General features: G+C 36.3%; 55 protein-coding genes, 4 tRNA genes and 1 pseudogene (2 of these 60 cut by a window edge). 23 read left to right on the top strand and 37 right to left on the bottom strand.

Annotation, left to right across the window (positions count from 1 at the left end; translation table 11 throughout):
• The 3 genes from LF887_RS01775 to LF887_RS01765 form a co-directional block, all read left to right on the top strand.
• Nucleotides 1-62: the final stretch of a hypothetical protein gene (locus tag LF887_RS01775; protein WP_236857118.1), read on the top strand. The gene continues 928 nt to the left of window position 1, outside the view; 62 of the gene's 990 nt are visible here — the last part of the coding sequence; the start codon falls outside the window, past its left edge; the stop codon is at nucleotides 60-62.
• Nucleotides 63-80: 18 nt separating this feature from the next.
• Nucleotides 81-581 carry a DUF6843 domain-containing protein gene (locus LF887_RS01770; RefSeq protein ID WP_236857117.1) on the top strand — a complete coding sequence of 167 codons (501 nt, stop codon included), beginning with the start codon at nucleotides 81-83 and terminating at the stop codon, nucleotides 579-581.
• Between the two features lie 259 nt (nucleotides 582-840).
• Entirely contained in the window at nucleotides 841-1233 is a 393-nt protein-coding gene (locus LF887_RS01765) for a hypothetical protein (protein WP_236857116.1), read from the top strand.
• Between the two features lie 15 nt (nucleotides 1234-1248).
• Here LF887_RS01765 and LF887_RS01760 read toward each other — a convergent pair whose 3' ends face one another.
• From LF887_RS01760 to LF887_RS01715, 11 genes are all read right to left on the bottom strand, one after another.
• Complete coding sequence (locus LF887_RS01760; protein ID WP_236857115.1) at nucleotides 1249-1743, bottom strand: low affinity iron permease family protein; 495 nt, start codon at nucleotides 1741-1743, stop codon at nucleotides 1249-1251.
• 105 nt (nucleotides 1744-1848) lie between these two features.
• Complete coding sequence (locus LF887_RS01755; RefSeq protein ID WP_236857114.1) at nucleotides 1849-3039, bottom strand: PepSY-associated TM helix domain-containing protein; 1191 nt, start codon at nucleotides 3037-3039, stop codon at nucleotides 1849-1851.
• Nucleotides 3040-3119: 80 nt separating this feature from the next.
• Entirely contained in the window at nucleotides 3120-3737 is a 618-nt protein-coding gene (locus LF887_RS01750; protein WP_236857113.1) for a hypothetical protein, read from the bottom strand.
• 18 nt (nucleotides 3738-3755) lie between these two features.
• On the bottom strand, nucleotides 3756-5435 hold the full coding sequence (locus tag LF887_RS01745) for a TonB-dependent siderophore receptor (protein ID WP_317207785.1): 1680 nt from the start codon (nucleotides 5433-5435) through the stop codon (nucleotides 3756-3758).
• Nucleotides 5393-5926 (bottom strand): Plug domain-containing protein, encoded by a 534-nt coding sequence (locus LF887_RS24305; protein ID WP_317207784.1) that lies wholly within the window; start codon nucleotides 5924-5926, stop codon nucleotides 5393-5395. Before LF887_RS24305 ends, LF887_RS01745 begins: the two co-directional genes overlap by 43 nt.
• Before the next feature lie 239 nt (nucleotides 5927-6165).
• Nucleotides 6166-6993, bottom strand: a complete 828-nt coding sequence (locus LF887_RS01740; RefSeq protein ID WP_236857112.1) for a GLPGLI family protein — start codon at nucleotides 6991-6993, stop codon at nucleotides 6166-6168.
• Nucleotides 6994-7151: 158 nt separating this feature from the next.
• Nucleotides 7152-7457 carry a 30S ribosomal protein S10 gene (gene rpsJ / locus LF887_RS01735; protein ID WP_002661363.1) on the bottom strand — a complete coding sequence of 102 codons (306 nt, stop codon included), beginning with the start codon at nucleotides 7455-7457 and terminating at the stop codon, nucleotides 7152-7154.
• A 16-nt stretch (nucleotides 7458-7473) separates the two neighbouring features.
• Nucleotides 7474-9591, bottom strand: coding sequence for an elongation factor G (fusA, locus tag LF887_RS01730; protein ID WP_236857111.1), 2118 nt, complete (start codon nucleotides 9589-9591; stop codon nucleotides 7474-7476).
• A 6-nt stretch (nucleotides 9592-9597) separates the two neighbouring features.
• Nucleotides 9598-10074 (bottom strand): 30S ribosomal protein S7, encoded by a 477-nt coding sequence (rpsG, locus tag LF887_RS01725; protein WP_034684795.1) that lies wholly within the window; start codon nucleotides 10072-10074, stop codon nucleotides 9598-9600.
• A 23-nt stretch (nucleotides 10075-10097) separates the two neighbouring features.
• Nucleotides 10098-10511, bottom strand: coding sequence for a 30S ribosomal protein S12 (rpsL, locus tag LF887_RS01720; protein WP_002983146.1), 414 nt, complete (start codon nucleotides 10509-10511; stop codon nucleotides 10098-10100).
• A 393-nt stretch (nucleotides 10512-10904) separates the two neighbouring features.
• Nucleotides 10905-12494 (bottom strand): hypothetical protein, encoded by a 1590-nt coding sequence (locus LF887_RS01715; protein WP_236857110.1) that lies wholly within the window; start codon nucleotides 12492-12494, stop codon nucleotides 10905-10907.
• A 199-nt stretch (nucleotides 12495-12693) separates the two neighbouring features.
• Between LF887_RS01715 and LF887_RS01710 the strand changes: the two genes are divergently transcribed.
• From LF887_RS01710 to LF887_RS01695, 5 genes are all read left to right on the top strand, one after another.
• A complete protein-coding gene (locus LF887_RS01710; RefSeq protein WP_236857109.1) occupies nucleotides 12694-13170 on the top strand; it encodes a Dps family protein in 477 nt (158 codons plus the stop codon).
• Nucleotides 13171-13265: 95 nt separating this feature from the next.
• Nucleotides 13266-14444 carry a nicotinate phosphoribosyltransferase gene (pncB, locus tag LF887_RS01705; RefSeq protein WP_236857108.1) on the top strand — a complete coding sequence of 393 codons (1179 nt, stop codon included), beginning with the start codon at nucleotides 13266-13268 and terminating at the stop codon, nucleotides 14442-14444.
• Between the two features lie 13 nt (nucleotides 14445-14457).
• Nucleotides 14458-14583 (top strand): hypothetical protein, encoded by a 126-nt coding sequence (locus tag LF887_RS24195; RefSeq protein ID WP_262912505.1) that lies wholly within the window; start codon nucleotides 14458-14460, stop codon nucleotides 14581-14583.
• Between the two features lie 221 nt (nucleotides 14584-14804).
• Nucleotides 14805-16406 carry a GEVED domain-containing protein gene (locus tag LF887_RS01700; protein ID WP_236857107.1) on the top strand — a complete coding sequence of 534 codons (1602 nt, stop codon included), beginning with the start codon at nucleotides 14805-14807 and terminating at the stop codon, nucleotides 16404-16406.
• Between the two features lie 95 nt (nucleotides 16407-16501).
• On the top strand, nucleotides 16502-17296 hold the full coding sequence (locus tag LF887_RS01695) for a hypothetical protein (RefSeq protein WP_236857106.1): 795 nt from the start codon (nucleotides 16502-16504) through the stop codon (nucleotides 17294-17296).
• On the opposite strand, the gene LF887_RS01690 is transcribed toward LF887_RS01695, so the two are convergent.
• On the bottom strand, nucleotides 17280-17447 hold the full coding sequence (locus LF887_RS01690) for a bacteriocin-like protein (protein ID WP_236857105.1): 168 nt from the start codon (nucleotides 17445-17447) through the stop codon (nucleotides 17280-17282). The genes LF887_RS01695 and LF887_RS01690 overlap by 17 nt on opposite strands.
• A gap of 248 nt (nucleotides 17448-17695) precedes the next feature.
• Here LF887_RS01690 and LF887_RS01685 point away from each other — a divergent pair, with 248 nt between their 5' ends.
• Nucleotides 17696-17932 (top strand): hypothetical protein, encoded by a 237-nt coding sequence (locus LF887_RS01685; protein ID WP_236857104.1) that lies wholly within the window; start codon nucleotides 17696-17698, stop codon nucleotides 17930-17932.
• A gap of 160 nt (nucleotides 17933-18092) precedes the next feature.
• Here the strand turns inward: LF887_RS01685 and LF887_RS01680 are convergent, their stop codons facing one another.
• The 5 genes from LF887_RS01680 to LF887_RS01660 form a co-directional block, all read right to left on the bottom strand.
• Nucleotides 18093-21191, bottom strand: a complete 3099-nt coding sequence (locus LF887_RS01680; RefSeq protein ID WP_236857103.1) for an efflux RND transporter permease subunit — start codon at nucleotides 21189-21191, stop codon at nucleotides 18093-18095.
• On the bottom strand, nucleotides 21191-22306 hold the full coding sequence (locus LF887_RS01675) for an efflux RND transporter periplasmic adaptor subunit (RefSeq protein WP_236857102.1): 1116 nt from the start codon (nucleotides 22304-22306) through the stop codon (nucleotides 21191-21193). Before LF887_RS01675 ends, LF887_RS01680 begins: the two co-directional genes overlap by 1 nt.
• A 3-nt stretch (nucleotides 22307-22309) precedes the next feature.
• Nucleotides 22310-23584: a TolC family protein gene (locus tag LF887_RS01670; RefSeq protein WP_236857101.1), complete on the bottom strand. Its 1275-nt coding sequence runs from the start codon at nucleotides 23582-23584 to the stop codon at nucleotides 22310-22312.
• Between the two features lie 159 nt (nucleotides 23585-23743).
• Entirely contained in the window at nucleotides 23744-25105 is a 1362-nt protein-coding gene (locus LF887_RS01665) for a sensor histidine kinase (RefSeq protein ID WP_236857100.1), read from the bottom strand.
• Nucleotides 25106-25107: 2 nt separating this feature from the next.
• Nucleotides 25108-25782 carry a response regulator transcription factor gene (locus tag LF887_RS01660; protein WP_236857099.1) on the bottom strand — a complete coding sequence of 225 codons (675 nt, stop codon included), beginning with the start codon at nucleotides 25780-25782 and terminating at the stop codon, nucleotides 25108-25110.
• Nucleotides 25783-25931: 149 nt separating this feature from the next.
• Here LF887_RS01660 and rmuC point away from each other — a divergent pair, with 149 nt between their 5' ends.
• Together rmuC and LF887_RS01650 are read left to right on the top strand one after the other, a co-directional pair.
• On the top strand, nucleotides 25932-27440 hold the full coding sequence (gene rmuC / locus LF887_RS01655) for a DNA recombination protein RmuC (protein WP_236857098.1): 1509 nt from the start codon (nucleotides 25932-25934) through the stop codon (nucleotides 27438-27440).
• Between the two features lie 194 nt (nucleotides 27441-27634).
• Nucleotides 27635-28402, top strand: coding sequence for a TrmH family RNA methyltransferase (locus tag LF887_RS01650; RefSeq protein ID WP_236857097.1), 768 nt, complete (start codon nucleotides 27635-27637; stop codon nucleotides 28400-28402).
• Nucleotides 28403-28544: 142 nt separating this feature from the next.
• Here LF887_RS01650 and LF887_RS01645 read toward each other — a convergent pair whose 3' ends face one another.
• Nucleotides 28545-28874 carry a hypothetical protein gene (locus LF887_RS01645; RefSeq protein WP_236857096.1) on the bottom strand — a complete coding sequence of 110 codons (330 nt, stop codon included), beginning with the start codon at nucleotides 28872-28874 and terminating at the stop codon, nucleotides 28545-28547.
• Nucleotides 28875-29057: 183 nt separating this feature from the next.
• Here LF887_RS01645 and LF887_RS01640 point away from each other — a divergent pair.
• Nucleotides 29058-30238, top strand: a pseudogene (locus LF887_RS01640) (hypothetical protein).
• Entirely contained in the window at nucleotides 30222-30803 is a 582-nt protein-coding gene (locus LF887_RS01635) for a hypothetical protein (RefSeq protein ID WP_236857095.1), read from the top strand. The pseudogene LF887_RS01640 and the gene LF887_RS01635 overlap by 17 nt, the downstream one beginning before the upstream one ends.
• On the opposite strand, the gene LF887_RS01630 is transcribed toward LF887_RS01635, so the two are convergent.
• Entirely contained in the window at nucleotides 30752-31297 is a 546-nt protein-coding gene (locus LF887_RS01630; RefSeq protein ID WP_317207783.1) for a 5-formyltetrahydrofolate cyclo-ligase, read from the bottom strand. The two genes, LF887_RS01635 and LF887_RS01630, sit on opposite strands and share 52 nt — an antisense overlap.
• 102 nt (nucleotides 31298-31399) lie before the next feature.
• Complete coding sequence (locus tag LF887_RS01625; protein WP_236857093.1) at nucleotides 31400-32752, bottom strand: rhodanese-related sulfurtransferase; 1353 nt, start codon at nucleotides 32750-32752, stop codon at nucleotides 31400-31402.
• A gap of 436 nt (nucleotides 32753-33188) precedes the next feature.
• On the opposite strand from LF887_RS01625, the gene LF887_RS01620 reads away from it, so the two are divergent.
• The gene (locus LF887_RS01620) at nucleotides 33189-34718 is read left to right on the top strand and encodes a trypsin-like peptidase domain-containing protein (RefSeq protein WP_236859459.1); all 1530 of its coding nucleotides are present in this window, start codon (nucleotides 33189-33191) and stop codon (nucleotides 34716-34718) included.
• A gap of 66 nt (nucleotides 34719-34784) precedes the next feature.
• Here LF887_RS01620 and LF887_RS01615 read toward each other — a convergent pair whose 3' ends face one another.
• The 3 genes from LF887_RS01615 to LF887_RS01605 all read right to left on the bottom strand — a co-directional run bounded on the left by LF887_RS01615 (nucleotide 34785) and on the right by LF887_RS01605 (nucleotide 38349).
• Nucleotides 34785-35240 (bottom strand): hypothetical protein, encoded by a 456-nt coding sequence (locus LF887_RS01615; protein ID WP_236857092.1) that lies wholly within the window; start codon nucleotides 35238-35240, stop codon nucleotides 34785-34787.
• Nucleotides 35240-35620, bottom strand: coding sequence for a RidA family protein (locus LF887_RS01610; RefSeq protein WP_045491236.1), 381 nt, complete (start codon nucleotides 35618-35620; stop codon nucleotides 35240-35242). Before LF887_RS01610 ends, LF887_RS01615 begins: the two co-directional genes overlap by 1 nt.
• Before the next feature lie 143 nt (nucleotides 35621-35763).
• A complete protein-coding gene (locus LF887_RS01605) occupies nucleotides 35764-38349 on the bottom strand; it encodes a putative LPS assembly protein LptD (protein WP_236857091.1) in 2586 nt (861 codons plus the stop codon).
• A 53-nt stretch (nucleotides 38350-38402) separates the two neighbouring features.
• Here LF887_RS01605 and LF887_RS01600 point away from each other — a divergent pair, with 53 nt between their 5' ends.
• The 9 genes from LF887_RS01600 (at nucleotide 38403) to LF887_RS01560 (ending at nucleotide 43005) form a co-directional block, all read left to right on the top strand.
• On the top strand, nucleotides 38403-39689 hold the full coding sequence (locus LF887_RS01600; protein WP_236857090.1) for an N-acetylmuramoyl-L-alanine amidase: 1287 nt from the start codon (nucleotides 38403-38405) through the stop codon (nucleotides 39687-39689).
• Nucleotides 39690-39748: 59 nt separating this feature from the next.
• Nucleotides 39749-39820 (top strand) — tRNA-Glu (locus tag LF887_RS01595).
• A 14-nt stretch (nucleotides 39821-39834) separates the two neighbouring features.
• Nucleotides 39835-40155 carry a hypothetical protein gene (locus tag LF887_RS01590; protein WP_076353227.1) on the top strand — a complete coding sequence of 107 codons (321 nt, stop codon included), beginning with the start codon at nucleotides 39835-39837 and terminating at the stop codon, nucleotides 40153-40155.
• Between the two features lie 66 nt (nucleotides 40156-40221).
• Nucleotides 40222-40476: a 30S ribosomal protein S20 gene (gene rpsT / locus LF887_RS01585; protein ID WP_076353226.1), complete on the top strand. Its 255-nt coding sequence runs from the start codon at nucleotides 40222-40224 to the stop codon at nucleotides 40474-40476.
• 10 nt (nucleotides 40477-40486) lie between these two features.
• Nucleotides 40487-40558: transfer RNA gene (locus LF887_RS01580), tRNA-Glu, on the top strand.
• Between the two features lie 85 nt (nucleotides 40559-40643).
• Nucleotides 40644-40715 (top strand) — tRNA-Glu (locus LF887_RS01575).
• Between the two features lie 65 nt (nucleotides 40716-40780).
• A tRNA-Glu gene (locus LF887_RS01570) sits at nucleotides 40781-40852 on the top strand.
• Nucleotides 40853-41228: 376 nt separating this feature from the next.
• Nucleotides 41229-42002: a T9SS type A sorting domain-containing protein gene (locus tag LF887_RS01565; RefSeq protein ID WP_236857089.1), complete on the top strand. Its 774-nt coding sequence runs from the start codon at nucleotides 41229-41231 to the stop codon at nucleotides 42000-42002.
• Between the two features lie 214 nt (nucleotides 42003-42216).
• Complete coding sequence (locus tag LF887_RS01560; protein ID WP_236857088.1) at nucleotides 42217-43005, top strand: T9SS type A sorting domain-containing protein; 789 nt, start codon at nucleotides 42217-42219, stop codon at nucleotides 43003-43005.
• A gap of 98 nt (nucleotides 43006-43103) precedes the next feature.
• Here the strand turns inward: LF887_RS01560 and LF887_RS01555 are convergent, their stop codons facing one another.
• From LF887_RS01555 to LF887_RS01490, 14 genes are all read right to left on the bottom strand, one after another.
• A complete protein-coding gene (locus LF887_RS01555; protein WP_236857087.1) occupies nucleotides 43104-44051 on the bottom strand; it encodes a transporter in 948 nt (315 codons plus the stop codon).
• Nucleotides 44052-44063: 12 nt separating this feature from the next.
• Entirely contained in the window at nucleotides 44064-45113 is a 1050-nt protein-coding gene (locus LF887_RS01550) for a cytochrome-c peroxidase (RefSeq protein WP_236857086.1), read from the bottom strand.
• Nucleotides 45106-45933, bottom strand: coding sequence for an MbnP family protein (locus LF887_RS01545; protein ID WP_236857085.1), 828 nt, complete (start codon nucleotides 45931-45933; stop codon nucleotides 45106-45108). The genes LF887_RS01550 and LF887_RS01545 overlap by 8 nt, the downstream gene beginning before the upstream one ends.
• Before the next feature lie 262 nt (nucleotides 45934-46195).
• On the bottom strand, nucleotides 46196-46564 hold the full coding sequence (locus tag LF887_RS01540) for a hypothetical protein (protein WP_236857084.1): 369 nt from the start codon (nucleotides 46562-46564) through the stop codon (nucleotides 46196-46198).
• A gap of 4 nt (nucleotides 46565-46568) precedes the next feature.
• The gene (locus tag LF887_RS01535) at nucleotides 46569-47243 is read right to left on the bottom strand and encodes a superoxide dismutase (protein ID WP_300686614.1); all 675 of its coding nucleotides are present in this window, start codon (nucleotides 47241-47243) and stop codon (nucleotides 46569-46571) included.
• 126 nt (nucleotides 47244-47369) lie between these two features.
• Complete coding sequence (locus LF887_RS01530) at nucleotides 47370-48047, bottom strand: SCO family protein (RefSeq protein ID WP_236857083.1); 678 nt, start codon at nucleotides 48045-48047, stop codon at nucleotides 47370-47372.
• Complete coding sequence (locus LF887_RS01525) at nucleotides 48034-48309, bottom strand: YHS domain-containing protein (protein ID WP_236857082.1); 276 nt, start codon at nucleotides 48307-48309, stop codon at nucleotides 48034-48036. The genes LF887_RS01530 and LF887_RS01525 overlap by 14 nt, the downstream gene beginning before the upstream one ends.
• 219 nt (nucleotides 48310-48528) lie before the next feature.
• Nucleotides 48529-48891, bottom strand: a complete 363-nt coding sequence (locus LF887_RS01520) for a hypothetical protein (RefSeq protein WP_236857081.1) — start codon at nucleotides 48889-48891, stop codon at nucleotides 48529-48531.
• Between the two features lie 513 nt (nucleotides 48892-49404).
• Nucleotides 49405-51387, bottom strand: a complete 1983-nt coding sequence (locus tag LF887_RS01515) for a heavy metal translocating P-type ATPase (protein ID WP_236857080.1) — start codon at nucleotides 51385-51387, stop codon at nucleotides 49405-49407.
• A gap of 44 nt (nucleotides 51388-51431) precedes the next feature.
• Entirely contained in the window at nucleotides 51432-51851 is a 420-nt protein-coding gene (locus LF887_RS01510) for a Fur family transcriptional regulator (RefSeq protein WP_236857079.1), read from the bottom strand.
• Between the two features lie 17 nt (nucleotides 51852-51868).
• Nucleotides 51869-52759, bottom strand: coding sequence for a cation diffusion facilitator family transporter (locus LF887_RS01505; RefSeq protein WP_236857078.1), 891 nt, complete (start codon nucleotides 52757-52759; stop codon nucleotides 51869-51871).
• An 18-nt stretch (nucleotides 52760-52777) separates the two neighbouring features.
• On the bottom strand, nucleotides 52778-53659 hold the full coding sequence (locus LF887_RS01500) for a bestrophin family protein (RefSeq protein WP_236857077.1): 882 nt from the start codon (nucleotides 53657-53659) through the stop codon (nucleotides 52778-52780).
• A gap of 137 nt (nucleotides 53660-53796) precedes the next feature.
• The gene (locus LF887_RS01495) at nucleotides 53797-55026 is read right to left on the bottom strand and encodes an efflux RND transporter periplasmic adaptor subunit (protein WP_236857076.1); all 1230 of its coding nucleotides are present in this window, start codon (nucleotides 55024-55026) and stop codon (nucleotides 53797-53799) included.
• A gap of 82 nt (nucleotides 55027-55108) precedes the next feature.
• On the bottom strand, nucleotides 55109-57671 hold the 3' portion of the coding sequence (locus LF887_RS01490) for a CusA/CzcA family heavy metal efflux RND transporter (protein ID WP_236857075.1). Its footprint extends 1799 nt past the window's final position; the window shows 2563 of its 4362 coding nt (coding positions 1800-4362); the start codon falls outside the window, past its right edge; it ends in the stop codon at nucleotides 55109-55111.

Genomic DNA, 57671 nt, shown 5'->3' with positions numbered 1-57671 from the left:
ATAAGGATAAATCAGAAAAAGGAGGGTCATTTGGCGGAAGAGGAGCAGGTAGACGTTGGTAATAACAATTTAATTTTTTTATGAAAAATATAAAATCCCTATTATTATTAATTGTATGTATGTTAATAATAAATTCATGTACAGAGCAAAAACCTGAACCTGAAATATACTTAATACCTCATGCCTATAGAGGAAAAGTTAATATAATTTTTAATCAATTAAAAGGACAGGAAATTATTTATGAAGGCAATAAAAAAGTATATAAAGTCCCTGAAAACGGGATACTTTTAGTAAAAGCTAAACCTAAATATGGCTTTATAAAACATGAATATTATTTTGTTGATTCTTTAGGTAAGAGAACCCCTATTAATATACTTTTTGACAATCATAAAAACATAAAAGAAATAGGGATATACAGAGATGGTACTGTTGGAACATATGGGAATAGTAATAATCACCAAAACTTAGAATTTCAGGAATTCTATGTAACTGATAAAAAGTCTTTAGATAAATATTTCTCCATTCAATATAATAATGATTTTTTAAAAGCCATTAAACAACTCACAGGAACTGAGTTTTAAATTTTTTACACTTATCCGAACTTATCACTTATGCTTACAGATAGAGAAAACTACCTTGTAAAATTACAAGAAGACTTTTTCCTTTGTCAAGCAATATTTTCTATGGAGAATATCTTGAAATCCTTTTTTTCGACGAGAAAGTCGCAATATATTTTAGAAAGGTAATTTTACAGGAGTTAGAGAATGAAAAGACAACTTATGGTATAGAAGATTGGAATAAACGATTCATCTCTCAACCAACTCAAAAACAAAAATAATTATGAAAAAAGTATTAAAAGTTGTATTCACAAACTGGGTCAATATCTTAACTGTGTATATCTTTATGTTTGGATGGCTATTTATTTCTGAGCTAGTTCCGGGTAATGCAACTTTAAAGGATGCGCTCTATAATACTTTTGGAAGTTTAATTGTTTACTACCTTTCCTTTTGGTTAGGGTTTTCGATGCTAATTGCTTTATTAGATGTTCTATTCTTTAGTTTTGACAAAAAGTCACAATACACAAATTATAAATTAATTTTTGAGTGGTTGCTTATTAGTTTGCCATTTGTTTATTGGCTGATAAATTATAATCAATGGATATTTTTGGTTGCAATATTTGCTTTTTCAATAGGTCAGTATTTAAGACGATCTTATATAGTTAAAATATTGTAGTAGCACCCCCCCCCGCTATTGCGAGGGGTTATTATTTTTATGAAGCCACTCCTCATGTTTCTTTTTAAAAAACTCGTGCTTATAATCCTGATTTCGTTTTGCTGCATCAATTGAGTGGGATGTATGAATGTCTCCATCATCTTCTGCAAAATCCGAAAGCTTCTCATAATAACAATGAAGTTGATCGAGTTCTTTTTCCGTCAAATCTTCAATATCTACAATTCGGTTACTGGCTTTTTCGTTGGCTGCAATCAATTCATTCAATTTTATTTGAATCGCTTTTGAATCTTTATTCTGAGCTTTTTGAATAAGGAATACCATCAAAAAGGTAATGATTGTCGTTCCGGTATTGATAACTAATTGCCAGGTTTCAGAATAGTCAAAAAAAGGACCTGAAACGGCCCATACCACAACGATAAGAAAAGCTCCTACAAAAGCATATGCACTCCCAGTAAATTTCACTGCCCAGTTTGAAAATTTTTCAAAAAAAGTATTACCCTTATGATCCATAGATTTTATTTTTAAATAAATGTATAAAAATAAATCATAAATCGGGAACAGAATATGAATATGAGCGATCTAAATACTTTAGAGCAGGGTCTCTTTCGTCTTACTTTATTTTCTGAACCGGTGCAACCAGATCAAAAAACCGGTAACTGGTAAAGAACAACCGATAAGAGATACAAAAAAGTAGAGAATAATACTTGGAAGCCCCATAATTTCTCCGGTGTGCAACGGTTTGGCCAAAGCAGAAAACTGTTTATTGAGCGCTTTATCAGTAAATAATTCTTTGGTTTTAAAAACTCCGGTTTTATCAAAAGTAACTTCATCCGGAATCATCATTCCCAAAAGATTCTGGGTGTTAGTTTTAATAACAACGTATCTTGGATTGTCTTTATTAGGCAATTGAATACTGGTAACTGCAGAATACGGTAAATGATAATCTGCAAGTTGCAAAATCTCATCAATGGAGGCTGAGGCTGAGTTCTTAAGATTTTTCTTTTCGTCCTGCTTCTGAAGCATATCTTCCATCAACCCTCCGAAAGCATCATCGCCAATTTCATTTTCTTTTGAAATATGATCTATTGAAGATCCCCCCAAACTGACAATAAGAATGTTCTTTACCCACGGATAGGTCACATACAAACCGGTAGCAGCAATAAAGAAGAGTATCAGAAAGGTATAAAAACCAAGGGTATTATGAAGATCATGATTTATCCGTTGAAATTTTGCCTTCCACATTACGGTTAATCCCTGTTTCAAAAACTTCAGTTTTTTAGGAAGCCAGAGAATAAAGCCTGAAACCATCAGTATACAGAACATCAGTACGGATGCTCCTACAACCTGGCGACCTGCATTTCCCATCATAAGATTTCTGTGAAGATCAAGTACCATTTCAAAAAACCTGCCTGATCCAACCTCAGGCTGTCCGAGAATTTCTCCCGTGTATTGGTTATAATAAGTACTTTTATCCAACTGATTTTCCCGGTAGCCCAATACATAGCTTCTTGCTTTATCTACAGGGATGAGTAAAGAAGTAAGCTCTCTGTTCTGCTTTAATAATTCAGCCTGAATCAGATCAGGGCTTTTTACTTTAGCTGATGATGAAGCAATGTACGCCTTATCTCTGTTGGTAAAATCGGTAATTTGATTTTTAAACGCATAAAGACATCCGGTAAGGCACATTACAAACACGACTATACTTGATAAAAGTCCCAGCCAAAGATGAATGATCCACATCATATATTTCAGGATGGTTTCATTTTTTCTTCTTTTTCTGTAAAGGCTTTTAAACAATTTTTTCATGTGGGGTATATAGCAAAAACATTAAGACCTTTTTACGATCTTAATGTTCTTTAAATTAAAATTAATATGAATGTTTAAAGTTATTTTCGCCCTTTGAACTGAACATTTTTCACGATTTCTTCGAACTTTTTATAATGCTCTGGAGTCAATGCTTTTTGGATAGCTGCTTTTCTCTGGGCATCAAATTTCTCCCAGTATTCTTTAGCTAAATCATTATTTCCGTGGTATACATCGTGAGCATCATTAAATGCTTTTTCAAAAGCGTCATTGGCAGCGTTTACTACTTTGAATTCATCTTCTGAAAGCTGAGCTTCTGCTTTTATTCTCTCCAGTAATGCATTGTCATATCTCGGTCTTTTTCTGGAATTTTCATCAACAAATTTGTTGAACTGTTCCATTTGTGGTGCATCAAGTACTTTCGCCATTTCGATAGACTGCTGTGCTCTCAGTTCTTCATTTTTGATCCCCAGTGCCACACGGTCCATATTACCACCCTGCGCTTTTGCTGCCTGAAAGTTCTGGTCCTGAAGATCCTGGTATTTTTTGGTAATCTCATCAAAGCTTTTTGTCTGATCAGGAGTAAGCTGTACCTCTGTTTTGAACTGGCTGTAATCTACTCCTTTCTTTTTGTCTCCGGAACATGAAGCAAAAATGGCTCCTATCGCAAATACTAAGAATAATCCTTTTATACTTTTCATAATGAATGATTTTGTTGGTTAGAATTTATAATTTAACTGAACGGCAAAGTTTCTTGGCTGGATCTGATCGATATAACCTCCTCTGAAGTAAGAATTATACCCAACAGCATTGAAGATGTTATTGAAGAATCCTCTTAATCCCACTCCATTTTTGAATGTATATCCTACCTGAGCTTCCACAGTAGTGTAATCCGGCATATTGAAAGGTTTCTCACCAGGCTGCGTACCGTTTACGTGTCCATTATCAATTATAACATCAAGCTTGTAATCATCAACTGGTCTGTTTCCTACATAATAAATACCTGCTCCGATATCAAACCCTGTTAAAGCTCCTGTATTAAATTTATAATTCAACCATGCATTTGCAGAATGTTTTGGAGTATTGATGGGTGCTGATCCACTTACAAATGAAGGACTGTCTTTATACTGTGCATCTACATAAGCCCATCCGGTCATTACCTGAAGGTTTGGAAGGATTTTACCAATTAACTCGACTTCCATTCCTTTTCTTTTAAGCTCACCTGCCAAAGCATATACTCCCAATCCCTGACCATTATTTCCTATAACCTCATAGGACAGATTATCGGTATTAATATTAAAGAAAGTAACATTAAATCTCAATCTCTCATTAAGCCAGTCAGATTTGATCCCTGCCTCCCATTGTTTAGTGGTAGATGCACCTACTGTTCCGCCTCCTGACAACGGATTATTAGAACTTCTTAAAGCAGTAGTACTGGTATAAGAACCAAAGATATTCATGTTTTCGATAGGAGAAATCATAATTCCTAATGAAGGATTCCATGCAAAATCTTTTTCTTTATCTGACCCAATCAGTCTACTGTAACGTAATCCTAAATGTGCTTTTATATATTTGTTAAACGTGATGACATCCTGCGCCATTAATCCCATAGTAGGGGCAACGGTATTGACAGATTTTGCTGTTGATAAGTCAATATTCATTCCTTCAGGAAGAGCATTACTAACTTCATTCAGAACATTGATCACATCACTTCCTTTACTTGCAGCATATGAAGTAGTGGTAACATCAGATTCCTTCCAGTCAAATCCTACCTGAAATGTATGTTTCATAAAACCGGTTTTCACATCGGCCCCCATAAAGTCAAACTGAAATACTTTATTTAAATCTTCTCTATCAGATCTGGTTAAGGTTCTTTTACGGAATTCGTTTGGGTTATTTTTATTCAGAGGGGCCAAAGCTGCCCCAACAATTTCTGATTGGTAAGACGAACTCATAAAGGCCGTTCTTAACTTTAATTTTTCGGTAAGTTTTCTTGTAACTGTTGTTGAGAAGTTGAATGTTTCAATTTTCGCATTGTCTGTTGAAAAACCAAGAAATTTTCTTCCTGGCATTTTATAAATAGCTTCAGTATCTCCTTTTGCAAGGTTTACAGTTCCTCTATCCGGAGTGGTATTGTTATGCATATAATCCATCTCCACAACAATTTCAGTTTTATCATCCGGACGAATTGCGATGGATGGATTTACATAAATACGGTCTGTATTGACAAATCTTCTGAAACTATTATTATTTTGATAAGCCGCATTTAATCTAACAGCAATTTTACCCTGTGTATCAAGCACTCTTTGGAAATCAACCGTTGGTCTGTAAAAATCCCAACTCCCATATCTGAAGCCTACATTAGTCTGGTCAATAAATTTAGGGACCTTAGTGACCACATTAATAACTCCCCAGCGGAACCTAGTCCATCTCCAATTCCCTGAGTGACCGCAGCGGAACCTTTAATTACCTGAATACTTTCTACTCCCTGCATATCAGTAAGCATGGCTCCTGTACGGAAATCCGAGTCCATCTGTACTCCATTCTTCAAAACAGGAACTCCTCTGTATCCTCTGATAGACATACTTTCTCTGATCCCTCCATAACTTCCAAACTGAGTAACTCCGGGAACATTTTTAGCAACATCAGTGATCGTTAATCCACCCAAATCCTCGATTACTTTGTAAGAAATTACTGAAATACTCTGGATCTGATCTCTGGGTTTCAAAGGTAGTCTTGTAATTGCTTCAAGGCCTTCCGGTTGTTTCTTTCTTTCACCGAATAATTCTACTTCTTCAATTTTTTTATGCTTAATTGAATCGTTTGTTTTCTGTGCGTTTGCAAGAACCCCACCTAATAACAGCAGAGAAAAGGATACTACTTTGTTCATCTGATAATTTTTTGCAAAATTATTGTTTTTATTAATTCTAAATAAACGAAATAAGGTGACATATGTCACCCAAGATAGAACTATCAATATCAGATTATAAACACATCCGGCACTATGTTGGCAATATCTATAGATTATAACTTTATCATTATGATTAACTTACCATATATAAATTATAGATTAAAGACCATAAATTAAGAAGAGCAGCCTAAATTTAGCTGCTCTTCTTAAGATAAGTTTTAGTATCTGACCGCTTTGTCAAGATCTATCGGATTGTTATTCTTTTTAAAATACTCCTGAATTCTTTGAGTAAGGTCTTTAAACTGTTCGATATTTGTTATTTTTGTTCCCATGACAATCATCTGTCCTCCTGAGTTTTCTTTAAAACTTTTTCTCATTTCTATCAATGGATCATTATACATTTCCAATCTTTTCTTCGTTCTTACTTTTTCAGAAATTTCTAAAGGTTTTCTTCCAAAAAAGGTCTCAATAAATCCTACGGTGTCATAGGTCTCCTTAAGATTCTTACTTTTAATCAAAGTAAAGATAAAGTTTGATTTAGAGTCTTCCAGCTGGAATATCATTCCGGGCAAACCGCAGAATTTATAGGGTCCTTCAGAAATGTTGATATCTTTGGTAAACCAGGCCGTCCAGTCTCTGCCGCCAAAATGAGTAGTTGCCTTTTGCAGAGAATATCCTCCAAAGTTTTTCGTTTCGTTACTAAGTTTCCAGATCATTTTATCTTCTGCAGGATAGCTGTACATATCTTCCCCTATCAATTCATAAATCTGGTTTTTGAATGAATTTCTTGCTCGTTTTACTGACTCAAATCTACCACCATACACATATTCATAGTTTCCATTGACACGGTTGATAGAGTCTGCTTTAAGGTAGTCATACTCATAGAATTTTACCTCTTTAGGATTCACATCCAAAACAAGGTTTATTTTATCCAGGTGATCATTGGTAGAGTCACTTTTATATTGCAGTTCATAGATAAACCGATAGGTCTGCCCCTGAATACCCAATCCAAATACAGTTAATAATAAAAAGATGAATTTTTTCATAGTAATTTTTCAACAAATATACATAAATAATAGAACCTTGCAATACACAATAGTGTTATTTTGGCATTAATATGTATAATACACATCATGAAGCTATATAAAAAAATCCGTCCCTTGGAAGGGACGGATTCTATAATCATTGCAAAGTATGCAAGTTATCACACTTTAATTTCAACGTCAACACCGCTTGGTAACTCTAACTTCATTAGAGCATCAACAGTTTTAGAAGAAGAAGAGTAGATATCCATTAGTCTCTTGTGAGCTGAAAGTTGGAACTGCTCTCTTGCTTTTTTGTTAACGTGAGGAGATCTCAACACAGTGAAGATTCTCTTATTCGTTGGCAATGGAATTGGACCGTTTACAACAGCACCAGTAGCCTTTACCGTTTTTACGATTTTCTCAGCAGACTTGTCTACCAAGTTATAATCGTAAGATTTTAGTTTTATTCTGATTCTTTGTGACATTTTTCTAATTTAAAAATTAACCTTTTGCTTTAGCTATGATTTCTTCAGCAACGTTTTGTGGAGTAGCTTGGTACTTCTCTAATTCCATAGAAGAAGTAGCTCTTCCTGATGAAAGTGTTCTTAGAGTTGTTACATATCCAAACATTTCAGAAAGTGGAACAGAACCTTTGATTACAACAGCACCGTTTTTCTCTTCCTGACCACTGATCGTACCTCTTCTCTTGTTAAGGTCACCAATGATGTTACCCATATATTCTTCCGGAGTTACAACTTCCAGTTTCATAATAGGCTCCATAATTACTGGCTTAGCAGCACGTCCCGCTTCTTTAAATCCTAATTTAGCAGCCATTTCAAAAGAAAGAGCATCAGAATCCACTGCGTGGAAAGATCCGTCTTTAAGAACAACTTTAATACCTTCAACTTCGAAACCAGCCAAAGGACCGTTCTTCATTGCAGCTTTAAAGCCTTTTTCAATTGCAGGAACAAATTCTCTAGGAACGTTACCACCTTTGATCTCATTGATGAATTCTAAACCAATTTTACCTTCGTCAGCAGGTCCTAGTTCAAATACAATGTCAGCAAATTTACCCTTACCACCAGATTGTTTTTTGTAAACTTCTCTGTGCTGAGCAACTTTTGTAAGATTTTCTTTGTATTCTACCTGAGGTTGTCCTTGGTTTACTTCAACTTTGAACTCTCTTCTCATACGGTCAACAATGATATCTAAGTGAAGCTCACCCATACCAGAGATAATCGTTTGTCCAGAAGCTTCATCAGTTCTAACTGTAAACGTAGGATCTTCTTCAGCCAATTTAGCTAAAGCGTTACCCATTTTATCCTGGTCAGCTTTAGTTTTAGGCTCAACAGCGATACCAATTACCGGATCAGGGAAAACCATCGATTCAAGAACGATTGGGTTTTTCTCGTCACACATAGTATCACCAGTTTTGATAGATTTGAAACCTACCGCTGCACCAATATCTCCTGCTTCAATATATTCTACAGGGTTTTGCTTGTTAGCGTGCATTTGGTAAATTCTTGAGATTCTTTCTTTATCACCTGAACGAGTGTTCAAGATATAAGAACCTGCATCTAATCTTCCAGAGTATGCTCTGAAGAATGCTAATCTTCCCACGAATGGGTCAGTAGCAATCTTAAATGCTAAAGCCGAGAATGGCTCGTTTACGTCTGGTTTTCTTGTAATTTCAGCGTCTGTTCTTGGATCAGTACCTTTGATATCATCTTTATCCAATGGAGAAGGCAAGTATTTACATACTGCATCCAACATAAACTGTACTCCTTTATTTTTGAATGAAGAACCACAAGTCATTGGGATAATAGATAAATCAATAGTAGCTTTTCTAAGAGCTTCGTTGATTTCTTCTTCAGAGATAGAATCTGGATCTTCGAAGAATTTCTCCATCAAAGTATCATCGTAGTCAGCAACAGCTTCTACTAGTTTCTCTCTATATTCAAGAACTTCATCTTTCATATCTTCAGGAATTGGCACTACTTCGAAAGTAGCTCCTTGTCCTGCTTCATCCCAGATGATAGCTCTGTTTTTAATTAAGTCAACTACACCTTTGAAATCTTCTTCAGCACCGATTGGTAAAACGATTGGAACTGCATTAGATCCTAACATTTCTTTAACTTGTTTTACAACGTTAAGGAAGTCAGCACCTTGTCTGTCCATTTTGTTTACGAATCCCATTCTTGCAACTTTGTAGTTGTCAGCAAGTCTCCAGTTTGTTTCAGACTGAGGCTCTACTCCATCTACTGCAGAGAATAAGAATACCAATCCATCCAATACTCTTAAAGATCTGTTTACTTCTACAGTGAAGTCAACGTGTCCCGGTGTATCAATGATGTTGAAGTGGTAAGGCTTAGTATCAGCAAGAGGTTTTCCTTGATCAGTTGGGAAATTCCAAGAACAAGTAGTGGCTGCAGAAGTAATGGTAATACCTCTTTCTGCTTCCTGCTCCATCCAGTCCATTGTAGAAGCACCATCGTGAACTTCACCAATTTTGTGGTTAACACCTGTATAGAATAAAATCCTTTCTGTAGTAGTAGTCTTACCAGCATCAATGTGAGCGGCAATACCAATATTTCTTGTAAATTTAAGATCTCTTCCCATTTCAGATTAGAATTTAAAGTGTGAAAACGCTTTGTTAGCTTCCGCCATTTTGTGAGTATCACTCTTTTTCTTGTAAGCAGCACCTTCTTCTCTTGAAGCAGCTACAACTTCATTAGCTAATTTCAAAGCCATAGACTTATCATTTCTAGCTTTAGAATATTTGATTAACCATTTCATTGCCATAGAAATTTTTCTATCAGCTCTGATTGGCATAGGAATCTGGAAGTTAGCTCCACCTACTCTTCTAGAACGTACTTCTACGTGAGGCATTACGTTAGTAAGTGCATCTTTCCAGATTTCAAGGGCTGTTTTCTCAGTTTCTCCTTTTTTGTTTTCTACGATCTCTAATGCATCATAGAAAATTTTGAATGCGATAGACTTTTTACCGTCTAGCATTAAGTTGTTTACGAATCTAGTTACCAATTGATCATTAAACTTCGGATCTGGTAACAACGGTCTTTTTTTCGCTTTTGTCTTTCTCATTGCTTCTGTACCTTATTTAATGATTATTTTTTCTTTCCTTTTGCTGGTGCTGCAGCTGCCTGACCTGGCTTAGGTCTCTTAGCTCCATACTTAGATCTTCTCTGTGTTCTTCCGTTTACACCTGCAGTGTCTAAAGCACCTCTTACGATGTGGTAACGTACTCCCGGTAGGTCTTTCACCCTTCCGCCTCTTACCAATACTATCGAGTGCTCTTGAAGATTATGTCCTTCGCCCGGGATGTAGGCGTTAACTTCTTTACCGTTAGAAAGTCTTACCCTTGCAACTTTTCTAAGTGCAGAGTTAGGTTTCTTCGGTGTAGTAGTATATACTCTCGTACATACACCACGTCTTTGTGGACAAGAATCAAGGGCAGCCGATTTGCTCTTCTTGGCAAGCGTGGCTCTTCCTTTTCTTACTAATTGTTGAATAGTAGGCATTTAATTGCTTTTTATTTTAGGGTGCAAAAATAATAATATTTTTTTAATTGACAAGCAGTTATGAAATTTTATTTCTTTTGAAGACATTTTCATTTGTTTTCATTACCATCAAAAAAAGGTTGTGATTTTGGATTATTTCCACTATAGAGGCTTGTTTAAAAAAAAATATTTAAAAGCATTCTTATCATAATCATTATCAGCTAATGAAAAAACCAGCATTGATAAAACGACATGCAAAAAGTTTTTTCATAGTCCAATAATTTCTGATTCCGAATTCAAAACTATAAAAACAGGGAATCAACTTCTATTAACAAATCATTATGTATTTTTTAATAATTATCCAACAAAAAATAATATGCATTTCAAGATGGAAGAAAAGCACATTAGCAGTGTCTATCTAATGATGGTCACTTTTACCTTTTTATTCCAATCAAATTTTTTGACATTATCAATCAATACATCCCGGGTTTCCGGGTTTATAGAATAAATAACTACGCGCTTAAATCCCAGCACGCCATTATCTCCGCTTATCTCTAAAGCCGCAATTTTTTTCCAGCTTTTTGGAGCATGCCCCTCCAGCCATTCTTCGTATGCGACTGCAAGTTCATATTTATTATCGCGGGTATACTCAGAAAGAAATTTTTCAACCTCATCATCGAAAACTTTTTTCCTGATTTTAAAGTCTACCATTTCCATAGATCCCAACCCTACAATATCCAACAAATGAATATCGGAAAAGTAAGTAATTGCTCCAATATCATTAGCAACAACCTTGGATGTATTATAGTATTTATGTAAAAACCTCGCTGACTGGATTTGCTGTTCATAGATATTAGCACTTCCATTAGTAATAAGATTATGAGCATATCCAAACTTATAAACCAATATTATAGTATTAGCCATAATAAAAACTCCTATTCCCGCTTCTGCTTTAAAAGCTGACCAAGGTTTTTCAAAGAAAACCAACAACTTAGGAATGAGAGTCATGCAAAAAGCGACCAGTAGATAAGCTTCATACCTAAAAATACTTTTCATTTCACCGAACAGACAGTGCATGATCAATGTAAAACTAAAAGCAATGAAAAGAAAATTAGCAGATACTATGGATCTAAAATCTATTTTACTTTTATAATCCCTATAAATCAATATCATTCCTATCAGTAATGGAAAAAATCCAATCTTGTAGAAGGTTATATTAAGGATCAGTTTTTTTAAAACGATATCAGCAATCTGCGCTAAAACATTTCCTGAGAAATCGATCAAAGTTCCTTTTACAACTACTGAATTAGGAAAAAAATAACCGCTGCTATGAACATTAAAGTATCCAAAAACAAGAATCGGAGCAAAACCGATAACAAGTACCAGCATAGCATTTTTAAAGTTTCTGATCAGAAAAAAAACAAAGGCAAGTGATACGAAATAGAACATACTTTCAAATCTCACTAACCCCAGCAGCAGAATAGTACAATAAAAAATATAGGTGTAGAGACTTGTTTTAAAACCATTTCCAATCCATTTTTGAAAACAATAAATATTGACAGCAATCACAAATACCTGTAAGACATGTTCCATTCCTGATACAATCTGCACATGCAACACCGATAGAAAAAGAGTAAAGAGACATGCCACAATAACCTGTTTACTATGTAGTAAAAAAAAAGAAAAATATTTAACGAGAACAGCAATAAGCAAGCAGGAAACTACAATATTGAAAATTAACGGTATTAAAGTATGGTTTCCAAAAACAAAAAATAAAAGGCTTATAATACAGGTAAAAACCGGAGATGATGAAGACGATGAAAAAATATACTTTGTAACTCCCCATACTCCATGAAATGCAAAGTTCCTGGCAATAGCCATATGGATGTATGCATCATCTAATATATAGGTAAAATAATTACCGGTACTGGACAGCATAAACAGAATATATAGAAAACATATCCCGAAAAATACAGCAGCTGTAATCAAAAAACTTTTCATCATTTTGCAATATTAAGACTTCCAAACTATTTTAAAAAATTTTTCCATAGTTATCATCTATCAACATTGAAAGCAGTTCGGCACAATATTTCGTAACTTTCGGATATACAAATACGGTTTATGAAGTGGACGTTTTAAATTTCAGCAGACAATCCTGCAAAACGGTACGTATTAATGACCCTAAAAAAATAAATATATACATATGAAAAACGCTAGCATTATCGGTTTAAAAGAGGCCGACTGTAAAAAGATTTCAGACAAATTAAATGTACTTTTAGCCAATTATTCTGTGTTTTATCAGAATACCAGAGGTTCCCACTGGAACATTAAAGGTGATCAGTTTTTCACGCTTCATCCGAAGTTTGAAGAATTATACAACAGCCTGGTTCTAAAGATTGATGAAATTGCAGAAAGAATCCTTACTCTGGGAGCTACTCCTGCCCATAACTACTCTGATTATTTGAAAGTAGCAACCATTAAGGAAAGTAAAGAAGTTACTGACGGCACTAAAAGTGTTGAACAGATCCTGAATTCATTCAAAGTGGTTCTTGATCTTCAAAGAGAACTTTTAGATATTACAGATGAAGCAGGAGATGAGGGTACCAACTCACAAATGAGCGACTATATTACCGAGCAAGAGAAGGAAGTTTGGATGTACAATTCCTATCTGGGAAAATAACTCCACAAGAGCATTGAAATATTTCAAAAAAATCGTCTTACATTTAGACGATTTTTATTTTTTATTTTTATATTTGCGTTAAAATTACACATATCATGAACGATGTAAGACTGAACTCCATTCTGGATAATGATTTCTATAAAATAACCATGCAAAATGCCGTGGTAAAACTATTCCCCAGTTCAATTGTAAAATATGAATTTATCAATAGAGGGAAACACCAGTTTCCTGATGGTTTTGATAATGCTCTAAGGGAAGCTGTAAATAAAATGGCTGAACTTAAACTTACCAAAGATGAGAAAAAGTTTATGGCAAGAACCTGTCCTTATATTGACCTTCCTTATCTTGATTTTCTTGAAGGATATCACTATGATCCGTCAGAAGTAAAGATTCATCAGGAAGGAGGTGACCTTTCTGTAAGCGTGGAAGGACTTTGGTATAGAACTATTCTTTGGGAAGTTCCCTTATTGGCACTTATCAGTGAACTGCACTACGAAATGAATCATATGGAAAGAGATTCTAATGAAGTGGTAATGAGCAAGACAATTGAAAAAGCTGATGCATTAGGCAGACTTGGAGTGACCTTTGCAGAATTTGGAACCAGAAGAAGACATTCTTATAAGGTACAAAATCTGGTAATGGAAGCTTTAAATCAGAAAAAAGAATCTACATTTATCGGAAGCTCAAATGTTCATTTTGCTATGAAATATGGTGTAAAACCTATCGGAACACATGCCCACGAATGGTTTATGTTCCATGCCGCAGAATATGGATTCAAAATGGCCAATGAACTGGCTCTGGAACATTGGGTGGATGTATACAGAGGAGACTTGGGAGTTGCGCTTTCCGACACCTATACTACAGATGTCTTCTTTCAGCAATTTGACAAAAAATTTGCTAAACTTTTTGATGGCGTACGTCATGACAGTGGTGATCCCCTGGAATTTGCCGATAAAACTATCGCACATTATCAAAAGAACGGCATTAATCCTATGTTTAAATATATTATTTTCTCTGATGCACTTAATCTTGAAAAGGTAGAAGAAATTACAAACTACTGCCGTGGAAAAATAGGGATCTCTTTTGGAATAGGAACCAACCTTACCAACGATGTAGGCTTAAAGCCAATGAACATTGTCATGAAACTGATTGGGGTACAGGCTCCCAATAAGGAATGGATTCCTACCGTAAAACTTTCTGATGAGCATGGTAAATATACCGGTGATCCTAAAATGATTGAACTGGCTAAAGAATTTTTAAGAATAAAAGACTAGCAATACTAGATAAATGATCAGAAAACTTTTACTTTTTACAATATCCCTTTCCATGGTTTCCTGTGTGGCACACACAAAAGGAGACAATGGCAAACCCGGAACTTCATCAAAAGATACAGCATTGAAACTAACAAAATAAAAAATGATCATCCATAGATTTCATAGGAAGTCTTCCATTCATACAATACCCTACTTGTTCAAGTAATAAAAAAGAATATTTAATAAAAAGAATAAAAACAATTAAAATTACCTAAAACAAAGACACAATAGATAAATAATTGATTATCAAATGTAAATTTCACTATTAATTTGGTTAATATGGAGAATATTATTATATTCGGTAAAATAAAACTTTACCCTATGAAGAAAATACTATTCTTGAGTTCAATGGCACTCGCCACTATGAGCAGTGCCCAGATTTTAGTGACTGAAAGCTTTGAAAACGCAACCAGCCCTGGCTTTGTAATAAGCGGTGGTTATACCGGTACTGCCGCAACCTATATTGGAAGTACCTGTGATGGAAATACATTCATCGGTGCTGAAGTATATGGTTTAAGTACAGCAACCAGGACAGTCAATTTAATCTATACAAAGCCGGCGAGCATAACTGCTAACGGTAAAAAAATTGATATTTCTTTTGCGTACACAACACAGCCATATGATGCAAGCAGTTCTATTGGAGGTACTATTACTGTAGCTTATTCAACCGATGGAGGAGTCAACTATACCACAGTAGGCTCTCCTATCACGTTAACGAGTGCGGCACAAACATGTGCTCCGTTTACAGGTACAATCCCTGAAAGCGCCAATGTCAACGGAAACTTTATGCTGAGAATTCAAACATTGGGTACAACAGGTGGTACATATGATTTTTTTAGCTTTATAGACAATGTTAAAATCAAACAGGAAGTTACTGCAACGCCTGCCTGTACTACAATAAGCAGCCCTGTAAGCGGAGCAACCGGAGTTTCCGTACGCCAGCAGATTACCTGGGCACCTACAGCCGGAGCTGAAGCTTATAAAGTAAAAATTGGGACTACTTCAGGAGGTTCAAATATCTTCTCAGGAAGTACCTATGATACTTCCTACACCCCTACAGCCTCTGCCCCCCTACCTCCAAATACAACTCTTTATGTAACGGCCACGCCTACCAACGCTTTGGGAGATGCTACAGGATGTCAGGAAATATCATTCACTACAGGAGCTAATCCAATTACACCTTATTGTGGACCACTTCTTGCCAGGTTGGGTACTTATCCTATTTCCAATGTTGTTTTCAGTGATATGACCAACGCATCGAGTGCCACTGTAACAACAAACCCTATGGATGGCCAGGAAAATTACACCAACAAAATAGCGAATGTTACCAGAGGGACTTCTTATCCTATTGCGTTAACAGCAACTTCAGTGGGAACTACAAACAGATTTGGGTTTACAGTATTTATAGACTGGAATCAAAACGGAAGTTTTGCCGATCCGGGAGAGTCTTATTTTGTAACTTCTGATTTTGCAGGAGGAACAGGTACTCCTTTAACTGTTAATAAAAACATTACAGTACCGGCTACGGCTGCTTTAGGGAATACAAGAATGAGAATTAAGTATAATTTTAACAGTTCTACAACTTCTGTAAGAACAGAATTATCAGATCCATGCAGTGATATCAGCCAGGGACAGGCAGAAGACTACACGATTAATGTAGGAACTGTATTAGGAACTTCTGATATAAACATGAATAAGAAAGCAGATATCTCTGTTTATCCTAATCCGTTTAAAGACATTCTGAAAATTTCTGATACTAAAGGAGTAAAATCAATTGTTATCAGTGATGTTTCCGGAAGACAGCTGAAAACTCTTAAAGCCAGCAATGAGCTCAATCTTTCTGACCTGAATTCTGGTCTTTATCTGATTAGCCTTCAAATGGAAGATGGAACAGTAAAAACTTTAAAAGCAGTTAAAAAATAATCAATAAAACTTTTTAATAATAGTTATTAAGCGGTAGTAAAAACTACCGCTTTTTCTATATGAGTATCTAAGTTTAAAATAGATTAAGTCATTTCATGAAAACAATTCAGCTATTTTTTATTTTACTGCTAGCTGTAAGCTGTCATAATCAAAATATATTTGAGATTGAAACGATAGAAACAGATAAGAACATTATTGATGAACTAAATAGTTTAAAAGATATTCATCACACGGCTCTGCTCTATAAAGATAAAATTTATGATGTGTGGTACAGCTGTTCCGGAGAATGGGGCGGTACTGTTTATTTTAAAAATAAAAAATCAGGAAAGATTCACTATACCACAGCTACATGTCCTGTTTCTGTAAATAAAATTGACGGCACTTATTATGTTTCCGCGTCAATGTCACATGGTTTTGGAAATTCCTATGTTTTAGAGATTAAAAATCCTGAGATAATGGAAGAAACTACTAAAATCCATCCTTATAATCCTGGCATCATCACACGAGAGTATGAAGCTCACACCTCAAAAGGGGTCAGAAAATTAGCAGATTCCAGTGGAGTCTTAATAATGTCAAGTTTTGTATATAATAAAAAGTTGTATTCAATTCTGGCCGACAATGGAAAAACAAAAACGACCATTTCAGAATTGAACAAAAATAAGTTTCATACCGTTCAGAAAATTGATCCGGACCTGTTTTCTTATGATCCAATCATTAATAAGGAATCAGAAACCCATCAAAGAATTTATATTCAGCATCCAAAACCGGCTATGCTTGATATCAGAAACAACAAAATTAAAGTCGTTTTATTTAAAAGAGTAATAAATAAAAACAAACAGGCTGCTTTAAAAACAGCCTGTTATTTATTTCTGATTAATCTAAACAGATAAATGGTCTATTTGGCGGATAACAGCAATAAGGATTGCTGCAGAATATATAATTTGCCTTACAACCTCCGTCTATTGGAGCTTCACAAGCCGCTGCAGCTCCACCTAAAACGCTTTTCAATTCTTTTCTGTTCAAATTTTTTAAATTTTTCATAGTTATTTTGTTTAGTATTAATTTCCTACTCTTTTAGATTTTCGGATTCCTCCTTATTTATTTCTCTTTAACTGGAATTAAATATACAACTTATTCTCACAAAATTCTACATTTCAAATATTTACAAGTAAAATTTTAACATAATTTCTTTAATTAAAGAAATATTTTTAACTATCTTAGTACAATGAAACAAAACTTACATAATTCATTATAAGTAAGTTACCGCACTATCAATTAAAATTAATACTATGAAAAAAAACAACAATGAAAAACTTTCAAGAGCTGAATTGAAAAATGTATTCGGAGGAACATTGTATCCGGCACAATGCCCTGGCGGATGTCATGGTGAAGCCATGATCAGATGTCCTGACGGCACAACCACGATGACTAATTTTATATGCATGGGGGGAAGCTGCCAACCGGCAGCCATGTGCAAACCACTGGTTCTCGAACCTTTTCCTGATCCGATTATAATCACCCCATAATCTGAATAAACAATAAATAAAGTGAGCTTCCCGGCTCACTTTTTTATTATCTGTAAATGAAACAAATCTACCCCAGAGTCAACAAAAGCGGTTTATCTGCAATAAAAAGGCCGGGATCTTCCTCACGGATCCCGGCCAAATAATGAACAAATAAAAGAAACTATATGGTTTCCTTATGCTTTTTATGATAAGCATAATGGAAGATAATAGGCAATACTGTAAAAGACAGCAGCATACAGATGATCAGCCCGCCAACAATCATAATGGCTAAAGGTTTCTGAATTTCGGACCCCATTCCGTTGGACATTGCCGCGGGAAGAAGCCCCATAGACCCCATTAGAGCAATCATAACTACGGGACGAATTCTGCTTTTAACTCCCAGAGAAATAGATTCTTTAAGAGACATTCTGTTTTGCAGATTCTCCTTCATTACTCCTATCAGAACGATACCATCAATGGTGGCCACTCCAAAAAGGATAATAAATCCAATCCCTGCTGAAATTCCAAAAATGGTTCCTGTAAACCACAGAGATAAAAACCCTCCGATAAACGCAAATGCCAGAGTAACGGAAGAAATCAGCGTATCTTTTACATTTCCGAAGTTGAAATACAAGAGCATCAGGATAAGAACTAAAGAGATCGGCACTACCATAGCGAGCTGTTTTGCAGCTCTTTCTTTGCTTTCAAACTCTCCTGCCCATGTCATTTTATGGCTTTTCGGAAGTTTCACTTCTTTATCTACTTTTGCTTTTGCTTCTTTGATCGTACTTCCAAGATCACGACCTTCAATATTAAATCCAACTCCAATATATCTGCTGTTTCCTTCACGGTAAATAAATGATGGACCGGTATGGTAATCAATGGTTGCAATTTCTTTCAGCGGCACTTTTTTATTATCCTGAGTCGGGATCAAAATATTTCCCATTTTTTCCGGAGTGTCACGATATTGTTTTTCAAATCTCAGCATAACATCAAACATCCTTTCTTCTTCATAAAACTTGGTCGCTGCCTGTCCGCCAATAGTCATTTCAATAACTGCCTGTGCATCTGCTGTGGAAATTCCATATTTTGCCATTTTGGAATCATGAAGCTGTATTCTCAATTCCGGAAGCCCTATATTTTTAAAAACATTGACATCTGAAATACCCGGAACTGTTTTTATAGATTGGGCAACCTGATTAGCATAGTTTTCCAATTCAAACAAGTTATTCCCAAAGATTTTGATCACTAACGGAGCCTTTACCCCTGCTACATATTCTTCTACATTATCTTGTATCGGCTGGCTGAACCCGAAATTAATACCCGGATATTTTTCAAGAGAAACCCTCATTTCTTCAAGAAGTTCATCCTTGGATATTTTTTTCTTCCACTCATTTTCCGGTTTCAGCTGGATGTTAAATTCAATATTAAAGAAACCGGTGGGGTCTGTTCCATCGTTGGGACGGCCTGTCTGGGTCATGACAAATTTCACTTCATCATATTTCATTAAAATCTCCTTCATTTCTTTTGTAAGACGTACAGATTCATCCAGATTTACACTATTTGGAAGGGTTGCCCTTACATAGATAGCCCCTTCATTCAGCTTTGGCAGGAACTCTGATCCATAATTGGAAAATCTCCATCCGCAAACAGCCAATAAGGTAATGAAACCAATGATAAATCCTTTTTTGTAACGGTTACTGAATTCGTAAATCCTGTAAATATTTACTCTGAAGAATCTTGATATAAAGTTTTCTTTTTCTTCAATATTCTTTGTCAGTAAAAGCTTACACATTGCCGGAACATAGGTCAAACTTAATATCAATGATCCCAATAATGCATATCCCAATGTAAATGCTAAAGGAGAGAACATTTTTCCTTCCACTTTCTGGAAAGAGAAGATCGGCATCAAAGCAACAATCAGAATCAATAATGCAAAGAAGATGTAACTCGCCACACTTCCAGCACTCTTTTTAATGATCCCCAATTTTGACATTTTATTGAACCGTTCAAGTCCTATTTTCTTCGCCTTGAGTTCGAGGGCTACAAATACATGTTCAACGATGACTAATGTCCCTTCGAGCAGTAAGCCAAAATCCAAAGCTCCCATAGAGATCAAATTTGCCGGCAGTCCCTGAATTTTCAACATAATAATAGCAAATAGGAATGCCAGAGGAATCACGGATGCTACAATAAATGTCGTTCTCCAATTGTAAAGGAATATAAATACAATAATGGAAACCAGAATAACTCCTTCGATCAGATTTTTGGAAACGGTATGAACCGTTGTATTGACCAATTCTGTACGGTCAATAATCGGGACGATCTGAACATCGCCGGGAAGTTCCCCTCCGTTCAGTTCTTCAATTCTGTCTTTAAGCCTTGCAATAACTTCACTTGGATTTTCACCACGGAGCATAATGACAATTCCCTCTACAACATCATTTTCTTTATTATACCCTACCTGCCCTAACCTCGGTTTCGCAGAAATTTTAACCTCGGCAACGTGTTTCACCAGGATAGGAGTAGATCCTTTTACCTCGATCTTGATATTCTCAATATCTTCTTTTTTCTCTAAAAGACCAATCCCCCTCACGACATAAGCCTGATCACCTTTTGCTACTACATCTCCTCCTACATTGATATTACTCTTCGAAACTGCTTCATACACATCCAGAGGGGAAAGGTCGTAATTGTGTAATTCCGTAGGATTAATTTTTATTTCATATGTTTTTTCTTCACCTCCAAAACTTACCACATCTGCTACTCCAGGAACAGCCAGCAATTCTCTTTCAATCACCCAGTCCTGAATAGAAGTAACTTCTTTGATTGGAAGCTTACTTTTGATAATATACCGGTAGATTTCTCCGGTTGCTCCTGAAGGAGGCTCTATACTGTACTCGGCTCCACCGGGGAGATTAACATTCCCTAATTTATTGGAAGCATATTGCTGGGCATAAAAATCATTGACGTGATCATCAAAAATCACGGTAACTACTGACAACCCGAATAAAGAAATAGATCTTACCGATGTTTTATTCGGGATGGCATTCATTTCTTTGGCAATCGGCAATGTGACAAATTTTTCTATTTCTTCAGCACTTCTCCCCGGCCATTGGGTAATAACCCTTACTCTGGTGTTGGTAACATCAGGAAAAGCCTCAATAGGAGTATGTATATAGGAATAGATTCCTCCAGCCAACAAAAGAAATGTCCCCAAAAGAACAATCAATGAGTTTTTTAAAGAGAAGGAAACTATATTCTGTACAAATTTTCGCATTACTTCGTAGAATTATTTAATTGGTTTTTCAGGTTTTCATAGATCAGTAATCCATTGGAAGCAATGACATTTTCACCTTCTTTTAAATTTCCTTCTACATAAATATACTGGCTATTGGAAGCAACCTCCGTCACAGGTCTGATTTCTAATTCGCAGTCTTTTTTATACACCACTACATAACTTTGATTGTTATCGAAAATCAGAGCTTTAGCAGGAATAGCCAGAGCTTTTTTGTTTTGTGAATTAACTGGTAAAACAACATCCGCAGACATTCCGGGCCTTAATTTCATTCCATTATTATCCATGATAATCTTGGCTTTAAGTACTCTTTCATTCTCATTAAAAACCTGTGAGATATTGTTTATTTTTCCTGAAAAACTGTCATCGGGATAAGCAAGTGTTTTCACTACGACAGGCTGATCCACATAAACATTTCTCATATTCGTAGCATACACATTGGCCATTACCCATACCTTATCCAGATTAGAAATGGTAAAGAGCTGGTCTCCTCCTGCTGTTACAGGCATCCCTTTTGAAATATTTTTTGAGATAACATATCCGTCTGCAGGCGCTTTTATCTGAATCGTACTCCCTCCGGCAGAATATAACTGCATATTTTTATGAGTCTTGGAAATATTAGACTGAAGAATTGTCACCTCTGAACGTGCTTCCTGAAGATCTTTTTGAGAAGCTATATCGTCTTTGTACATTGCTTCTACAGAAGACAGTTTCCTTTTTGCTACAGCCAGCTGAGCCTGTAAAGTCTGGGTATCATCCTGCATCTCGTTGACCGCTGTACTCTTTACAATGGCCAGCACCTGCCCTTTCTTTACATAATCCCCCAAAGAGAAATAGGTATCTGTCACCACTCCATCTACAAGACTTACAAAAGGAACTGTTTTATCCGAATTGCTCTCTACTTCTCCGGTAAGGGTGATACTCTCTTCTATCGGAATCATTTCCACTTTTACAAGTTTAATATCTTTCTTAAGCTCTTTGCTGATACAGTAGCCTTTTTCGGCTTCCTTATTCTGTTCTTTATCTTTACAGCCTGTAAGTGCAACTAAGGCAGATAAATAAATTGCTGCAATATATCTGGTCGTATTCTTGTTCATATCTTATAAATCTTGTCCCACAACATACTGCAGGTTTTCGTAGTATTGGTTAAGTTCTTTTTTGGTATCGAGTATGATCATTTTATTACCGATGTAGGCATCAAGAAAATCCATATATTCCAGCATACTTATGTTTCTCAGCCTGAAGTTTTTCTCGTGGCTTACCAGCAGTCCATCCAGTGTAGACTCATAGCTTTCATCTATTTCTGCAGAAACTTCCTGTGTCCGGATGTAGTTTCTAAAAACAGAGACAATTTCATTTTCAGATCTCAGCATATTTTTACGGGTTTCGTTTTTGCTTTTCTCAATTTCAAGTTTTGCTTCCTGAATATTTCCTTTATTGCGGTCGAAGATTGGAAGATCCAGCGACAATCCAAGCCCAACGAAATCTTTCATAATATTCCCGCCGCGGTCATATCCTATAGAAAGAGCAACGTCTGGAGTCTTCATGGCATTCTGAATTTCAAGATTTTTAGAAGCGTGTTTCTCTTTATTTTTTGAAATAAGAATATCCGGACGATTTTCCTTGGCCTTTTCCAGCCACTGAGTGAGCTCTACTTCAGAAAGCTGCTTTTCCGGCATGACAAATGAGTCTGAAATGATTAGATAAGAGCTCGGGGGAAGCATTAGTAAAGCTTTCAGCTCTACCTGCTGATCCTCAATTTCCTGTTTCAGCGAAACCAGTTTTTTCTTGAATTCAATCTCCTGTGCTTTTAGCCGGACATACTCAGATTTACTGATATTCCCAAGGTTTAATTGGTTCTGATAAGATTTTGTTAATTTCTCAATAGATGCAATCTGGCCCTGATAGATCTTTTGCTGCTCCTGATTATACAGAATTTCTGTGATCGTATTTCTTAAAGACTTTTTAAGCTCACGCAGCACTTCCTGCAACTCATACTTTTCTCCTTCTACTTCTATCTTCTGCAGTTCAATATTTTTCCTTCTCTTTCCTGCAGTTTGGATCACCTGCTCTATTTCAGCTGAAATCTGGGTGTTTTTTCCCCAATTTCCGATGAGTGCAGGCTGTTCTTCAATATCATAAGTCCTCCAAAGATTGACTTCACTGATACTTAATTTAGGATTAGGCCAGAATTTTGCCTGAACAGCCCGGGCTTCCGCCTGAGAAATTTCCAGCTTCTGAGCAATAATATCCAGGTTTTTAGCAAGAAAAACTGCTTCAGCCTCATGTCTGCTGATTTTCAGTGTATCGGAAATCTGTGCAGAAAAGAGGCTAAAGCAATGAATATAAAAAAGGGTAAAAAAAATCTTCTTCAAGGTCTACTATTTTAAGACCACAAAGCTATTTTTCTAATATTAGAGCCAATTTCGAATGAAATTAAAATTCGATTAGTCCAACATTAGAGTTTGATTAGAATGACAGATATTATTTTTATTTCAAGAATAAATTGAATTCAGAAATATTTGTAGAAAAAATCAAGAATGGGGTGGAAACTCAAGAAGGACGCGCGTTCCGACATTCACTGAGGAATCAATTTTCATCACAACATGATGATGATCAAAAATACTTTTAGACAAAGAAAGGCCTATCCCGCTTCCTCTGATAGCATCCACATTCTTCCCTCTGTAAAATGTTTCATAAATCTTTGCAAGATCATCCGAAGGAATACCTCGTCCTTCGTCTTTTACTTCAATATACAGTTGGTTATTATTTTCTGATAGCGTAATAACTACAGGTTTATTGTAAGAATATTTAACTGCATTTTCCACGATATTATATAACGCCAGATATAACAGGGTCTCATTTCCTGGAAATTCCAGCAGCGAAGGCTGGGTAACCTGTAAATGTATGATCAGGGTTGAATGCTTTTCCTTTGCTGTAGCTTCCAGTTTTTCAAAAATTTTCCAGATCAGTTCATCTACCCTCATTGGTTTATGAGAAGATTCAAGTTTAGTCATTCCTGACATTAAAAGAAGATTATTGAGAATCTTTTCAATCTCGTAGACATTCTCCAGGGATTCTTTTGCAACTTCCCTGTACTCTTCAGGAGTTCTGTCTTTCTGGGCAAATACCTCGAGATTTCCGGAGATTGCAGCAAGAGGAGTTTTAAATTCATGCGAAACATAATTGATAAAATTCTGCTGTAACAAAACATTTTCAGAAATTCTACTCAACAGTTTATTGTAGGATCTTATCAGGTCTTCAATTTCGTCATTCGTATTGGTGGAAGTAATCGCAGTAGAAATGTTATTATAATCCACTTTATTGATCCGTTCTACAACATTGGAAATAGGTTTATAGACTACTTTTGAAAGATATCTGCTCAGAAAATAAATCGCCAGCAAACCAATGATCAAAACAGAAAGCATAATAATTGAAAGCCTTAAAATCTGCGACTGAAAAGAATCATTAGGGGACTTTACAAAAACAACAAAATCTCCCTGGTTATCCGGATAAAAAATACCGTAATAGAATTGATTATCCGACATAAACTCCACTCCTTTATTGGTTCTGACCGTTTGTAAATGAAAAGGTTTTATATTTTTATCATGAAGATTCTGCCCGAATGTAACCTCGTTATTCTGATTATAAACCGCTACCCTGTTATTCTGTATAAGATGGTTATACTCTTTTTTAATCTGAGCATGTCTGTCTTTTGGAAGTTCATCTTTCTCAAGGTAATAAATAGCAGAAATAAGAGCCGTATTTCTAAGCTTTTCAAAGTAAAAAATTTTCGTACTGTCATAATAGGCAAAGAATATCACCGCAGATGTGATGATAGAAACAATACCAAATGAAAGGCTTGAGATAAGGGTAAACCTGTTTCTGAGCGTCATTATCAGTCTTTAATTAAATACCCGGTTCCTTTTACCGTATGGATAAACTTATGTTCGGTTTCATCAATCTTATTTCGAACATAGGAAATGTACACATCCACCACATTCGTGGAATTATCGAAGTCAATTCCCCAAACTTTATGTAAAATATGAGTCCTGCTCAGCACTTTATTTTTATTTTCCATCAGGAAAGTAAAAAGCTTATATTCTGTAGGAGAAAATTCAATCTCCTTACCGTTTTGTGTTACTTTATGAAGATCTGTATCGATTGTAATATCAGCACAGGATAAATATTGATCTTCTTTTTGATAGCTTAGTTTATTACGCCTTGTTAACGCTTTAATCCTTGAGATCAGTTCTTCAAAATGAAAAGGCTTTGATAAATAATCATCTGCTCCAAGATCCAGCATTTTGATTTTATCATCAGGACTGTTCAGTGCACTCAAAACTAAAATCGGGGTATAATTCCCTTTGAATCTTATAATCTGAGTAAGCTGCATCCCATCCAATCCGGGAAGCATAATATCCATCAAAATAATATCAAAATCATAAGTATGAAGAAGTTCACGTGCCTTTTCACCCGAATCGGCAAGGGTCATATCATAACCGGCCTCGGAAAGCCCTTTTATCAGGAAATTACTGATTCTTTGATCATCCTCTACCAGTAAAACATTCATATTCTTCTGAAATTTCGCATAAATATAGGTAATCTTTAGTAAAGGAAACCAGATGCAGATGGCTCAATATTCCGGAAGGTTTCGAAAACAAATGCTCCAAATATATTCTCGCAGGCTTAACTTCCCTGCTTTTTTCATAATTTTGGAAGATGGAGATGATATATTTATTAATTGGTTTTATTGCCGGTGGAATACTGGGAGCGGTCATTTTATATTTTGCACTGAAGTCAACAATGGTTTCAAGAAATTCTTATGATGAACTGAATTCTTTATTTATCAAAAATAAATCTGACCAGGAAAATTCAAATTTAAAAATACTGGAGCTGACTCAAAATATCAGCAAAGAGAAAGAATCAAATATTCAGCAGCAGGATCTGCTGGATGATCTGAAGAATGAATTTTCGAGAATATCTGCTGAACATTCTTCCCTGACTGTTCAATTTCAGGAATTAAAGCAGATCAATCTAAAACTGACCTCTCAAATAGACACTCACATCATTGAGAAACAGCTTCTTTTCGCTAAAAACTCTGAATTTTCCGCCAGGAATGAAGGTCTTCAGAAATCTTTAGATACCCAAAAAGAGGAAATTATAAAGATCCAGGAGGAATCAAAACTTCAGTTTGAAAATCTGGCAAATAAAATCCTTGAGGAGAAAACAGAAAAGTTCACTACCTTAAATCAGAATAACTTAAAAAACATTCTGGATCCTTTTCAGGAGAAAATTGCCGACCTGAAAAATAAGGTCAACGAGGCCTATGAAAAAGAAAATAAAGAACGTTTTTCCCTTGCCGAAAAGGTAAAAGAGCTCGCAGAACTGAACCAGCAGATTTCCGATGATGCTAAAAAACTTACACGTGCATTAAAAGGAGAAAGCAAAACACAAGGAAACTGGGGCGAAATGATCCTTGAAAGTATCCTTGAAAAATCCGGTCTGGTAAAAGGAAGGGAATATTTCCTGGAGCACGAATTGCGTGATGAAGACAATAACGCTCTATTTTCAGAATTTTCCGGTAAAAAAATGCGACCTGATGCTGTTATAAAATACCCGGATGAAAGAAATGTCATCATAGATTCCAAGGTATCTTTGACTGCTTTCACTGATCTGGTAGATGAAACTGATCCTGATGTATATGCCCTAAAACTAAGCCAGCATCTCGGATCTATTAAAAATCACATTACACAGCTGAGTCAAAAAGCCTATGATGACTATGGAAAGTCATTGGATTTCGTAATGATGTTTATCCCTAGTGAACCCGCTTATATTGCCGCTATGCAGGCCGATCAGAATTTGTGGAACTACGCCTATGAAAGAAGAATTTTATTATTGAATCCTAGCAATCTTATCACTTCTCTGAAACTGATTGCCGACTTGTGGAAAAGAGAGTATCAGAACAGAAACTCCATGGAAATTGCTGAACGTGGTGCCAAATTGTATGATAAATTTGTAGGTTTTGTAGAAAATCTGGAGAAAGTAGGGCGAAATCTGGATCAGGCTAAAAATGTTTATAATGATGCTTACAAACAGCTCTACACAGGAAATGACAATCTTGTGATTCAGACACAGAAACTGAAATCACTAGGCATTAAAAACAAAAAAGATCTTCCACAAAGCCTGGTTGATAATTCACAGAATACGCTGGACTTTTTCAACGAGTAAGATCGGAAAACATAATAACAAGGCTGTCTCAATATGAAACAGCCTTATTCAATTCCATCAACAAGTAATTTCCATTACTACAAAGTTTTCTTTTTCCTTACTAATGTGAGTTGATTTCGCATTTTAACTTTGTCAGAAAATCTTTTTATAAAGTACAGAGAAGTCTAATGATAAATTTTGCATAATTTTGCGGAATGTTGATAGAAAGTTTTCAAAACGATAAGATAAAAAAGGTCACTAAGCTTCTTACTGACAATAGATTCCGTAAAAAATCAAAAGTTTTCGTAGTAGAAGGGCAACAGGAAAATGAAAGAGCAATACAATATAATTTTGTGCCGGTTGAGTTCTTTATCTGCGAGAATATATTCAAAGGGGCTCTTCCTGATGGGAAAATCCATCAAGTAAGTGAAAAAGTATATGAGAAAATAGCTTACAGAGGAAGTTCAGAAGGTATTATTGGGATATACGAAGCTAAAGAAAATAGTCTTTCATCATATATTCCTAAAGAGAACGCTACCGTAATTATTGTTGAAGGAGTTGAAAAACCTGGAAATCTCGGTGCTATTTTAAGAAGTTGCGAAGCATTCGGAATAGATGCTCTTATTGTAGCAGATGGAAAAACGGATTTTTATAATCCAAATGTAATCAGATCAAGTGTAGGCTGTCTTTTTGGAATGGAAGTCTATCAGGCAGAAAATGAGGAGGCCCTGGACTTCCTTCAGAAAAATAAATTCAATATTTACACCACTCTGATGGACGACAGTGCTGAAGATATCTATAAAAAAGATTTCACACAGCGTTCTGCTGTATTATTCGGTACCGAACATTCCGGGTTAAGTAATTTCTGGATTGGGAAAGGAAAAAATACGCTGATTCCAATGGCCGGAAGTATAGATTCTCTTAATCTGAGTAATGCAGTAGCGATTACCTGCTATGAATCTTTGAAGCAGAAAAAAGGATAACCGGAAATAAAATGAAGATTGGAGAAATCTTTTTCCAGTCATTCATTTTGTTTGTAGACAATAGAAAGGTTTAATTATAAAGCATAAAAAAAACCGTTTCACTGGGTGAAACGGTTCTTTTATTTTTAAGCGTAAGCTAAAATTATTTCTTAGCAGCATCTTTAGCAGCATCAGCAGCTCCTTTAGCAGCATCAGCAGCACCTTTAGCAGCGTCAGCAGCACCTTTAGCAGCATCTTTAGCAACTTCAGCACCAGCAGCAGTTGTAGCAGCAGCAGCATCTTTAGTAGCACCTACAGCAGCAGTTGCAGCAGAGTCAACAACTTTAGCAGCAGAATCAGTAACTACAGCAGCAGAATCAGCAACGTTAGCAGCAGCAGAATCAGTTGTTCCTTCAGTAGAAGTAGCTTCAGTTTTTTTACAAGCAACTAAAGAGATTGCAGCGATAGCAGCTACGAATAATGACTTTTTCATAATAAATTAAATTTAATTTTGTTAATATTGTTTTATAAAATTTTCTTCTGTTCTGTTATTTGAACAAGACAAAGGTAGAGCAGTTAGAAAATTTGTCTATGAAAAATAATTGTAATACATTTGTAAAATAGTTTTACAAAAAAACATAGCTGATAATCAACAATTTAATTATTTTTTAAAAAATTGACAGATTTAGATCTATTACACTTTGAGCAACTAAAAAAGGAAGTTCAGGGTCAATACTTAAAAGAATATACCCCTTCGCATGATGATATCTCAAAGTGGAAGGGTATAGACATCATATATTTCCAGGAAGACCTCCGCAAAAAAGCGAAAGGCAACATCAGTGAAAAGTCATTTTACACCTATTTCAAAAATTCACCGGTCACCAAACTGCCCAGAATAGATATGCTTAATTTATTGAGTATTTATGCGGGATACGACTCATGGTACGAGTTCAAGAAACAACACCTTTTCGCTGGAGAATTGCTGTATGAAAATGAAAATCTGGATGAAGAAACAATCAACGAATTGGAAAAAACTGTTTCTTCAGCTCCTGAACTTCCAAAAACTGACATTCAGCCTCAAAAAGTTGAAAATAAGCCCTCCGAAAATACTGATTTACAAAAAAAAATACTGAAAATCAAGAAGTTAAAGTAAATAAAAATTCTATCACCGAGGTTGAAATTTCAGCAGCTCCGCCTAAGAAAAATTTCTTCAAAAAGAATGCATGGGCGTTTATTACCTCTGTTTTAATCACCATAACCGGTTTATTAGGATTCAAGGATGTTCTTTTTTCCAAAACTTATAAATATTGTTTTATAGATAAGGACAGAGGAGTTTCTGTAATCAATACCTTAGAAATAATGGTGGTGAAGGAAAATGAATCGCCATTGATGTACAAAATAAAACCCGGAGAGTGCTTTTATTATTCTACAAAGGATAAAAATCTGAAAATGCGAATTAGTGCCCCTTTCTATGAACCACTGGAAGTGAACAGAAACCTTGAAAATGCTCCTGAAGAAGAAAAAATAGAACTGAAACCGGATGATTATAAGATGGCAGCCTACTATTTCTCTATTAAAGATATTAAAGGCGGAAATAATGAAGAACAGGTGGCTCTCATCAAACAGAAGAGGAATCAGCTGGAAAATCTGATCAGTAACAATGCCATCATATATCAGGTCTATGACAACAATACCTATGGTATAGAAAGGCTTGATAAGCAAAAGTATATCACCCTTGTAACAACTCCTACTACGTCATTAAAGAATCTGAACGTAATAGAAATGAAAAAAGATACCAAAGGTAAAATCATCTCCATCAAATTTAAAATTGCCACTACAGATGAAAAGAATCAATAATTTTTTAATCTTCACGGCTCTTCTGGCTTTATTTTTTGCCTGTAGTAAAAAAAGTACAGAAGTAAGCGATCTCGATAAACTGCGAAACAGTAACAATACCAAAAGTTATCCTGCTGTACAAATGGACAGTATGCAAGCCATTAATTCAATCACCAAGCAAAAGGTTCAGGAACTTCTTGATCTGTCTACCCTATATTTATCAGGAAAGAGAAACACGGAGATAGACACGGTAATCTACTCACAAATGGAAAGCTACTTTCACAAACCCGATTCATTAACCTTTAAAAGGCTAATGAAAGAACTGGACAGCATGAAAGTAAAGACTGTAAAAGTAAATAACCTGAATGTCTATAAAGAATTTTATAAAAAAGACACCTTAGATTATGCAAAATTCAATGTAGAATATTTTGACGATAAAAACAGGTCTTTAGGAAGCTTTGAAAAAAATGCACAGTACATTTTATTGTCAACATCAAAACTTAAGAAGGAGTTTAAGTTCTATTTTCTGGATTTTTATACCAAACCACTTAAAAAAGACAGCACTTCTGTAGGCGTTACCAAATAGTCCAGAGGAATATCATTTTCCCAGACATCATCGATATATTCTTCGGGGTCAAAATAATTGACTCCGATTTTTTTTGTTTCTAATGATACATTTTGGAAAAGTCTGTCATAAAAACCTTTTCCATATCCTACCCTGTTTCCTTTTGCATCACAATACACCAAAGGGGTAATTACATAATGGAAATTATTTTCTCCGGAATCCTGGCTTGAAACAGGTTCCGAAATCCCCCAGTTATTTGTTTCAAACACAGTATTTTCAAAAATTTCAATACTGACAAGCTGATCATCGGCAATTTTAGGCACATAAACGCGTAGATTATGTGCTAGAAAATAATTGATGAAGATTTGGGTGTCAATTTCCCTAAACTTCTCAATAGGTACAAAAAGATGGACTTTCTGGCCTTCTTCAGGTTTAAAATAAGCAAGGAACTGATTCAATATTCTTTTTGATAACAAGAAAGCCTCATCAGTAGACAAGGCTTTTCTTTTTTGCATATATTTTTTTCTAAGCTCAGCTTTTAGCATAATTATTAAGTTTTCTTCACTGAAATAATTTTAACCGGATAAGCTTTCACTGCTTTATTTTTGCTTTTAGGCTTACACAATTTTATACAATTTGTCAGACAAACGAACTCTGAACGGAAGTTCAAAAGTAATTTGATCTCCTTCTTTAGCTGTTTCACAAGGACCTCCATTTGCATAAATCTGAGTAATTGTAACCTCCTGTTCTCCGGTTGTAGGCCCTGAAATTAATACTTTATCACCTATTGAAAGTTCATTATTTTCAATTAAAAACTGTGCAATTTTTGATTTTGAATAATAATGTTCAGCCTTTCCAAGTATTATTTTTTTGACTGCAATTTTCTGGCGGATATTTTTTGTTTCAGCTTTTGCTAAAGGCCTGGTTGGCAAATCACCTGAATTTTTAAATTTCAAAGCATCGGATTTTCCTTTTCTGAAAACCTTATTTCCTACCTGCAATCCTTTTCTCAGTTTCAGCTGCTCCTCTAAAGGTAAATGGATTGTTTCCAGACATTCTGTAGAACAGCAGTTTTCCATAGCGGCTTTACAATCGTCACATTGAATAAACAATAAATGACAGGCATCATTAGCACAGTTGGTATGGTTATCACAAGGCTTACCACATTGGTGGCACTGCGAAATAATATCGTCTGTGATCCTCTCTCCCAATCGGTGGTCAAATACAAAATTCTTCCCTATAAACTTACTTTCGATGCCTTCTTCTTTTATTTGGCGGGTATATTCAATAATTCCACCTTCTAATTGAAAAACGTTTTTAAAACCCTGGTGTTTGAAGTAAGCACTCGCTTTTTCACAACGGATTCCTCCTGTACAGTACATTAATAGATTTTTATCTTCTTTAAAATCCTGTAACTGTTCGTTGATAATCGGCAAACTTTCTCTGAAGTTTTCTACATCAGGAGTAATTGCTCCTTCAAAATGACCAACTTCACTTTCGTAATGATTCCTGAAATCTACGACAATGGTATTGGGATCTTCAAGTAAGTTATTAAATTCCTGTGCTTTTAAGTGAATTCCTTTATTGGTAACATCAAAAGTATCATCATTCAATCCATCAGCTACTATTTTATTTCTGACCTTTATTGTCAGTTTTAAAAAAGAGTGATTATCCTGGTCAACGGCTACATTTAAACGAATTCCTTTCATAAAGTCATAAACTTCCAGCGTATCACGAAATGCTTCAAATTGATCTGCAGGAACACTCATCTGAGCATTGATACCTTCGTGAGCAACATAAATACGGCCAAGTGCATCAAGGGCATTCCAGGCTATAAATAATTCGTCGCGAAATTTTTTGGGATCTTCAATTTTGGCATACGCATAGAAAGACAATGTAAGACGTTCCTTACCAGCTTCATCAATAAGTTGAGCTCTTTCTTCTGCGCTTAAGGTGTTATACAGTTGCATGCTATAAACGTTTTAAGTGAGAAAAATATTTTTGCAAAGATAATAATTTTTCAATTAAGTATATTTATTGGGAAAATACAAAGCCCTTATCTACGAATAACGGACAGATAAAAATGGAGATTGAGAATTAAAAATTGAAAGCTTAGGTGTATCGTTGATATAATTACAGAAGGATAAAATAGAAGAGTGGCATTGATTTTTCAGTATTAGATCTGACATGCTCTACTGTGCAAAGTGGACAATTTTTCTTTAAGTTTTTTTTAAGTTATGTTAACGCTGACATTAACAATTATGACATAATGTATAAATTGACAGTGCAGCCGTTAAATTTTAGTTAAAATTGAAACATAGCACACTAATTGCTTACTTATTTAGCATTAAATTTGTTTACTTAAAAACATAAAACGAAATGATTAATAAAAAAGAAAGATATACAATGAAGAGTACTTTAAAAAAACTATTACCATTTGCAGTAGTAGGAGTCATCTCCGGAGCTACTACCGTTGGAGCCATACAATATTTAGGACATTCTTCCAACAATGGAGATCAATCGTATTTCACAGCATCAGCCCCTAACACATCATTTGCAGGAATGAATACAGGTGCAGTGGGTGATGACTTTGTAAAAGCAGCTAAAACGACCGTTCCGGCTGTAGTTACTATCAAAAATTATCAAAGCAGAACGGCAAGCAGAGCTTCAGAGCAGGACTTATTCGACTTTTTCTTCGGAGATCCTTTCGGGGGAAGAGGGCAGCAGAAACAAAAGCAGCAGCAGGCTCCTGATAATATGCCTTCAGGAATGGGTTCCGGGGTCATCATCTCTCCGGACGGTTACATTATCTCCAACAACCACGTTGTAGCAGGTGCCAATAAACTTGAAGTTGTATTAAGCAACAAGAAATCATACATCGCTACATTGGTAGGAACCGACCCTAATACAGACATCTCATTATTGAAGATTGAAGAAAAAGGTCTTCCTTATCTAAATTTTGCGAACTCAGATAATATTGAAGTAGGACAATGGGTACTTGCAGTAGGAAACCCACTTGGATTAAACTCTACTGTTACAGCAGGTATTGTTTCTGCTAAAGGAAGAGGAATCGGAATTTTAGGAAGCCAGGGGAAGGCAGCTAATCCTATTGAAAGTTTCATTCAGACCGATGCAGCCATCAACCCGGGTAACTCTGGAGGAGCATTGGTCAACACGAATGGAGAACTTATCGGGATCAACTCTGCTATTCAGTCTACAACCGGATATTATCAGGGATATGGATTTGCAGTCCCTGCTAATTTGGCAAGAAAGATTGTTGAAGATATCAAGAAATTCGGAATTGTACAGAGAGGTTTCTTAGGTGTTCAGTCTTTAGATCTTTCTAATGACCAACTGGTAGCTTCATACAACAAACAGTTTAAGACTAATCTTAAAGTAGGATCCGGAGTATATGTTACAGGATTTGGTGAAAAGAGCGGTGCTGAAGATGCAGGTCTGAAAAAAGGAGACATTATTACTAAAATAGACAATTATGAAATCACTGATTTCGCAGATCTGTCTATGTCTATCGGAAGTAAACGCCCGGGTGATAGAGTTCAGTTAACTTATAGGAGAGATGGTAAAGAATCTACTACTACGGTTACTCTTAAAGACCAGAAAGGAGGAACTTCTACCAAAACAAAAGCTGACCTTAGCGTAACTGAAAAAATCGGATCTGAATTTGATCCTCTTACTGAGCGATTCAAAACAGAATATGGTCTAACCAGCGGTGTAGTTGCTAAAAACGTTTCAGAAGGCAGTGAAATGGCCAAAATCGGCATCGTAGACAATTACATCATCATTGAGGTAAATGGCAAACCAGTCAATTCTCAAAAAGACGTAGAAAAAATCCTGGATAAATACCAGGGGAACGTACAGGTGAAATTTGTAGATGACTACGGAAGAATGTATACAAAAGGATTTAAAATGCCTTAATTAAGAAAAGTAATTTTCTATATCAACAAAAAACGCTGCAGAAATCTGCAGCGTTTTTTTATTATTTTATTTTGGCTTATTCATTTTATCAGCAATTCTTTTCTTCTTATTCCGCTCATAAATCACCTCTACAATCTTACCGCCAATCCAGGAAAAAGGAAAAAAGGTAAGGAAGATTGAGATCTTATAAAATGTAGGATGATAAGGAAATATAATGACATCCAGCATGGCAATAAAAAGCATTATAAAGCCAATTAGAATTGCATAGGCTACTTTTGCATATTTAACGATGATTGCGGTTGCCACTCCCCCAACTGTAGTTCCCAATCCGGAAATAAACAACAGGAACCCGAAAAAGGCTTTATCATCTTTCATACTGAAGAGAAACCTTTGCCAATGCTCAAAAGGAGCAAAAGCGTCAAAAGTAACCCATTGCGGAAATGCTCTTATACCAAGAGTGATAATAAGCCCTGCAATACCAAGGCCCAGCAAAACCGCAATTGTATTTCTTATAAAACTCATTAATCCTGATGTGCGATCATAGAAATTTCGATATCCACGTTCTTAGGCAGGCAAGAAACCTGAACCGTTTCACGTGCCGGATAGCTTTCTGCATCTAAATAAGAGGCATAAATATCATTCATCACTGCAAAATCATCCATACTCTTAAGGAAGATCGTAGCTTTTACAACATTTTTAAAAGTCATTCCCGCTTCTGTAAGAATTGCTTCAAGGTTTTTCATTACCTGGTGCGTTTCTTTTTCAATTCCCTCTACCAATTTACCAGTTGCAGGATCTACAGGAATCTGTCCGGAGATATATAAAACTCCGTTTGCCATATTAGCTTGTGAATAAGGACCGATAGCTGCAGGTGCATTAACTGTGTTGATTATTTGTTTCATATGTGGATATTTATTTTTTTCTAAGCTCATATGCAACCGCCGCTTTCTGTACTGATCTGTTAGAAAATTTCATCAACAGCGATTTTATTAGATTTATTTTGGTTGCAAATATAAAATTTATATTCTCAAATGCCAATCTGACATTAGAAAGGTGTATTCGGCTGGGTAAAACTTCTGTCTTTATACTTCAGAGCATCACTTAAGATATTGGCTTTGATCCCTATAAAGAAGTCATACACCTTATACTGTCCGAATGGAACCCAGTTGAAATTGATGGTAAAACTTCGCTGATCTCTTGAGAAACCAATTCTGGTATATGCAAGATCTTTTGTTACCATGTCAAAGTGAGTACTTCCGGTTATATTCCAGTAAGGAGTCAGTTTAATGCTTCCGTCAAGCCCTACAGAGGCTATTTTATTTGCAAGTCTACTAAGCCCTTTGGAATAGGCATAATTCGCACTGATATTCAAAGTCCATGCCTGGTCGAAATGAGCATAATTATCATCATCAAAATAATAACTTTCATTCCTCACCTCTCCTTTTGTAGAATATTTCTTAGCATAGTCTGTCTTTTCTCCAAAGATTTCACTGCTTAAAGGATATGATAGCTGTACGTTGAATCCCTGTACACTAAAGTGCCCGAACTGTTCTGTTCTTACTCCTGTATCCTGTCCAGGTGTGAAAGCAATTCTATAAGGCTCAAGAGCAAGACTCGTATTTACAGTAAGTTTATTATTAAAGAAAGAAGATTGTCCGTTGATACTAAGGATAGACCAAGGGTGATCTTTAGCCGCAAAGTTGTAGCTTCCTGAAAGACCTAAAGACTCAAAAATTTTGATCTTCTTCGCTCCTGTAGAATCACTTTTAGACTTTACTTTCATTTCAATATTATTTCCGATATTGAAACCTAAAGCTCCAACCATTCCACTTGAAGGGCTTCCTATAATTCCTTTTTCAAAAATAGAATAAGGGGTAAGCGCTCCGTTTGCATTGTAATAGTTTCTGTAATATCCGAAATTAGGACTTGAGAAATCCGGAGAATAGGTAAACCCGATACTCGGAGTCATCATATGTCTTACCGCTTCTATTGCTGCTCCTTTTTTAAACTTCATCATCCCATATAGCGTAGTCTGAAGACTTGCTGTGGTAGAGAATGTTGAATAACCTGTAAACTGCTTATTAATCTGATCTACGGTAACATTATTTACAGGATCATAAAATCTGTTCAGTGTTTTCGTGGTCAAAGCGTTGTCAACATTAGCACTTAAGCTGAATGTGAAATATTTTGCCAGAGTGGTATTGGTAGCAATAGCGATATTATTTTTAAGTCCGGTCTGCATTTTATCCCACATTTCCTTTGTAAACAGCTCATTTTCCTTAGTATTCACAAAATTGGTCAGGTTAAACCCTGTATTTACTGTAATATTTTCAATAAGCCCCTGTCTTACTCCTGTTTTCGACTTAAACAGATAGAACTGATTTACCGCTACGTTCATCTGTGGAAGACGAAGATCAGCAAGTCCTGTTGCAAAGTTCTGAGAATAAGATGCCGTCCCGGTAATGGTAACAGGCAGCTTCAAAAATCTTTTGGTAAGGGTTACCGTTGAGTTTTGCTGGGTATTCAACACATTCTGGTTGAAAATATAATTGTTGTTAAGCGGATTATTATAAAATTTCGTACTCACAACATCTACCGAAGCACTGAATGTAAGGAAAGGATTAGCTTTCGAGTCCTGTGCATGCGTCCAGTTGATTCTATAGGTACTGTTTTTGGTATAGTCATCCAATCCTTTGATCCCTCTTACTACCGTTCCGATATCTGCATTAAAATTTCCTGAATAGCGGTACTTTTTCTGATAGTTCATTTGCGGTCTAAGGTTCCAGCTTCCTTTCGTATAGATATCTGCTAACACTTTAAGGTCAAAATGTTCTCCAATCGGCTGATAGTAACCTATTCCATTAAGGAAAAACCCTACATCTTCCCTTTCTCCGAAACTCGGAATCAGAATACCGGCAGCTCTTTTAGCCGAAAATGGTAAAATAGCAAACGGCAGATAAAGAGGTGTAGGAACCTGCTCTATAAACATCTGAATAGGCCCTGTAACGATTTGAGATTTGTTTTTGGTTTTAATAAGCTTAATATTGTAAGCTCTCATAAAGTAATCCGCAGCTGTATCTTTTTTCTTAATGAAATAATCATCCGTCGTATAATCCGCTCTTACCATCGCGAACACCGAATCATTATATTTTTTTGTTTTCTGCGCAATAATTACCCCTTCACTTTCTTCCGTTCTGGCATTGAAAGCAATTGCCTGTTTGGTTTTGGTATTATAGTTAAACTCAGTAGTTTCGTACTTTTTACCTGCCTGAGTGGTAATCACAGGAGCAATAATTTTACCGAGGGAGTCTTGCTTTCCACGGGCATAGATCAGGTTTTTATTATCATCAATGGAGATATAATCTGCATCAATCTGCATATCCTGATATTTTACCTGGGCATTCTTGTTAAGGAATGTCATTCTTTTGGGGACATCTCTTCGCTGATCATCAGCTTTTGTATGAAGAATATCATCCAAAGTTTCTTTTTTTACAACTATGGTATCCTTTTTGGAAATAGTATCATTAACCGCATTTTTAGGCAATTTTTCAGGAGTTTTCTGTGCTAAAAAATTGTTAAAAATTAGGATAATTAAAATTTGTAATATATTTTTGAGGACGGTTTTGGCCAATTTTATTATATATAATTAAGGCCCAAAATTAATATAATTTTTATAACTGTAAGATGCACAAACAAAATTTTAAAATAATTTTATCATTTCTCCTTATCCTGATCAGCAACTTTGTATTCTCTCAAAAGAAGTTTACAATCGTTCTGGATGCGGGACACGGAGGAAGTGATCATGGAGCCAACAGGACTTATTCTGACATTGGAAGGATTGCTGAAAAAGACATTACACTCGCTATTACCTTAAAAGTGGGGGCAATGTTGGAGAAAAACAGAGATTTCAAAGTAATATACACCCGTAAGATCGATGAATATCCTTCTCTATCCGACAGAACGAACCTGGCTAACAGAAGTAAAGCAGATCTTTTCGTATCCATTCACTGTAATTCTGCACAAAGACCTACAGCCTATGGTACGGAAACTTATGTTCAGGGACCCAACCAAAACAATGAGAACCTTGAAGTGGCAAAACGGGAAAATGACGTGATTTTTCTGGATGAAAAAGATAAACAGACCTTCGGGTCTTATAATCCCGACTCTCCGGAATCTTTGATTGCCCTAAAACTTCAGCAAAGCAAATATCTGGAATCCAGTCTTCTTCTGGGAGGATTGGTAGAAGATAATTTTGTGAATAAAGACAAAAGATTTTCCAGAGGTGTTTTTCAGAAGAACCTTCACGTTCTCCGTATGAATGCCATGCCTTCTGTACTGATAGAAACCGGATTCATTAATCATCCGGAAGAAAGTCATTATATTGCCTCCGAAAAAGGCCAGGAAGAAATTGCTGAAAGTATTTATAATGCAATCATTGATTACAAAAAAGCGGTCGACAGAAAATCCGGCGGATCTGTTGCAATAAAAAAACAGGAACCTGAAAAACCGGCAGAAGCTCCTCTGAAAAACGATTTCAGAATACTATTGATGAGCTCTCCTACAAAGTTTAACGAAAATGATCCCGCTCTTAAAGGGTTAAATTATATCCTGACTATCAAAGAGAACGGACAATACAAATATTACTATGCGGTCACCAATATGGCCTCTGTAAAAGATATCAACCTTAAGACAGCCAAAGATGCAGGATTCAGAAATGCTTTTGCGGTAGGATTTATGCCAAATCAGAGAATCAGCATGGGATATTATACGATAGAAGTCTACTCCGGAGACAAACTGAATGGCAACTCTTACATTCTTCAAAACCTGAAAGACGTGGAAAGAGAAAAAGACAATGGAGTGTTTTATTATACGTATGGGAAAGTATATACCCTGGAAGACGCTGCAAAACTTCAAAAAGAGCTTGAAGCTAAAGGCATCAAAAACACGGTGATACAAAAAGTATATAAATAATTTAAAAGAATAATTTTGAGGTTTAAAAGTTAATTATTACTTTTGCAACCTCAAAATTTGGCCTATTCGTCTAGTGGTAAGGACTCAAGATTTTCATTCTTGCAACAGGGGTTCGATTCCCCTATAGGCTACAAAATTTGATATCATGCCGGATTTGAAAATACAAGAAGCAAAATTGCTTTTTAAAAAAGTCCACTCTAACCCAAAAAGTTACGATTTACAAATCAATGAAGAAGGGATTACAGGCAGGGATGATAAAATAAGTTTCAGACTTTACAGGACTGGAGAAAGGGTTGCTTTTGAAGTAACAATAGACGAACTTACTTTCACCAATACCACTGGAGAATGGAACAATGCACTGATCATGCTTGGAAATACGATCAAAAAAATAGAAAAAGAACAGGAAAATTTAAAAATAGAACAAGCAATAGATAAGCTTAGAAAGTACCTTTCAGAAGAAAATTAAAAATTTTCAAAATAAATTTGGTAGTTAAAGAAAAAGTTTATAGTTTTGCACTCACATTTAAACGATATGGCAAATCATAAATCAGCTCTAAAGAGAATTAGACAAAACGAAACTAGAAGACTTCGTAACAGATATTATCACAAGACTGCTAGAACAGCATTGAAGACCTTAAGAAATGAGGAGAACAAAGCTGCTGCTACAGAACAGTTGCCAAAAGTTATCGCTTTATTGGATAAATTAGCTAAGAAAAATATTATCCACAAAAACAAAGCAGCTAACTTGAAAAGCAAATTAACAAAGCACGTTAATAAATTAGCGTAAAAATATAGCTGGCCCGTTCGTCTATCGGTTAGGACCTCAGATTTTCATTCTGGTAAGAGGGGTTCGATTCCCCTACGGGCTACTTAAATCTTTAAAAACCACTGTAAAACATCAGTGGTTTTTTAAAGAAAAAGTAGAAAAGCTATATTTAAATAAAAAATCTAACCGGCCCGTTCGTCTATCGGTTAGGACCTCAGATTTTCATTCTGGTAAGAGGGGTTCGATTCCCCTACGGGCTACAAGATTAAGAGTTGATACTTATAAAAACAAAACTAACACATTACTTCGGTAATGGAAGATAGAGGGCCCGTTCGTCTATCGGTTAGGACCTCAGATTTTCATTCTGGTAAGAGGGGTTCGATTCCCCTACGGGCTACAAAAGAGACTTTTTCGAAAGTCTCTTTTTTTTGTTTACCATAGATCAGGCGCAAAAGCTGGGACTAAGCAAAAAGCTTGTCTAATCTGAATAGAAAAAATTTTACTCATATAAATAATCCGATTAATTCTTTACTTCAAAATAATCTACCTTCTCTCATTGTAGACTATTTCTTCCCAACTTTTACGCCTGAAAATATAATCCAGTCCTGCTTTAGCTTCCCATTCTGATCCTATCTACTTCCTCTGCTCAATCAGCTTTATAAACTATAAACAAAGGATTTATTAAAAAAATCACCAAAAATGGAAATATTATTTTCTACTTTTCCTTTTAATGCCTAAATTTGAATAAAACTATTCATTCAAAAATAAATAACATGAAATTTAATTTACCTTTGGGAAATCAATTCTCTTTTAAAGCAGGATTAATGTCTTTATTTCTATTCTCTGCCACTACCCTTTCATTTGCACAGAATAGAATTTATGCTCACGCTCAAAGCTCGGGTGTATTTGGAGTAGCATGCCTAGGATGCCGTGTAGACAACCCTCTCAATGCTGTAGGAAGTAATGAAGACGATTATTCAACAATGGTATTGGGAACTGTACTTTTAGGAGGAATTCAGCAAACTTTACTTTTTCCGGATCTGAGATCCGACACAAGACTGGTTGTAGGTATTGGAACTGATAATATTCCTTTATCTGTACAATTACTAAGTGGTGTGACGCTGGAAACTATGAACGGAGGAACTTCCAACGATGACCGCAGAACAATAGATGTAAGTCTTCTGAAGCTGGGAGCTACACCTAACAGAGGTATTGTAGAATTTAAACCGGATAAACCTTATGACGGAATCAGAATTGGATTGACCGGCGGAGTACTCAGCCTTGGGGGTGGGTTCAGAATATACTATGCTTACCAGGATCCATTAATTAATATAATGGCATTCAGCCAGAGCGGACAAGTTACTCTGGATGGAAACGTTCCTTTGGAAGGCTCTGAGGTTGCTCTTACCAATACATCTGGAAAAGAAGTATTCCGTTCTACGCTGAAATCAAAAACTTTTGATTCTAAACAGCCTGAAGGGGTTTATTTCATGACCGTTAAAACCAAAGAAGGAAAAATGTACTCACGTAAAATTATTGTTAAATAAATGATACCCTTAAGACCGGCTGATTAAAAAATCTGCCGGTTTTTTTTATGTACATTTCAAAGAGATAAAAAAGATTTTTATATTAATTAAAAATTAACAATAATTCGTTATATAATACAAATGTTTAAATTTCACTAAAAATTGAAATAAAATAACCAACATAATTATTTTATATGTAATTTTACTTAAAACTAAAATCTCAAAAATTAAACATATGAAAAACAATTTATTAGTGAGAAAGCATGCACTCAAAGCAGGTATGTCAGCTTTATTCTTATTTCTGATGAGCACAATGTCTTATGCTCAGATTACCAAAATCTATGCAAGCAGTCAAACCAGTCAGGTATTCGGAGTATGTATAGGTTGTGGAGTTCTGAATCCACTCAATGCCATCGGAAGCAATGAGGATGATTATTCTACACTGCAGGTTTCAATCGGGTTATTGGCAAGAACAGAACAGACCCTGATCTTCCCAAGCAGCAATATCAATAATAATACAAATAAACTTGTTATTGGAATTGGATCGAACGGAACTCCTTTATCCGCACAGGTTCTTGGCGGAGTTTCTATTGAAACATTTAACGGAGACGTATCCAACAACGACTACCAGAATCTTAACAATAATATCCTGCAACTTGGAGGTACGGATCCTAGCAAGGGAGAAATTGAACTTACGATGAATATTCCTTTTGACCGTATTAAAATCAATGTAAATTCAGGTCTTCTTAATTTAGGCGGTGAGCTTAGGGTTTACTACGCTTACCAATACAAAGACCCTTTTATCAACTTCATGGCCTATAATCAGGACGGTCAGTTTACTCTTGACAAAAATGTTGCGGCAGAAGGTTCAGAGGTCAGCTTAACGAATACTTCAGGAAAAGAAGTGTTCCGTTCCAAATTGAAATCAAATACTTTTGAAACGAAACAGCCTGGAGGTATATACATCATGACACTTCAGACGAAGGAAGGAAAATCTTACTCTCGTAAAATTATTATTAAATAAATGATAAAGACAAACCGGCAGACTTTTCAGTTTACCGGTTTTCTTTTTATATTCTTATGGAAGATTCCATAAAAATTCTCTAAGGTTCAATTCAGAATTTAAATTCCGATGTTCAGGAAAATACTGAAACGCGATCTGGCTTCAATATCCCCTCCTGCAAGGTGGCTATATACAGGAAGCATCACTTCGCTTCCCAGGCTGAACTTTCTATAAGACGCTTCAAATCCCAGTTTTCCATACAGTGCACTTCCGGCAGTATTGGGTAAGCCTTCTCCAAACTGTTTGTTTTGGGCATATACTTCTCCCTGAAATCCTGTCTTCGCAGAAAAGTTAGTCTTTTCATTTCCTGTAATCTGATAAAACCCGGTTGCCGCATAGTTCCACTGATTCCCAAAATGGTAATTCTTTTTATTTTCCGTCTTAATAGTATAATCTGTATTCACCAGTACGGCTATTTTATTTTTTTGAAATTTATAATTCAAAGCTGCCTGATAATCCCAGCTTCCTGTTCCCAACTGAAAACTCGGATTGACTCCTGATATTCCTTTTTCATCAAATTTCCCTAAAGGAACTTTGACTCCCAATCCTCCATTCAACTGATGAAAATTATTTTTAGAACTTATAAGCTGATAGATTCCCATCAGATTCAGATCTCCGATTCCATTGATTCTGATATCTCCCTGCATCGTCTTTTTTTCATGAAAGTGAAATGGCAGACTTGCATAGACGCTCAGTTTTTTCGCCACCGGAATTTTCCCCCATAGCTGAAGGGTATTGAAATACTGATCCTGAGTAAGATCTTTTACAAATAAATTCTCTTTTGCTTTGTAATGCTGAGCAAAGTATTTAATCCCGACAAACTGTGGATTCAATAAAGACTCAAATCCGGATGACCCGTTTCCTGCGGCACAACCACATGCATCACAATCGTCATCAAATTCTATTCTATTATGATAATTCTGAGAGATATAAGCACTGTCTATAATAGTTCCAGCGTGACTGAGATTAAATAAAACCAGGCTTATGATTATAATGATCTTCTTCATATTTTCTTTAAATTATTCTGCAAATTTTGGATTGGATATAAAATTTTTATCAGACAGTGTTTTCAGAAAGGTGACAATACGTTGTTTTTCCTGGCTGTTCATTGCAATTCCTATATGTCCGTTTTTCTTAAGCTGCGGGTCCAGATTGGTATTATCTTCCACCTGATCCGAATAGAAATTGAGTACTGCATCTAAGGTGTAAAATCTTCCGTCATGCATATAAGGAGCAGTATATTCTACATTTCTTAAACTTGGCACCCTGAATTTCATCCAGTCAACCTGATCAAGTGTCACACGGTAGCGCCCTGCATCTTTAAATTCAGTATTATAATACATTCCGGTATTTCTGAAACTTTCATCAGTGAACAGTTCTCCACTGTGACAGGAAGCACACTTCTGACTGAACAATGCCATCCCCTGGGATTCTTCTGAGGTCAGCTGCTCCCTCCCCTGCCGGAATCTGTCATATTTTGAATCGGCTGATATCAATGAAGCCATAAACTGTGATAATGCTTTTAAAATTCTTTCACCTGTAATAGTTTCGTCTCCGTAAGCTGCTTTGAAAAGATTTTTATATTTCTGATCACCTTTTATTTTTGAAATAGCTTCCGGTATAGAACTGTCCATTTCATTCACATCAGTGATCGGGCTGATAGGCTGTTCATTCAAATTATGAATTACTCCATCCCACATATATCTTTTCAAAAAAGCCATATTTTGAATAGGTGGTGCATTCCGGATTCCGATTCTATCATCTACGCCATGGCTAACGGTATGCCCATGATGGGTGAATGCATTTTCCTGGATATGGCAAAAACCACATGAAATCGTATTGTTTCTGGATAGCCTGCCTTCATAAAATAATTTTCTTCCCAGCTCAACCCCGTTTTTGGTAGCGGGATTGGCCGATTTATCGAAAGTCATTTCAGGGAAATATCCAGGAAACTGCAGATTATAGGCTTCATCTTTTTCCAAAGGCTGCATTACCTCATCGGAACAGGAGATACAGCTTAAAAGAAAGATCACTACAACCAATACAGTCTTTATCAAAAAATTAATCATTGTGAACGTGATCTACTTTAAACATTTTGGTAAGGTTGTTCGTCACATCTACAAGATGCTGGCCGGATCCCATCATCATATCATTAGCTGATGTGAGTGCAAGAGCCTTATCTCCGCTTAAAAACTGATTCAGGTCTGCCAGAATATGAACAGAAGGTCTGATCTGCCCGGTTACTCTTGCAGTTGTAGGAAGATTAAGGATAATTTCGCGGTAAAGATCCGGAGTACCATTTGCCACTGTATTTCCCATATTTCCTGTATGGTTCATGAATTCCTGTGAAGGAGAACCGGAACCATATTTCCCTTCCAGCTTTACGAAAACATATCCTGCAGCCCATGACCACGACATTCCTTTCTGCTTAGCTCTGGTCCAGAATTCAGCCTGCCCGTCCTGTCCCAGCAGGTAAGCTTTCTGGCTGATACCCAAACCAAATCTTATTTTCTTATAATTATTTTTCGGAACACCATCAAGGTTAAGGTATACAATACCGGCCACTGCATCAGCCTGATCTACGATAAAGGCCCCTTTATCAGGGTTATTTTCATTGTATTTAAATTCATTTCCGTTCTCATCAATCAGCGTAATATTGCTGATTACATATTTTAAGGCTGAGAAGTTATGTTTCTGTCCCTGAGAAGAGGTCTGTACGGTCTGGTTTAAAATAATATCTCCTAAATTATTAAATCCGTTTTCAAATTTGATCTGGAGGCTTCCGGAAGTGGTATCCTGCGAATTATCATCATCTCTGTTTCCACAAGATGAAAGGGTAAATAAAGTAAAAGCAATAAAGAATAAGGATAAAAATTTATAGATTTTCATTGTTGATTTTTTAAGTTGAATACAATTTTTGAATGGATTGTTTTTGAATGTAAAAACATTCTTTTTACCATAAAAGGCACAAGCGTTTTCTACACTTAAGTTGTAAGTGATAAGTTTGCGCATCCTAAGAACACTTAAGTTTTTTAATCAGAGATTTTCAACTTATGCGGACTTTTACCTTTAATAAAGTAATGGTCTTACAATTGTGATTATTAAGAGCATTCTTTGGCGGCTTTTATGGTTAAAAAATGATTGTTGTAACTTAAAAAACCGGTGGTTTGAAAATGTGTTTCAGAAACAGAAAGGAATAGACTGCTTCATAGGGGAAAGTGAAATTGAGAACCGGAAATTTTTCTTCAGCAGAGATTTCCGCAATTTCAGGCAGGATATATATGTCAAGTATTTTTTGTCCTGAGTTTTTTGTTTTTTGTAAAGGTGAAGATTCTGAATCGTTGTTTTTTGCCAATTCTTTACTCAGGTAACATTTTCCATTACAGTGTATTTCCGGCCTTGATTTATTGATACAGAGAACTTTTGCGATATAATCATAATTTACGGCATACTCTACCAAGGGGATCAGAGGTCTGAACACCATATAAAAAGTAAAGAGTACGCCGTAAAATAATTTCATGAAGTTACTTTTTGCTTAAAGCATCATCATATCTTTTGCTAACTTCTTTCCAGTTCAGCACATTCCAGATTGCGGAAAGGTAGTCTGCTCTTTTATTCTGATATTTCAGGTAATAAGCATGCTCCCAAACGTCAATTCCAAGGATAGGAGTTCCTTTTTCTTCTACGATATCCATCATAGGGTTATCCTGGTTAGGGGTTGAAGAAACGAAAAGTTTTCCGTTTTTATCTACAGAAAGCCACGCCCATCCTGAACCGAAACGGTCTGCTCCGGCTTTACTCATTTTTTCTTTGAAAGCATCCAGACTTCCAAAAGCATCATTGATTGCTTTTGCTAATTTTGCTGAAGGCTGTGTATTTTTCTCCGGTGTAAGCATTGTCCAGAAAAGCTCATGGTTGTAGTGCCCACCTGCATTATTTCTTACCGCAGGAGTCATCTTGGAAGTTTCAGCCAGGATCTGAACCAAAGTCTGTTTTTCCTGTGGCGTTCCTGCAATAGCCTTATTCAAATTAGCTGTATAAGCAGCTCCATGTTTTGAATAGTGAATTTCCATCGTCTGAGCATCGATAGAACCTTCCAGCGCATTATACGCATATGGCAGAGGGGTCTGCTTGAATTGTGCCAGTGTAAACTGAGCGGCAAAAACTGCACTTAAAGCAGCTATTTTCATAATCTTCATAACGTTTTGTTTTATGGTTAAACAATATTTTTCTGGGATGAAAGATAAATTCTCCGGGATAAAGTAATTCCGGCTGGAAAACAACCGCAGACTTCTTCCTGGCTCATAACGTTATCTTTCAACTTATTATTTCAGTAATTTCTTAATATCTTCTATCAGAATTTCTCTGTCCGGGTGATATTTCCCATTTAACCTCGGGCTTTTACCTTCCGGATCATCATAATTCAATCCTGAGTAATACAGAATCGGCATATTCTCTTTATTATACCGGCATCTGATATTTCCTTCCTGATCTACCAGTGCTATCATCCCGCTGTGATTCAGGCTCTCTCCTTCATCTTCTTTATCTCCCACATAGATATTAAATTGCTCAGCAAGATTACCAATATACGTTCTGTCTCCGGTCAAAAAATGCCAGTTGGGAGACTTTGCTCCTATTCTTTGGGCATGTTCTTTCAGAGCTGCGGGCGTATCATTTTCCGGATCGATGCTTATGGAAATAATTCCAAAGTTGGGATCGCTGACCTGATTTTGAATGGCCTTCATATTGGTATTCATTACAGGACATATCGTAGGGCATTTGCTAAAGAAAAATTCTACCAGATATACTTTTCCCAGCATATCTTTGTTGGTAATCTTTTTACTGTTCTGATCAGTGAGTTCAAAATCAGGAACTTTCATTACCGTATAAAGGTTATTCTTAAAGTACCCCATCCCTACTCCTATTCCCAGGAAAAGCAAAGCAATTACAGCAATGGGTATAATGACTTTACTCTTGTTATTGGCTTTATTATTTTTGGGCATATTTTTCAGGATTTTTTTTAAATTCATCTTTACAGTAAACACTGCAAAAACCATACGTTTTATTTTTATAGACTGCAGTATCTTTAAGAAACTCCGCAGTTTTCATATGACAGATCGGATCTTCTGCGTTGACTACCTGCACATTTTTTATATTTTCTTTGGAAGAGTTCATATGGCTTTTGTGCTTTACCTGAGGCGTTTCTTTGGCACAAGACATGAATGAGATGGACATCATAGCGCCCAAAATAATTAGAGATTTCATTTTAATGTTAAATTGAAATTAATAATGTTAAATAAAATGATCACACAAAGTATAAGTCTACGATTCACGAAACAATTAGTGTAAAAAACACATAAGTGTTTAAAAAGAGTTCGTGTGATTTTCACAAACCACCATTGCTCCGCGTATCTTTAATTGCTTATTAGTGAAAGATTTAAAAATCTTAACCTATAAACTAAAAACATAGTTTATATTAAGCATCTACATTAACGGAGGATGGAAAATTCTTGAAAAGAATTCTGAGGAATGAGAGTTAAAGTAACTGGGATCCGGAATTTCTGTGAGTAATCCGGAGCCAGGCTGCCCTGAAAAGGAAAGGATTTCATTAGAAAGAAAGACGTCTAAGCCGGCAATCTTAATAGTTTGTGAGCTATTGGACTGTTTTTCTGTTTTTGCCAGTTCTTTTTCCACATAGCATTTACCCTTACACGTTGATTGTAGTATATCTCTTTTCTCGCAAAGATTTTTTACGATATAGTCATAATTCACAGCATAGTTTACCAATGGCAAGACTGGACGTATTGCAACAGTAAAAATGATGAATATGGAAATTAATAACCTCAACGCTTCAGTTTCTCTGCTGCAAATATACTACTTCGGAATTATTTTATCATTCATTTATGATGAATGTCATTGACGGTGAATGTTAATTTTTTATAGAGGGTTTTGTCGGATCATCGTAAAAGCACAAAATTTTATATTACAGGAAGCTTCAGGGTGCAAAATTTTATCTCCGGTACAATTTGCTTCTGTTTTACATCTGTTACCTTTGAAAATTACGGAACTGTGTCTGTCGCCTTCATTAGATTATTACGAACTTTGAGTAGATTATTTGGACTCTATAGGTTGATTTCTATATTCAAGTACAAATTAGTTCTTTATAAAAGTTTAATCTTGTTAATAAAAGCTTTGCCCCTTTTTTGGCAGAGCTTTTTTCATTTCCCGGCTCAAATAAGCGATAAAACAAAAGCTCCACTGAGAGATCAGAGAGCCTTTGTTGAATATAATTTAGTATGTGTTTATTATTTGTCTAACTTCATTTAGCAGCCTTTCCGGATTCTTTTATCATTTTATCTTTTAAAATTTCATTCTCTGAATCCTTACAGCATTTAAAATGGCCAGCAATGCAACTCCTACATCAGCAAATACGGCTTCCCACATGGTTGCCAAACCTCCGGCTCCCAGGATTAGGACTACCGCTTTTACGGCAAATGCTAAAATGATATTCTGCCAGACGATTTTCTTTGTTTGCTTTCCGATATTGATTGCCATTGGAATTTTACTTGGTTTATCATCCTGAATCACTACGTCTGCAGTTTCAATGGTAGCATCACTTCCCAAGCCTCCCATTGCAATTCCTACATCACTTAAAGCAACTACCGGTGCATCATTCACCCCGTCTCCTACAAAAGCTACGGTTTGATTTCCCGCTTTGATTTCCTTTACCTTATTTACTTTATCTTCCGGCAGCAAATCTCCGAATGCGCTATCAATACCCAGCTGATCTGCCACATACTTCACCACCGTACTTTTATCACCACTCAGCATAGTGGCTTTTACATTCATTTTATGAAGTTTGTCAACCGTTTCCCTGGCATCTGCTTTTATACTGTCTGCAATAGTGATATATCCGGCAAACCTGTTATCAAATGCCACAGCAATCAGCGTATACACAATATTAGCATGGTTAATATCATAACGGATATTGAACTTATCCATCAGTTTAAAGTTTCCAACCAGAAGTTCCTTTCCATCCACTGTTGCTCTCAACCCGTGTCCTGCAATCTCTTCTACATTTTCCAGTGGAATAGAGTGATTGATATCTCCTACATAATTGTGAATGGCCGTAGCAACCGGGTGTGTACTTTTGCTTTCCAGAGCATTGACCATTTGGAGAATTTCGTCTTTATTAAATTCAGGGCTGAAGTCTGCCTCCTGAACTTTAAACACTCCTTCTGTCATCGTTCCTGTTTTATCCATCACCACGTTCTGAATCTCTGCAATACTATCCAGGAAATTACTTCCTTTAAACAAAATCCCATTTCTGCTGGCAGCTCCAATCCCTCCGAAATATCCCAGCGGGATGGAAATTACCAATGCACAAGGACAGGAAATCACAAGGAAAATCAATGCTCTGTATAGCCAATCTCTGAACTGGTAATCATCGACAAAAAAATAAGGCAGCAGACAGATTCCTATGGCTAAAAACACGACGATAGGGGTATAGACTTTGGCAAATTTTCTGATGAACAATTCTGTTGGGGCTTTTTGAGCCGTTGCATTCTGAACCATCTCCAGTATCTTACTCAGCTTACTGTCTTCATAAGCGGTACTTACTTTTACCAGAGCAATATTGTTCATATTGATCATCCCTGCCAATACCACTTCTCCTTTATTCTTGGTATCCGGTTTACTTTCTCCGGTAAGTGCTGCGGTATTGAATGAAGCTTTATCTGACAGAAGTTCTCCGTCCAATGCAAGCTTTTCACCGGGTTTCAACTGAATAATATCTCCAATTTTCGCTTCTTTTGCCTTGATCGTCCGCGGTTGATTATTTTCCATAATCGTCACCTCATCCGGACGCTGATCAAGCAAAGCTTTTATATTTCCTTTTGCTCTGGTCACTGCCATAGACTGAAATACCTCTCCTACAGCGTAAAAGAGCATTACGGCTACTCCTTCAGGATACTCTCCGATAGCAAAAGCACCAATAGTGGCTATGCTCATCAAAAAGAATTCTGAAAACACACCTCCCTTAAGGATACTTTTATAAGCATCTTTTAATACAGGTAATCCTACAGGAATGTAAGCCGCCAGGAACCAGACTAAACGTACCCAGCCTGTAAACCATGTTGGTTTTATATAGTTGTCAAAAGCAATACCTAATAATAAAATTACAAAAGATATAATAGCCGGAAGAAACATCTGAAAGACTGTCTGATCACCGGAATCATGAGAGTGGTCATGTCCGTCATGATCATGTCCGTCTACTTCCGAATGATTATGTTGATATCCTTTTGTATTTGGTTTTTCCGGAGTTGTACTGCAGCATTTTTCCATAACTGATATTTTTATACAAATTTAGGGTTGAAACTGATGCAATGCTATTGCAAACTTTCAAGACAGTTTTCGCAGATTCCTTTAGCAAAGAGCCTTATTTCATCAATTCTGAAATTGGTCTGTATGTTTTCCGGGAAGGAAATATCTTCTTTGCAAGTGGTCTGTTTGCATATTTTACAGTAGAAATGCAAATGCCAGTCTTTGTGAGTTTTTTCATCGCAGTCGTCATCGCATAATTTGTATTTTGTTGTGGTATTCTCCTGAATACTGTGTACGATTCCTTTTTCTTCAAAGGTTTTCAGGGTTCTGTAGATTGTAATTCTGTCAGCATTATCAAAGTAGTTTTCTATTTCAGACAGAGATAATGCAGCCTCCTGAGAGCTTAAAAAATCATATACCAGAATTCTCATACTGGTAGGTTTTGTATTTTTATCGATGAGCTTGTTTTCTATATCTTTTTTCATTGTTAATTTTTAAAATTTTACAGATGTACTTCATTTTCTTCGTATCCCTCTTCTTCTATCTGAAAAGTAGTATGGCTTATTTTAAAATTATTGACGGTCGATTCCGTTAATGTTTTTAACAGCTGATTCTGAGGAATACCAGCTTCTTTTACAATATGGGCACTCATGGCATTTACACTTGAAGTAAGAGACCATACATGCAGATCATGAACATTTTTTACCCCTGAGGTTTTCTCCAATGATTTCCGCAGTTCATGAATATCCACATCTTTAGGGGTTCCTTCCAGCAAAACATTGATGGCTTCTTTCAAGAGCTTCCATGTTCTTGGGAAAATCAAAAGTCCGATGGCTGCTGAGATCAACGGGTCTGCATAATACCATCCTGTTGTGAGCATAATAACTCCGGCAATCATTACTCCAACTGAAGTAAGCATATCTGAAAGAACTTCAAAGTAAGCTCCTTTCATATTCAGACTTCCTTCTGAATCTTTTCTGAGAATCATCATTCCGGCTATATTCACCAATAATCCAATTCCTGCTACAATCAGCATTGCCTTGCTTTGTACTTCCGGCGGATTTTGAAAACGCTGATACGCTTCAAACAATACATACAATGAAATGCCGAGTAAAACGACTGCATTAATTACGGCAGCTAATATTTCAGTACGGTAATAACCGTATGTTCTTGAAGGATCTGCTTTTCTTTCTCCTATCTTGATGGCTATAAGTGCTAACAATAATCCTACGACATCGGTCAGCATATGAGCGGCATCTGCCAATAATGCAAGACTGTTGGTCATAATGCCTCCTATCACCTCAGCAATGAGATAGGTACCGCTAAGACACAGTACAATAAGGAGACTTTTTTTATGCCTGCTTGCTGCAGAGGGTGTTTGTGTGTTTTCCATATTCTATCTATGGTTTAATTACATTTCATAATAGGATGTATTTTCTTTTTTCAATGGAACATTCTGATCGCCTATCATTTGTCTGATATTGATCTCAATAGTTTGTGCCAGAGAAGTCATGGGGGTATCTACAGGCCCGTTTTCAAAAGGATCCTGCATGATGATGGATGTTTTTTCAATAGCGACAAACGCCACCGGAATCAGAAAAGTAATCATAATTTCTACCGCCAGCAGAGAATCATCAAGTCCAAACGGAAGGATGGCTGCAAATACATAGATCAAAATATGTACTAAGACACTGTAAGAACGGGGGAACACTGTATTCTTCAGTCTTTCGCATTTTCCCATGCTGTCGCACAGCCTTGTGATGATATCATTCAGCTGCATTTGCTGAAAATCTGTAAGTTCTTTTGAAGCCGTAATCTCCCTTATCTGCCTGGAATGCTCATCCAGAAGTGCATTGGGGATATTAACAGCACTGACATTGTGCTGATCCAGGTATTGCTTTACTTTTGTAGAAAATGGAAGTTTTCTCAAAGATTCTCCAAGGGCATACGTCCATATAATCTGACGTTCAGCAAAATCTTTTATTGTTTGATTTTTTCCCTCCGGCATAAACTGAATGATCAGCCTTACCAAAGTCCGGGAATCATTCACAATAGCTCCCCACACTGTTCTGGCTTCCCACCACCTTTCATAGGACTGGGAAGTTCTGAAAGCTAACAGTAGTGATACTGCCGTTCCCAGCAGCGCAGGAATATTCAAAGGAAGTGAGATCTTCTGAAACCACGGCAGCATATCCAAAAGACCAATCGCCACAGCAAAGATTGCGATGAACAGAATTTGGAATTTTATTTCACGGATGAAATACCAGACTGATATTTTTTTGTTCAATAACATAACAAAGTCATTTATTACAATTGGGTGAGATGATCTTTATCCTTTTTCAAATCCTTTTACATTCAATAAAAATAATTACGTAAACAGTTCTAATTTAAGGATAAATATCGATATTCCGCTGATTCCGGTGGCTTTAATTAATGTTCATGTTCTCCAGAATTAACCAGTTTAGCGTTCACAAAAAAAGCTCCTTTTACTACAATTTTTGCACTGTCAGGAATATTTCCTACCGGTGTCATCGCAGTATATCCCATATCAGATGTACCTTTTACCACTTCTATTTTTTCAAAGTTTAGGGTTTTCGGATGAGGTTTTCCTTTTTCGTCATGTTCTTCTTCCTGTTTTTTGGCGGTCTGGATAAAAACATAATATTTTCCGTCTGCTTCTACAATAGCTTCCGTAGGAACTGCGGGAGTTGTACTTTTATCAAGGCTTACAATTCCGGTGATATTCATTCCATCTATAAGGCCTGATTTATTTCCAATCACTTCGCAATGCATAGAGATGGTTTTACTTTCGTTTTCAAAAGAAGATCCTATGCTGTAAATTCTTGCATCATATTCCGTTTCCGGATTGTTGGTCAGCTTAAAGTGAACAATCTGCCCGACTCTCATTTTCGGAAGGTCTTTTTCAAACACCTGAAGATCCAGGTGAATAGATCCGTTATCAATCACTGTAGCTACCGGTGCAGAAATATCCACATAGCTTCCTATCTGCGCTGCAATACTGCTGATTGTTCCGCTGATAGGTGCTGTAATCACCAATCCGGATTTCATATTTCCATTACTTACTTTTGCCGGGCTTATTCCCATCATCTGAAGCTGTTTTAAAAGTGAGGCTCTTTTTGTTCTCAGGGTCTTCAGCTCTGCATCGGCACTTTGCAGATTTTTCTTAGCTCCTGCATCGTTATCAAAAAGTTCTCTCTGTCTTCTGTATTCCTGTTCTGCGTAGGTTATTCTGCTGTTGGTAGTCAGATAATCCTCCTGAAGCTGGATGTATTCCGGGTTGGCAATAGTGGCAATCACCTGTCCTTTTTTCACAATACTTCCTACCTGAACATTTAAGGTTTTGATGATTCCCCCATAAAGGGAAGTGATGGTCGCTTTATTACTGTTGGGTACACTCAGCAGACCATTGGCTTTTATAGTGGAGGTCAACTCCTTCATTTCTACGGTTCCCAAAGCTACTCCTACAGACTTCATCTGGTCTTCTGTGAGAGAAGCAATAGTTACCGGAGTTTCTTCATGGGCAGCTTCTTTCTGCTCTGTTTTTTCAGGGGCTTTTTCTTCTGAAGCTTCCTTTTTCCCACAGCTTATTATGAATAGAGAGATCAGGGCAAGAGTAAGGATATTATATTTGAGTTTCATAAGCAAGTATATATTTTTTCTAATACTGTACGTCATCGCTTTGATGGGCTTGTCCGAAAATTGTGTGACCAGCGATTTCATATTATTTATTAATGATTGAATTAATGGTAACTACAGATTGATTTACCTGTTGAATAGATTCCAGATATTTTAATTGGATATTGGTAGCAGTCTGTAAAGCAAAAAGATATTCCACGTAGGAAATTTCTCCAGTTTTATATCCTAATTGAGCTGCTTTAACAATTTTTTCTGCATTTGGCAGTGCCTGACTGTTGTAATATTCATATTGCTGGGTATCCTGCTGATATTGGCTGAAAGCATTTTCCAGCTGTGCAGAAAGATGTTTCTTTTGCATTATCGCATTGGTTTCAGCCACCTGTTTTTCATATTCCAGCGACTGAATCCTCGCTTTTGTAGCTCCAAAGGTTAAAGGAATTGCAACTCCTACGGTGGCAGACTGGAATCGTTTTCCGGAATTGTAAAAATTTTCCTGCCCGTTAACGGTATGAAGCCCTATCAGGGATTGATTGGTATATCCCAGGTTAAAGTCTGGCATTCCCAGGGATTTTTCAACTTTTTTATTTTTTTCCGCAATTTCCATTTCCTGGTAAAAAGCCCTTACAGAAGGGTTATTCGCGACTATGGAACTATCCAGTACATTTTCTGCTTTTAAAGGGGCATAATCTTTTTTAAAGGGCACTTCAAGATTATCCGTGGTATTCAGAAGTGTTTTTAAACTCTTGTAGGCATTATTCAGATATACTTCATTTTGCCTAAGCAGCAGATCAATCTCTCCTTTTTGGGTTTCTGCGGTATTGATTTCAATTTTTTTGATATCACCGGCTTTAAATCTCACTGTTGCAATCCGGATAAAGTCTTCATAATATCCGGCCAGACTTGTCAGCTGTGCTTTATTATACTGCAGGTATTCTATCTGATAATAATAGGTACGGACCTGTTTTATCAATTCATTGGCTGTAACCTCTTTATCAATCTGCTTACTCTTGATATTTTCACTGATCAATTCTTTCCTTGCCTTAAAAAGGGTTGGAAAAGGAATGCTTTGAGAGATTGCAAAAGACTGATCAAATTTCGGACTGTTATACTGCCCGAGCTGTGCTTCAACGCTTAGCTTGGGAAGTTCTTTAGCTGTAGCACGCAAAGCTTCAGCGGATTTTATGCTTAAATCCTTTGACTGCAAGGTTAGATTATTGTTTACCGCCATTTCTACTGCTTCTTCCGCAGAAATAGATCTGGACTGCGCTTTAAAAGTCTGCCCCAGCATCATAAATCCTAAAATGAGAACAATAGTAAATGTTCCTGTCTTATTATTTTTTCTTTTCAGAATCTTTGTGTTAAAAATGATATACAGCATTGGCAAAACGAATAAAGTAAGGAATGTTGCCGTTATCAGACCTCCGATAACTACCGTCGCCAAGGGCTTCTGAACTTCTGCCCCTGCTCCTGTGGAAATAGCCATTGGTAAAAATCCTAACGAGGCAACTGTTGCGGTCATCAGAACTGGTCTTAATCTTGTTTTCGTTCCTTCAAATACCCTTTTCAGAATATCCTCTTCTCCTTCTTTCTCCAATTGGTTGAAAGTTCCTATCAAAACAATTCCATTAAGTACCGCGACTCCAAAAAGGGCTATAAATCCGATTCCGGCACTGATGCTGAATGGCATATCTCTCACCAAAAGAGCGAACACACCTCCGATAGCACTCATAGGAATAGCCGTAAAGATCAAAGCAGCCTGCTTGAATGACCGGAAGGTAAAATACAGCAGCATAAAAATCAGAAGTAGTGACACCGGAACAGCAATCATCAACCTTTTACTAGCTTCCTGAAGGTTTTCAAACTGTCCTCCGTAAGTAAAGTAATAGCCGGATGGTAATTTTACTTTATTTAGTTTTGTCTGAATATCTTTTACAACGCTTTCCACATCACGTCCTTTTACATTGAAGCCAATCACAATTCTACGTTTACCCTGTTCACGGCTTATTTGTGCAGGCCCCAGTTTATAACCTATATTCGCCACCTGTGACAAAGGAATTTGTGCTCCCGTACCGGAAGTAATCATTAGGTTGTTAACATCTGAGATATCAGTTCTGTGAAGACTGTCCAAACGGACTACCAGATCAAAACGTCTTTCATTTTCGAAAACCTGCCCTGCCGCTTTTCCTGCAAAGGCAGTACTTACAGCATTGTTCACATCTTCAATATTTAATCCATAATTGGCAATTCTTGTTCTGTCATACTGCACATTGATCTCCGGAAGTCCGCTTACCCTTTCAATCTGAGGAGCTGTGGCTCCGTCAACAGTCTGAATAATTTTTCCAACTTTATCAGCATATACTGCCAGTGAGTCAAGGTTTTCTCCAAAGATTTTCACGGCAACATCCTGTCTGATCCCTGTCATCAGCTCATTGAAACGCATCTGAATAGGCTGGTTTTTCTCAAAGAACACCCCAGGAATTGTTTCGAGCTTTTCACTGATTTCATCTCCGAGTTCGTTATAGGATTTTTTGGTTTTCCATTCGCTTTGGGGCTTCAGCACCACAATCATATCGGTTGCTTCAGGAGGCATTGGGTCTGTAGGAACTTCTGCTGATCCTGTTTTCCCCACTACCATCTTTACCTCATCA

The sequence above is a fragment of the Chryseobacterium sp. MEBOG06 genome, assembly GCF_021869765.1.
In the GTDB taxonomy this organism is placed as follows: domain Bacteria; phylum Bacteroidota; class Bacteroidia; order Flavobacteriales; family Weeksellaceae; genus Chryseobacterium.
The sequence above is the reverse complement of the archived record's forward strand: the minus strand, read 5'-3'. Positions and strand labels throughout refer to the sequence as shown.

Coding starts and splice junctions, on each gene's coding strand:
- LF887_RS01525 (WP_236857082.1), bottom strand. CDS start 48,309: ATGAAATCTCTAATTATTTTGGGCGCTATGATGTCCATCTCATTCATG.
- LF887_RS24305 (WP_317207784.1), bottom strand. CDS start 5,926: ATGAACAAAGTAGTATCCTTTTCTCTGCTGTTATTAGGTGGGGTTCTT.
- LF887_RS01610 (WP_045491236.1), bottom strand. CDS start 35,620: ATGAAACAAATAATCAACACAGTTAATGCACCTGCAGCTATCGGTCCT.
- LF887_RS01675 (WP_236857102.1), bottom strand. CDS start 22,306: ATGAACAAGAATACGACCAGATATATTGCAGCAATTTATTTATCTGCC.
- LF887_RS01625 (WP_236857093.1), bottom strand. CDS start 32,752: ATGCAACTGTATAACACCTTAAGCGCAGAAGAAAGAGCTCAACTTATT.
- LF887_RS01535 (WP_300686614.1), bottom strand. CDS start 47,243: ATGAAGATTATGAAAATAGCTGCTTTAAGTGCAGTTTTTGCCGCTCAG.
- LF887_RS01710 (WP_236857109.1), top strand. CDS start 12,694: ATGAAAAACGCTAGCATTATCGGTTTAAAAGAGGCCGACTGTAAAAAG.
- LF887_RS01700 (WP_236857107.1), top strand. CDS start 14,805: ATGAAGAAAATACTATTCTTGAGTTCAATGGCACTCGCCACTATGAGC.
- LF887_RS01555 (WP_236857087.1), bottom strand. CDS start 44,051: ATGAAGAAGATCATTATAATCATAAGCCTGGTTTTATTTAATCTCAGT.
- LF887_RS01530 (WP_236857083.1), bottom strand. CDS start 48,047: ATGCCCAAAAATAATAAAGCCAATAACAAGAGTAAAGTCATTATACCC.
- LF887_RS01715 (WP_236857110.1), bottom strand. CDS start 12,494: ATGATGAAAAGTTTTTTGATTACAGCTGCTGTATTTTTCGGGATATGT.
- LF887_RS01505 (WP_236857078.1), bottom strand. CDS start 52,759: ATGGAAAACACACAAACACCCTCTGCAGCAAGCAGGCATAAAAAAAGT.
- rpsT (WP_076353226.1), top strand. CDS start 40,222: ATGGCAAATCATAAATCAGCTCTAAAGAGAATTAGACAAAACGAAACT.
- LF887_RS01760 (WP_236857115.1), bottom strand. CDS start 1,743: ATGGATCATAAGGGTAATACTTTTTTTGAAAAATTTTCAAACTGGGCA.
- LF887_RS01660 (WP_236857099.1), bottom strand. CDS start 25,782: ATGAATGTTTTACTGGTAGAGGATGATCAAAGAATCAGTAATTTCCTG.
- LF887_RS01755 (WP_236857114.1), bottom strand. CDS start 3,039: ATGAAAAAATTGTTTAAAAGCCTTTACAGAAAAAGAAGAAAAAATGAA.
- LF887_RS01500 (WP_236857077.1), bottom strand. CDS start 53,659: ATGTTATTGAACAAAAAAATATCAGTCTGGTATTTCATCCGTGAAATA.
- LF887_RS01550 (WP_236857086.1), bottom strand. CDS start 45,113: ATGATTAATTTTTTGATAAAGACTGTATTGGTTGTAGTGATCTTTCTT.
- LF887_RS01635 (WP_236857095.1), top strand. CDS start 30,222: ATGAAAAGAATCAATAATTTTTTAATCTTCACGGCTCTTCTGGCTTTA.
- LF887_RS01545 (WP_236857085.1), bottom strand. CDS start 45,933: ATGAAAATCTATAAATTTTTATCCTTATTCTTTATTGCTTTTACTTTA.
- LF887_RS01590 (WP_076353227.1), top strand. CDS start 39,835: ATGCCGGATTTGAAAATACAAGAAGCAAAATTGCTTTTTAAAAAAGTC.
- LF887_RS01695 (WP_236857106.1), top strand. CDS start 16,502: ATGAAAACAATTCAGCTATTTTTTATTTTACTGCTAGCTGTAAGCTGT.
- LF887_RS24195 (WP_262912505.1), top strand. CDS start 14,458: ATGATCAGAAAACTTTTACTTTTTACAATATCCCTTTCCATGGTTTCC.
- LF887_RS01690 (WP_236857105.1), bottom strand. CDS start 17,447: ATGAAAAATTTAAAAAATTTGAACAGAAAAGAATTGAAAAGCGTTTTA.
- LF887_RS01665 (WP_236857100.1), bottom strand. CDS start 25,105: ATGACGCTCAGAAACAGGTTTACCCTTATCTCAAGCCTTTCATTTGGT.
- LF887_RS01630 (WP_317207783.1), bottom strand. CDS start 31,297: ATGCAAAAAAGAAAAGCCTTGTCTACTGATGAGGCTTTCTTGTTATCA.
- LF887_RS01740 (WP_236857112.1), bottom strand. CDS start 6,993: ATGAAAAAATTCATCTTTTTATTATTAACTGTATTTGGATTGGGTATT.
- LF887_RS01615 (WP_236857092.1), bottom strand. CDS start 35,240: ATGAGTTTTATAAGAAATACAATTGCGGTTTTGCTGGGCCTTGGTATT.
- LF887_RS01565 (WP_236857089.1), top strand. CDS start 41,229: ATGAAATTTAATTTACCTTTGGGAAATCAATTCTCTTTTAAAGCAGGA.
- LF887_RS01560 (WP_236857088.1), top strand. CDS start 42,217: ATGAAAAACAATTTATTAGTGAGAAAGCATGCACTCAAAGCAGGTATG.
- LF887_RS01650 (WP_236857097.1), top strand. CDS start 27,635: ATGTTGATAGAAAGTTTTCAAAACGATAAGATAAAAAAGGTCACTAAG.
- LF887_RS01770 (WP_236857117.1), top strand. CDS start 81: ATGAAAAATATAAAATCCCTATTATTATTAATTGTATGTATGTTAATA.
- rpsG (WP_034684795.1), bottom strand. CDS start 10,074: ATGAGAAAGACAAAAGCGAAAAAAAGACCGTTGTTACCAGATCCGAAG.
- LF887_RS01750 (WP_236857113.1), bottom strand. CDS start 3,737: ATGAAAAGTATAAAAGGATTATTCTTAGTATTTGCGATAGGAGCCATT.
- LF887_RS01540 (WP_236857084.1), bottom strand. CDS start 46,564: ATGAAATTATTTTACGGCGTACTCTTTACTTTTTATATGGTGTTCAGA.
- LF887_RS01620 (WP_236859459.1), top strand. CDS start 33,189: ATGAAGAGTACTTTAAAAAAACTATTACCATTTGCAGTAGTAGGAGTC.
- LF887_RS01600 (WP_236857090.1), top strand. CDS start 38,403: ATGCACAAACAAAATTTTAAAATAATTTTATCATTTCTCCTTATCCTG.
- LF887_RS01685 (WP_236857104.1), top strand. CDS start 17,696: ATGAAAAAAAACAACAATGAAAAACTTTCAAGAGCTGAATTGAAAAAT.
- pncB (WP_236857108.1), top strand. CDS start 13,266: ATGAACGATGTAAGACTGAACTCCATTCTGGATAATGATTTCTATAAA.
- LF887_RS01495 (WP_236857076.1), bottom strand. CDS start 55,026: ATGAAACTCAAATATAATATCCTTACTCTTGCCCTGATCTCTCTATTC.
- LF887_RS01680 (WP_236857103.1), bottom strand. CDS start 21,191: ATGCGAAAATTTGTACAGAATATAGTTTCCTTCTCTTTAAAAAACTCA.
- LF887_RS01515 (WP_236857080.1), bottom strand. CDS start 51,387: ATGGAAAAATGCTGCAGTACAACTCCGGAAAAACCAAATACAAAAGGA.
- LF887_RS01645 (WP_236857096.1), bottom strand. CDS start 28,874: ATGAAAAAGTCATTATTCGTAGCTGCTATCGCTGCAATCTCTTTAGTT.
- rpsJ (WP_002661363.1), bottom strand. CDS start 7,457: ATGTCACAAAGAATCAGAATAAAACTAAAATCTTACGATTATAACTTG.
- fusA (WP_236857111.1), bottom strand. CDS start 9,591: ATGGGAAGAGATCTTAAATTTACAAGAAATATTGGTATTGCCGCTCAC.
- rmuC (WP_236857098.1), top strand. CDS start 25,932: ATGGAGATGATATATTTATTAATTGGTTTTATTGCCGGTGGAATACTG.
- LF887_RS01510 (WP_236857079.1), bottom strand. CDS start 51,851: ATGAAAAAAGATATAGAAAACAAGCTCATCGATAAAAATACAAAACCT.
- LF887_RS01765 (WP_236857116.1), top strand. CDS start 841: ATGAAAAAAGTATTAAAAGTTGTATTCACAAACTGGGTCAATATCTTA.
- rpsL (WP_002983146.1), bottom strand. CDS start 10,511: ATGCCTACTATTCAACAATTAGTAAGAAAAGGAAGAGCCACGCTTGCC.